Origin of the sequence: Serratia sp. T13T92 (genome assembly GCF_047530105.1) — a bacterium.
Lineage (GTDB): Bacteria > Pseudomonadota > Gammaproteobacteria > Enterobacterales > Enterobacteriaceae > Chania > Chania fonticola.
Window position 1 is genome coordinate 56,557 of record NZ_JBLJAK010000009.1, and the last position, 57,671, is coordinate 114,227.

General features: G+C 53.9%; 52 protein-coding genes (2 of these 52 only partly in view). 32 read left to right on the forward strand and 20 right to left on the reverse strand.

Annotated features, from left to right (window positions below; genetic code table 11):
• On the forward strand, positions 1-203 hold the 3' portion of the coding sequence (locus ACMV5I_RS11630) for an Rpn family recombination-promoting nuclease/putative transposase (RefSeq protein WP_414824409.1). 715 nt of this gene lie to the left of the window's left edge; the window shows 203 of its 918 coding nt (coding positions 716-918); its start codon lies beyond the left edge, outside the window; the stop codon is at positions 201-203.
• Between the two features lie 116 nt (positions 204-319).
• Here the strand turns inward: ACMV5I_RS11630 and yedA are convergent, their stop codons facing one another.
• Positions 320-1,234, reverse strand: a complete 915-nt coding sequence (gene yedA, locus ACMV5I_RS11635) for a drug/metabolite exporter YedA (protein ID WP_024527478.1) — start codon at positions 1,232-1,234, stop codon at positions 320-322.
• A gap of 141 nt (positions 1,235-1,375) precedes the next feature.
• Positions 1,376-2,029, reverse strand: coding sequence for a helix-turn-helix transcriptional regulator (locus ACMV5I_RS11640; protein ID WP_121606305.1), 654 nt, complete (start codon positions 2,027-2,029; stop codon positions 1,376-1,378).
• Between the two features lie 103 nt (positions 2,030-2,132).
• On the opposite strand from ACMV5I_RS11640, the gene ACMV5I_RS11645 reads away from it, so the two are divergent.
• The 4 genes from ACMV5I_RS11645 to ACMV5I_RS11660 all read left to right on the forward strand — a co-directional run bounded on the left by ACMV5I_RS11645 (position 2,133) and on the right by ACMV5I_RS11660 (position 5,549).
• The gene (locus ACMV5I_RS11645) at positions 2,133-3,587 is read left to right on the forward strand and encodes an MFS transporter (protein ID WP_414824410.1); all 1,455 of its coding nucleotides are present in this window, start codon (positions 2,133-2,135) and stop codon (positions 3,585-3,587) included.
• A 30-nt stretch (positions 3,588-3,617) separates the two neighbouring features.
• A complete protein-coding gene (locus ACMV5I_RS11650; protein WP_414824411.1) occupies positions 3,618-4,463 on the forward strand; it encodes an AraC family transcriptional regulator in 846 nt (281 codons plus the stop codon).
• A gap of 70 nt (positions 4,464-4,533) precedes the next feature.
• A complete protein-coding gene (locus ACMV5I_RS11655; protein WP_024485883.1) occupies positions 4,534-5,241 on the forward strand; it encodes an AzlC family ABC transporter permease in 708 nt (235 codons plus the stop codon).
• Complete coding sequence (locus tag ACMV5I_RS11660; protein ID WP_021805142.1) at positions 5,238-5,549, forward strand: AzlD domain-containing protein; 312 nt, start codon at positions 5,238-5,240, stop codon at positions 5,547-5,549. Before ACMV5I_RS11655 ends, ACMV5I_RS11660 begins: the two co-directional genes overlap by 4 nt.
• A gap of 45 nt (positions 5,550-5,594) precedes the next feature.
• Here the strand turns inward: ACMV5I_RS11660 and ACMV5I_RS11665 are convergent, their stop codons facing one another.
• Complete coding sequence (locus ACMV5I_RS11665) at positions 5,595-6,431, reverse strand: GNAT family N-acetyltransferase (RefSeq protein WP_414824412.1); 837 nt, start codon at positions 6,429-6,431, stop codon at positions 5,595-5,597.
• A 276-nt stretch (positions 6,432-6,707) separates the two neighbouring features.
• Entirely contained in the window at positions 6,708-7,802 is a 1,095-nt protein-coding gene (ompC, locus tag ACMV5I_RS11670) for a porin OmpC (RefSeq protein ID WP_414824413.1), read from the reverse strand.
• A 365-nt stretch (positions 7,803-8,167) separates the two neighbouring features.
• Between ompC and dinG the strand changes: the two genes are divergently transcribed.
• The gene (gene dinG / locus ACMV5I_RS11675) at positions 8,168-10,369 is read left to right on the forward strand and encodes an ATP-dependent DNA helicase DinG (RefSeq protein WP_414824414.1); all 2,202 of its coding nucleotides are present in this window, start codon (positions 8,168-8,170) and stop codon (positions 10,367-10,369) included.
• A gap of 73 nt (positions 10,370-10,442) precedes the next feature.
• On the forward strand, positions 10,443-11,072 hold the full coding sequence (locus tag ACMV5I_RS11680; protein ID WP_202670788.1) for a LysE family translocator: 630 nt from the start codon (positions 10,443-10,445) through the stop codon (positions 11,070-11,072).
• Positions 11,073-11,075: 3 nt separating this feature from the next.
• Here ACMV5I_RS11680 and ACMV5I_RS11685 read toward each other — a convergent pair whose 3' ends face one another.
• The gene (locus tag ACMV5I_RS11685) at positions 11,076-11,906 is read right to left on the reverse strand and encodes a helix-turn-helix transcriptional regulator (protein WP_414824415.1); all 831 of its coding nucleotides are present in this window, start codon (positions 11,904-11,906) and stop codon (positions 11,076-11,078) included.
• A gap of 98 nt (positions 11,907-12,004) precedes the next feature.
• Between ACMV5I_RS11685 and ACMV5I_RS11690 the strand changes: the two genes are divergently transcribed.
• The 12 genes from ACMV5I_RS11690 to ACMV5I_RS11745 all read left to right on the forward strand — a co-directional run bounded on the left by ACMV5I_RS11690 (position 12,005) and on the right by ACMV5I_RS11745 (position 29,784).
• Positions 12,005-13,423 carry an MFS transporter gene (locus ACMV5I_RS11690; protein WP_414824416.1) on the forward strand — a complete coding sequence of 473 codons (1,419 nt, stop codon included), beginning with the start codon at positions 12,005-12,007 and terminating at the stop codon, positions 13,421-13,423.
• Between the two features lie 225 nt (positions 13,424-13,648).
• On the forward strand, positions 13,649-14,281 hold the full coding sequence (locus ACMV5I_RS11695; protein WP_202727043.1) for an FMN-binding negative transcriptional regulator: 633 nt from the start codon (positions 13,649-13,651) through the stop codon (positions 14,279-14,281).
• 37 nt (positions 14,282-14,318) lie between these two features.
• Positions 14,319-15,272: a DNA-binding protein YbiB gene (ybiB, locus tag ACMV5I_RS11700; protein WP_414824417.1), complete on the forward strand. Its 954-nt coding sequence runs from the start codon at positions 14,319-14,321 to the stop codon at positions 15,270-15,272.
• Between the two features lie 445 nt (positions 15,273-15,717).
• Positions 15,718-16,251 carry a cellulose biosynthesis protein BcsO gene (locus ACMV5I_RS11705; protein ID WP_202670784.1) on the forward strand — a complete coding sequence of 178 codons (534 nt, stop codon included), beginning with the start codon at positions 15,718-15,720 and terminating at the stop codon, positions 16,249-16,251.
• Positions 16,242-17,048, forward strand: coding sequence for a cellulose biosynthesis protein BcsQ (gene bcsQ / locus ACMV5I_RS11710; RefSeq protein WP_121606313.1), 807 nt, complete (start codon positions 16,242-16,244; stop codon positions 17,046-17,048). The genes ACMV5I_RS11705 and bcsQ overlap by 10 nt, the downstream gene beginning before the upstream one ends.
• Positions 17,049-17,065: 17 nt before the next feature.
• Positions 17,066-19,177 (forward strand): UDP-forming cellulose synthase catalytic subunit, encoded by a 2,112-nt coding sequence (gene bcsA / locus ACMV5I_RS11715; RefSeq protein ID WP_202727045.1) that lies wholly within the window; start codon positions 17,066-17,068, stop codon positions 19,175-19,177.
• On the forward strand, positions 19,174-21,600 hold the full coding sequence (gene bcsB, locus ACMV5I_RS11720) for a cellulose biosynthesis cyclic di-GMP-binding regulatory protein BcsB (protein WP_414824418.1): 2,427 nt from the start codon (positions 19,174-19,176) through the stop codon (positions 21,598-21,600). The genes bcsA and bcsB overlap by 4 nt, the downstream gene beginning before the upstream one ends.
• Positions 21,601-21,636: 36 nt before the next feature.
• Positions 21,637-25,626 (forward strand): cellulose synthase subunit BcsC-related outer membrane protein, encoded by a 3,990-nt coding sequence (locus tag ACMV5I_RS11725; protein ID WP_414824419.1) that lies wholly within the window; start codon positions 21,637-21,639, stop codon positions 25,624-25,626.
• Between the two features lie 2 nt (positions 25,627-25,628).
• Positions 25,629-26,114, forward strand: a complete 486-nt coding sequence (gene bcsD, locus ACMV5I_RS11730; RefSeq protein WP_202670781.1) for a cellulose biosynthesis protein BcsD — start codon at positions 25,629-25,631, stop codon at positions 26,112-26,114.
• A gap of 2 nt (positions 26,115-26,116) precedes the next feature.
• Positions 26,117-27,136, forward strand: a complete 1,020-nt coding sequence (locus ACMV5I_RS11735) for a glycosyl hydrolase family 8 (protein ID WP_238393679.1) — start codon at positions 26,117-26,119, stop codon at positions 27,134-27,136.
• A 93-nt stretch (positions 27,137-27,229) separates the two neighbouring features.
• Positions 27,230-28,195: a 23S rRNA (adenine(1618)-N(6))-methyltransferase RlmF gene (gene rlmF, locus ACMV5I_RS11740; protein WP_186530747.1), complete on the forward strand. Its 966-nt coding sequence runs from the start codon at positions 27,230-27,232 to the stop codon at positions 28,193-28,195.
• A 284-nt stretch (positions 28,196-28,479) separates the two neighbouring features.
• Positions 28,480-29,784 (forward strand): methyl-accepting chemotaxis protein, encoded by a 1,305-nt coding sequence (locus tag ACMV5I_RS11745; RefSeq protein ID WP_414824420.1) that lies wholly within the window; start codon positions 28,480-28,482, stop codon positions 29,782-29,784.
• A gap of 280 nt (positions 29,785-30,064) precedes the next feature.
• Here the strand turns inward: ACMV5I_RS11745 and glnQ are convergent, their stop codons facing one another.
• The 6 genes from glnQ to ACMV5I_RS11775 form a co-directional block, all read right to left on the reverse strand.
• The gene (gene glnQ, locus ACMV5I_RS11750; protein WP_121606320.1) at positions 30,065-30,787 is read right to left on the reverse strand and encodes a glutamine ABC transporter ATP-binding protein GlnQ; all 723 of its coding nucleotides are present in this window, start codon (positions 30,785-30,787) and stop codon (positions 30,065-30,067) included.
• Positions 30,784-31,443 carry a glutamine ABC transporter permease GlnP gene (glnP, locus tag ACMV5I_RS11755; RefSeq protein WP_021805129.1) on the reverse strand — a complete coding sequence of 220 codons (660 nt, stop codon included), beginning with the start codon at positions 31,441-31,443 and terminating at the stop codon, positions 30,784-30,786. The genes glnQ and glnP overlap by 4 nt, the downstream gene beginning before the upstream one ends.
• A 113-nt stretch (positions 31,444-31,556) precedes the next feature.
• The gene (glnH, locus tag ACMV5I_RS11760; RefSeq protein WP_024484570.1) at positions 31,557-32,300 is read right to left on the reverse strand and encodes a glutamine ABC transporter substrate-binding protein GlnH; all 744 of its coding nucleotides are present in this window, start codon (positions 32,298-32,300) and stop codon (positions 31,557-31,559) included.
• Positions 32,301-32,637: 337 nt separating this feature from the next.
• A complete protein-coding gene (locus ACMV5I_RS11765; protein WP_021805127.1) occupies positions 32,638-32,904 on the reverse strand; it encodes a DksA/TraR family C4-type zinc finger protein in 267 nt (88 codons plus the stop codon).
• Between the two features lie 154 nt (positions 32,905-33,058).
• Complete coding sequence (gene dps / locus ACMV5I_RS11770; RefSeq protein ID WP_202727051.1) at positions 33,059-33,562, reverse strand: DNA starvation/stationary phase protection protein Dps; 504 nt, start codon at positions 33,560-33,562, stop codon at positions 33,059-33,061.
• A 366-nt stretch (positions 33,563-33,928) separates the two neighbouring features.
• Entirely contained in the window at positions 33,929-34,936 is a 1,008-nt protein-coding gene (locus ACMV5I_RS11775; RefSeq protein WP_202712378.1) for a LacI family DNA-binding transcriptional regulator, read from the reverse strand.
• Between the two features lie 245 nt (positions 34,937-35,181).
• Here ACMV5I_RS11775 and ACMV5I_RS11780 point away from each other — a divergent pair, with 245 nt between their 5' ends.
• The 6 genes from ACMV5I_RS11780 (at position 35,182) to ACMV5I_RS11805 (ending at position 42,488) form a co-directional block, all read left to right on the forward strand.
• Positions 35,182-36,423: an MFS transporter gene (locus tag ACMV5I_RS11780; RefSeq protein WP_121608933.1), complete on the forward strand. Its 1,242-nt coding sequence runs from the start codon at positions 35,182-35,184 to the stop codon at positions 36,421-36,423.
• Positions 36,424-36,441: 18 nt separating this feature from the next.
• Entirely contained in the window at positions 36,442-37,875 is a 1,434-nt protein-coding gene (locus tag ACMV5I_RS11785; protein WP_202670777.1) for a glycoside hydrolase family 32 protein, read from the forward strand.
• A gap of 205 nt (positions 37,876-38,080) precedes the next feature.
• Positions 38,081-39,424 carry a carbohydrate porin gene (locus tag ACMV5I_RS11790; RefSeq protein WP_414824443.1) on the forward strand — a complete coding sequence of 448 codons (1,344 nt, stop codon included), beginning with the start codon at positions 38,081-38,083 and terminating at the stop codon, positions 39,422-39,424.
• Positions 39,425-39,448: 24 nt separating this feature from the next.
• On the forward strand, positions 39,449-40,411 hold the full coding sequence (locus ACMV5I_RS11795) for an aminoimidazole riboside kinase (protein ID WP_414824422.1): 963 nt from the start codon (positions 39,449-39,451) through the stop codon (positions 40,409-40,411).
• Between the two features lie 66 nt (positions 40,412-40,477).
• The gene (locus tag ACMV5I_RS11800; RefSeq protein WP_202670775.1) at positions 40,478-41,011 is read left to right on the forward strand and encodes a shikimate kinase; all 534 of its coding nucleotides are present in this window, start codon (positions 40,478-40,480) and stop codon (positions 41,009-41,011) included.
• Positions 41,012-41,282: 271 nt separating this feature from the next.
• On the forward strand, positions 41,283-42,488 hold the full coding sequence (locus ACMV5I_RS11805; protein ID WP_414824423.1) for an aldose 1-epimerase family protein: 1,206 nt from the start codon (positions 41,283-41,285) through the stop codon (positions 42,486-42,488).
• A gap of 43 nt (positions 42,489-42,531) precedes the next feature.
• Here the strand turns inward: ACMV5I_RS11805 and nanQ are convergent, their stop codons facing one another.
• Complete coding sequence (gene nanQ, locus ACMV5I_RS11810) at positions 42,532-42,999, reverse strand: N-acetylneuraminate anomerase (protein WP_202712376.1); 468 nt, start codon at positions 42,997-42,999, stop codon at positions 42,532-42,534.
• Positions 43,000-43,132: 133 nt separating this feature from the next.
• Positions 43,133-44,020 (reverse strand): threonine/homoserine exporter RhtA, encoded by an 888-nt coding sequence (gene rhtA / locus ACMV5I_RS11815; protein WP_024484559.1) that lies wholly within the window; start codon positions 44,018-44,020, stop codon positions 43,133-43,135.
• Between the two features lie 393 nt (positions 44,021-44,413).
• Between rhtA and ompX the strand changes: the two genes are divergently transcribed.
• Positions 44,414-44,932 carry an outer membrane protein OmpX gene (gene ompX / locus ACMV5I_RS11820; protein ID WP_024484558.1) on the forward strand — a complete coding sequence of 173 codons (519 nt, stop codon included), beginning with the start codon at positions 44,414-44,416 and terminating at the stop codon, positions 44,930-44,932.
• 203 nt (positions 44,933-45,135) lie between these two features.
• Here ompX and ACMV5I_RS11825 read toward each other — a convergent pair whose 3' ends face one another.
• Entirely contained in the window at positions 45,136-46,137 is a 1,002-nt protein-coding gene (locus tag ACMV5I_RS11825) for a nitrilase family protein (protein ID WP_414824424.1), read from the reverse strand.
• A gap of 93 nt (positions 46,138-46,230) precedes the next feature.
• Here ACMV5I_RS11825 and ACMV5I_RS11830 point away from each other — a divergent pair, with 93 nt between their 5' ends.
• Positions 46,231-47,106: a LysR family transcriptional regulator gene (locus ACMV5I_RS11830; RefSeq protein WP_121606329.1), complete on the forward strand. Its 876-nt coding sequence runs from the start codon at positions 46,231-46,233 to the stop codon at positions 47,104-47,106.
• Here the strand turns inward: ACMV5I_RS11830 and ACMV5I_RS11835 are convergent.
• From ACMV5I_RS11835 to ltnD, 6 genes are all read right to left on the reverse strand, one after another.
• Positions 47,089-47,619, reverse strand: coding sequence for a GNAT family N-acetyltransferase (locus ACMV5I_RS11835; RefSeq protein ID WP_121606330.1), 531 nt, complete (start codon positions 47,617-47,619; stop codon positions 47,089-47,091). The two genes, ACMV5I_RS11830 and ACMV5I_RS11835, sit on opposite strands and share 18 nt — an antisense overlap.
• 99 nt (positions 47,620-47,718) lie before the next feature.
• A complete protein-coding gene (locus ACMV5I_RS11840) occupies positions 47,719-49,089 on the reverse strand; it encodes a GntP family transporter (RefSeq protein WP_202727060.1) in 1,371 nt (456 codons plus the stop codon).
• Between the two features lie 111 nt (positions 49,090-49,200).
• Positions 49,201-49,977, reverse strand: coding sequence for an HPr family phosphocarrier protein (locus tag ACMV5I_RS11845; RefSeq protein ID WP_024484553.1), 777 nt, complete (start codon positions 49,975-49,977; stop codon positions 49,201-49,203).
• A 3-nt stretch (positions 49,978-49,980) separates the two neighbouring features.
• Positions 49,981-50,613 (reverse strand): 3-oxo-tetronate 4-phosphate decarboxylase, encoded by a 633-nt coding sequence (gene otnC, locus ACMV5I_RS11850; RefSeq protein ID WP_024484552.1) that lies wholly within the window; start codon positions 50,611-50,613, stop codon positions 49,981-49,983.
• A gap of 2 nt (positions 50,614-50,615) precedes the next feature.
• The gene (otnK, locus tag ACMV5I_RS11855) at positions 50,616-51,878 is read right to left on the reverse strand and encodes a 3-oxo-tetronate kinase (protein ID WP_237733934.1); all 1,263 of its coding nucleotides are present in this window, start codon (positions 51,876-51,878) and stop codon (positions 50,616-50,618) included.
• Positions 51,878-52,792 (reverse strand): L-threonate dehydrogenase, encoded by a 915-nt coding sequence (gene ltnD / locus ACMV5I_RS11860; RefSeq protein ID WP_414824425.1) that lies wholly within the window; start codon positions 52,790-52,792, stop codon positions 51,878-51,880. The genes otnK and ltnD overlap by 1 nt, the downstream gene beginning before the upstream one ends.
• A 259-nt stretch (positions 52,793-53,051) precedes the next feature.
• Here ltnD and ygbI point away from each other — a divergent pair, with 259 nt between their 5' ends.
• The 5 genes from ygbI to ACMV5I_RS11885 all read left to right on the forward strand — a co-directional run.
• Positions 53,052-53,816 (forward strand): DNA-binding transcriptional repressor YgbI, encoded by a 765-nt coding sequence (gene ygbI / locus ACMV5I_RS11865; RefSeq protein WP_414824426.1) that lies wholly within the window; start codon positions 53,052-53,054, stop codon positions 53,814-53,816.
• 729 nt (positions 53,817-54,545) lie between these two features.
• The gene (locus ACMV5I_RS11870) at positions 54,546-55,334 is read left to right on the forward strand and encodes a winged helix-turn-helix domain-containing protein (RefSeq protein WP_121606335.1); all 789 of its coding nucleotides are present in this window, start codon (positions 54,546-54,548) and stop codon (positions 55,332-55,334) included.
• A gap of 841 nt (positions 55,335-56,175) precedes the next feature.
• Complete coding sequence (gene ecpA, locus ACMV5I_RS11875; RefSeq protein ID WP_065686866.1) at positions 56,176-56,766, forward strand: common pilus major fimbrillin subunit EcpA; 591 nt, start codon at positions 56,176-56,178, stop codon at positions 56,764-56,766.
• Positions 56,767-56,843: 77 nt separating this feature from the next.
• Positions 56,844-57,512: a hypothetical protein gene (locus tag ACMV5I_RS11880; protein WP_121606336.1), complete on the forward strand. Its 669-nt coding sequence runs from the start codon at positions 56,844-56,846 to the stop codon at positions 57,510-57,512.
• Positions 57,513-57,627: 115 nt separating this feature from the next.
• A protein-coding gene (locus ACMV5I_RS11885) for a fimbrial biogenesis outer membrane usher protein (protein ID WP_202913985.1) crosses the window boundary here: on the forward strand, positions 57,628-57,671 show its start. The gene runs 2,440 nt beyond the window's last position; the window shows 44 of its 2,484 coding nt (coding positions 1-44); it begins with the start codon at positions 57,628-57,630; its stop codon lies beyond the right edge, outside the window.

The window sequence follows — 57,671 nt, forward strand, 5'->3', positions numbered from 1 at the left end:
CGCGGCATGAGGAGGAATTGATGACTATTGCAGAATATCTCGAGCAAAAAGGTTTCGAGAAAGGGATTAAGCAAGGCATGGAAAAAGGGCGGGAAACCGTGCTGGAAATAGCGAGTTCCATGCTGGCTGAAGGCTTTGATCGTGCCATGGTAATGAAGTTGACCGGTCTTTCCGCGGACGATTTGGCGCAAATCCGCCACTAACATAGGCGGTAGGTCTAGTGACCCCCGAGTTTATTATTCATTAGTGGTTAGGCTGAGGCTGGAATAACAACTAGCAGACCTAACCTCCCCCTTGGGGAGAAGTTAGGAGTAATGCCTTACTTGACGGCTGGTTGCACCTTGGCCGGGCGGGCAAACAGGTATTTACCCAGCGTCACCAATACCACCGCCGAGACGATAATCACCAACGCTAGCCACTCGCGCGGACCCAGGGATTCGCCAGCAAAGCCGACGCCGAGCAGCACCGCCACCACCGGATTAACATAGGCATAGCTGGTCGCTACCGCCGGGCGTACGTTTTTCAGCAGGAACATATAGGCGCTGATCGCCAGCATTGAACCGAAAACAATCAGATAACCGAGCGCCATAAAGCCGCTGAAGGTGGGCATTTTATCCAAATGCTCACCGCTCAGTTGGCTGGCGATGGTCAGCACCACGCCGGCCACCAGCATTTCTGCGGCACCGGCCATTGGCCCGGCAGGGAGCGAAATGCGTGAGCCGAGTACCGAACCAAAGGCCCAACTGGCGGAAGCCAACAGGATTAACAGCGCGCCGGTCGGGTTACCCACCAGGTTATTGCCGGTGTTGAGCAACACAATGCCCACCAGTCCAAGGGCGATGCCTGTCCATTCCAGCTTAGTATTGCGGATACCCCAAAACATGCTGAAGCAGAGGGTGAACAGCGGAACCGTTGCGACCATCACCGCGGCAATGCCTGAGGGCACATCCTGATGCTCGGCAACCGTGACCAGGCCGTTACCCACGGCCAGCAACAGAATGCCAATGGTGCCAGCGGCGACCCACTGTTTCAGAGTGGGCAGGGCATGTCCCCGCAGCAACAGGAAAACGAACAGAATGATACCGGCAATCAGAAAACGAATGCCCGCCATCATCAAGGGAGGCCAGCTTGCCACTCCCACTCGGATAGCGAAGTAGGTCGATCCCCAGACAATATATAACGTAAACAGCGCCCCGATTAACGGCAGGAGATGACGATTTTGTTGGCTCAGCATGGGTTTTTATTCGATAGGGTGAAAAATCGTTAGGACACTCAGTAAACCTTAAGGCATGGCCGATAAGCAATGCTTTTCTACCCGTTTAGTCGTGTCGTGGTACCGGGGGAGGCTGCCAGTCCCTGGCCTACAATCAAGGAATTACGACTGAGAGATCTGGTAGGCGCAGCGGCGGGCACCGGTAAGAATATGTTCGCTGCGCTCAACCTTGGCTTGCAGCACCTCGGTAAATACGTTCAGCTCGGCGCGGCAAAATCCTTGGCATACCGCCGCGGCGCTGCAGATGGGGCAGTGGTTTTCCACCAATAGAAACGCGCCGTCTTTTTCTTCGCTCCACTCGGCCATATACCCTTCACGGCAACGGATGGCCGCCAGACGAGCAACACGTTCACGTAAATCGGCTGCACCGATCATCGCCTGTTTATAATTAATTCGGGTCTCCTGCTCTCGGCTGTCGATCAGCAGGTCCATCGCCTGTTCACCCAGTTTGTCACGCACCGTGCGTAACAGTTGGGCGGTTAATTCGGCATGGGCGTCGGGAAAGTGGGCGTTACCTGCTGCGGTCAACTGCCAGAGCTGTACCGGGCGGCCAACGCCACGGGTTTCGGCCTTGGCTTCCACCAGGCCTTCTTTTGCCAGCTTGACGAATTGCTGACGAGCGGCTTCACCGGTGGTGCCGAGTACTTTTCCCGCTTCTGAGGCTTGCTGCGGACCGTGGGTTTTCAACAGCTTCAGCAAGCGGTCACTGACCGAATGTGCGGTGCATTCGCCATTTTCCAAGTTAATTCTTGACATATTACAGCGCCTCGCCCTTAATTATTCCAAGATATTGCTTGTTAAATTTAGCCTAATAGCAAGATCAACTCAATGCCATTCCTCTGAAAACAGGACGATAACCGTGATAACCGATGATAATAGCCGTTGGAGCGATCTCTTTTCCGGCAAAAATGCCGCCAGTGCCATCGCACTGTCGCTCGGGGTCGCCTTGCATGCGATCAATATTCTGGTGGCGACCACCATTTTACCGTCAGTGGTGCAGGACATCGGTGGGTTGGATCTCTATGCCTGGAACACCACCCTGTTTGTGGTGGCCTCGATATTAGGCTCGGCGCTGTCGGCACATTTGCTAAGTGGCTACGGGGCGCGTAGTGCTTATCTGGTGGCGTCGCTGTTCTTCATCGTGGGCGCAATGCTGTGTGCGCTAGCCCCCTCCATGCCGGTGATGTTGATTGGCCGCACGGTACAGGGGTTTGGCGGCGGCCTGATCTTTGCACTGTCCTACGCGATGATTAACCTGGTGTTTGAACAGAAACTCTGGCCACGCGCTATGGCGCTAATCTCCGCGATGTGGGGGATCGCCACGTTGGTGGGCCCTGCCGTCGGCGGGATTTTTGCCGAATTGAACGCCTGGCGCTGGGCGTTCGGTATTCTGTTGCCGATCATGGTGCTGTACGCTGCCTTTACGTTCCGTATCCTGCCCAAAGGTAAACCGCAGCAGCGGCCAACGCCGTTACCGCTGATGCAGTTGCTGCTGCTGGCTGGCGCGGTATTGGTGGTATCGGCTGGCAGCCTGGCAGATAGCGGTTGGTTAAACGTGGGCGGCATCGTGCTGGCGTTGCTGTTGTTGATTGGGTTAATCCGGCGTGAGGGACATTCTCGCGCCCGCCTGCTGCCACATCAGGCACTGCGTCGTGGTTCAGCGCTGGCTTCGTTGTACGTTACGGTAACGCTATTGGTGATCGGCATGACCAGCGAGATCTTTGTGCCTTACTTCTTGCAAACCTTGCATGGTCAGTCACCGCTGATTTCCGGCTATATCGCAGCCACTATGGCAGCGGGTTGGACCCTCTCAGAAATCCTTAGCTCCGGTTGGCGCGGCATGGGGATCCGTCTGGCGATAATCAGCGGGCCGATCCTGGTACTGCTTGGTTTGCTGGGGTTGGCAGTGCTGATGCCAATTCCTTCTAACGGCCACTGGCAGGCGCTGGGGCCGATCGTGCTGGCTTTGACGTTGGTCGGTTTCGGTATCGGTTTTGGCTGGCCGCACCTGCTGACACGCATTTTGCAGGTGGCCCCTCAGGCCGATAAGGATATCGCCGGGGCTTCCATCACCACGGTGCAGTTGTTCGCCACGGCGTTTGGCGCGGCATTGGCGGGGATGGTCACCAACCTGGCCGGATTTACCACGCCGGGTGGCATTGAGGGCGCGGCCTCTGCTGCTCATTGGCTGTTCCTGCTGTTTGCCTTGGCCCCGCTGTTGGCGATCTACAGTGCCTGGCGCAGTGCGGCCATTAGCCAGCCAGCCGAGGATCCGAGCAATTTTGTACAAACGCCTGGTTCAGGTGAGTGCTAGAATGCTTTTCATTCAGCGGGGAAGGTTAGTATGGCGAAGAGCATGAGCCGGAAAGGGCGTCAGGAACAGGCTAATTTCATGCACGTCGACGATCTCGGCGGGCTGGAAGTGTTGCAGGCCACCTATCGCCACCAGACCTTCTCCCGCCACAGTCACGAGGGTTTCTGCGTAGGCGTGATTGACGAGGGGGCCCAGCGTTTTTACCGTACCGGCGGCGAGCATGTCGCGCCGTTGGGCAGTGTGATCCTGGTCAACGCCGATGATATCCATACCGGTAGCTCTGCCAGCGAAGACGGCTGGTCCTATCAGGCCATGTACCCCAAACCGGAGCTGTTGGCGTTCTTATCCCGCGATCTGAAAACCGTCGCCGGGGCCGCGCCCTATTTCCCTAATCCAGTGGTGCAGGATGCCGGGCTCGCCGGGCAATTACGCTTAGCCTTTGGCATGATGCGCAGTAACGAAAACCGCCTAGTGAAAGAGACATTGGTGTTTTCGGCGCTGACCTGGTTAATGCTGTGCCACGGCAAAAGCCGCATAGAGCCTGCCACGCAAAGTAAGGCGCAAAGCCAGATAGCGCGGATCAAAGCCTTCCTGGATGATTTCCCCGAGGCTAATATCTCCCTGCTGGAATTGGCAGAGAAGGCCGGGCTGAGCCCTTATTATCTGCTGCGTCAGTTTCAACAGGCGACCGGTTTGCCGCCCCATGCCTATCAGATCCAGGCGCGTTTACGTAAAGGGCGCCAGCTTTTAAGGGCGGGCAATGGCGTGTTGGAGACGGCACTGGCCTGCGGTTTTCACGATCAGAGCCATTTCCACCGTCATTTCCGCAAGTCCATCGGCGTGACGCCCGGTGACTACGTCAAATCGTTGAGATAAATACGCAAGCGGATACAATACTCGCCCTCTTTCCTGCGCTATTCTACTCCTTCGTTCGAAGGAGAAAATAATGACTTACCAATCAACACTCACGGAGCCGCCAACGTTGCGCCTGCGCCCGGCCTTGCAGGGTGCGGTGGCGATCCTGCCGCTGTGCCTGGCGGTATTGCCCTGGGGGATCCTGGCAGGGTCAATGGCGATCCAGAGTGGCCTGACGGCGGCAGAGGGGCTGGGGATGTCGGCGATTGTTTTTGCCGGGGCCTCCCAACTGGTGGCGATGGGGATGATCAAGACCGGTGCCGGTATGCTGGCGATCCTGATTTCTACTTTTTTTGTCACCGCCCAGCACTTCCTCTACGGCCTGCGCCTGCGGGAATGTATTGCTCCGCTACCATTGAGATGGCGTGTCGCACTGGCGTTTTTGCTGACCGATGAGCTGTTTGCCCTGACCGGCGATCATGGCCCGGCACGCTTTAACCGTTGGTATGCATTGGGGGCAGGGCTGGCGTTCTATTTGAGCTGGTTCTTTGCCACCTTGCTCGGCGTAGTGGCGGCCAGCAGCATCGATCTGGATCGCTACGGGCTTGATTTCTCGATCGCCGCGACCTTTATCGCCATCATTGTGCCGCTGGTACGTAATCTGCCGGTGCTGGCCTGCGTGTTGACATCCCTGGTGCTGTCGATTGGTTTGCACCATTATCAAGTGCCTGGGGCATTGATTATTACCACCGTGGTGGCGATGCTGGTTGGGCTGCTGTGCAGCAGGGGGAAAGAATGATCTGGCTGACCATTGTGTTGATGGGCGTGATCGTCTTCTTCAACCGCTACTGTTTCCTGGCACCTGGCCTGCCGGTGCGCTTATCGCAACGGATGAGAACTTTGTTGAGCTTCTCGGTACCCGCGGTACTGACCGCCATCTGCGGGCCAATCATCGCTTTCAACGGGGATGAGTGGCGTGCACTGCCCGAAAACCCTTATCTATGGGGAGCCGTGTTCGCCATTGTTCTGGCCGTTTTCCTGCGTAATACGCTGGCTGTCGTGGTGCTGAGTATGCTGATGTTTATTCTGCTACGTACACTGCTGTAACCCACGCCCCACAATTTTCCCCCTGGATCAATCAGGGGGAGAGCATCACATTGCCATTGTCATTTCAAACTGACGCAACGGATCTTCGCGCCAGCCAAGGTGCTGGAAGAAGGGAGCGATGTCGTCTGGGACAAACACATTGGCCGACAGCGCCAGTGGGGCAAACTGTGCTTGCAGCGCTTGCAACAGACGGCGCGCCTGGCCTTGGCCGCGTAGCGCTGGTGGCACATAAATCATGCGTAGATGGCACTGTTGTGCGCCCGGCATCACCAAAGCAAAAGCCTGCTGGTCCAGAGTGAAGGCGCGTGGGGTACCGGGCAGCTTGTACAGTGACTCTGGGGCGATCAGCCACGGCAAGCCATGCTGGCCGTCGGCGGTCATTTGCTGGGCAAGTGCCAACGGGTCGATCGGTTGCAAGGCTGCCGAGGGTTCCGGGGTTGCCAAGGGGGCGTGAAATCCCAATAGCGTACGGGTGATGGCCAAGCCAGCCTGTTGATACAGCGCCAGTGCCGCTTGATTACCGGCGATCACTTCCAGCGAAAGCTGGCGATCGCCTCGCGTATGGGCATCCGCGATAATGCGTTGCATCAACGTCCTGCCTAACCCTCTGCCACGCATTTCCGGGCGGATAGACAAGGCCGCTACACGGCTATGTTGACCCCGGCGCGCGATCAAGGCCAGAGCCACCGGGTGCTGCTGGTGGGTGACGATAATGCTGTGATTCAGGCTGAGGTCTTCGGCGGCAAAGCGGCTGCTAAAGGTTTCGCCGTCGATCACAAAGGGAACAATGTAGTTCTCAAAACAGTGGCTGAGTATTTGCGCCAACTGCATACTGCTGTAGGGCAAGGCGGTGTGAAACTCGAACTGACTATCGATAGGCATGACGGTTCCAAAGCAAATAACCAAAGCTATACATTTAGCCGGGAATAGATTAACAGGCAAGCTTTACGCTACAAACCTGTGGGGGGGGGAACATGTTCGAAAGTAGGGGGCGCCGCATGCTGCGCCCGTCTAATAGCAGGCTCTGCAGTTTCGGTGGCATGTGTGGTTCTGGCTGAAGAGTCGTGATGAAAAAGCCGGGCGAGTTCACCCGGCGAAGTCACTTGAGAAATAGCCGTAGCTATAAATTGCAGTAGTGGTTATGTGTCACAGCGTAAATCAGAACTGATAGGTCAGAGCCACGGCAATCACGTCGTCGGTTTTCAGACCTAGCTTGTTGTTGTCATCGAGCTGGTTGATTTTATAATCCACATAGGTGGACATGTTTTTATTGAAGTAATAGTAAGCACCCACATCAATATATTTCACCAGGTCGGTGTCACCGATATTTTCAATGTCTTTTGCCTTAGACTGGACATAAGCCAGTGACGGGCGTAGGCCAAAGTCGAACTGATATTGCGCAACCACTTCCACGTTCTGGGTTTTATTGGCAAACCCGCTTACGGAGGTCGCGGCATTATTAATGGTCGCAGTGCCGGAAATTGGCGTCAGGTTATGAGTTTCGGCATAGGTAGCGGCCAGATACACGCTGTTGGCGTCGTATTTCAGGCCTGTTGCCCACACGTCGGCTTTATCGCCCTTGCCATAGCTGCTCTGTTTCTGGCCGGTAGTCCGGTTAGAAGAGGCATAGGCGGCCGTAACGCTGACGCCATCGATGATCTCGTAGCTGGAAGACAGACCGAAGCCGTCGCCGTTAGCTTTGCTGCTGGCACGGCCATCGTTTTCGTTCTTGCCTTGGTACTGCAACGCAAACTTCAGGCCGTCGACCAAGCCGAAGAAGTCGTTGTTACGGTAGGTAGCCACGCCGTTGGCGCGCCCGGTCATAAAGTTGTCGGTTTTGATATAGGTATCATCGCCAAATTCCGGCAGCATATCCGTCCAGGCGGCAACGTCGTAAATAACGCCGTAGTTACGGCCATAGTCGAATGAACCAAAGTTTTTCACTTTCAGACCAGCAAAACCAAGACGGGTTTTAGTATCTTTAGTGCCATCCGATTCGCTATGGTTGGCGGCGATCTGATATTCCCACTGGCCATAGCCGGTCAGCATATCGTTAATCTGGGTTGCCCCTTTAAAGCCGATACGTACGTAGGTTTTATCACCATCATTGCTGGTATCGTCAGAGAAATAGTGCAGTGCTTTTACCCGGCCATAAAAATCAAGCTTATTGCCATCTTTATTGTAGATCTCTGCTGCCTGTGCAGTCTGGGCAATGAAAAGTGCCGCAATAACGGCAAGAAGATTAGGTTTCATGGTGTTCCCTGCTTTATATGATTGAAAGACGTTTATCATCAGCTGTATCGCTGTTTTACTTTGCTGCCGGAGTTAGCGCAGCGCAGATTTTTTACCGCAGTTGTGTGATGTATTTATGACAGGTCAGGTAAATGGATATTGAATAGTGAAAAATAACCCAGGAGATGCATTTTTTGTTGCAGATGAGCGGGGTTCTGTTGTGCAAACATGCGAGATTATGCGCAAAAAATTCGATGTCCCACTGTGGGAGAAGGGGCCTCCTTGAGGTGCGTTTCGCAATGTTGACCAGCCAATCGTAACTCGGGCTGACGCCGCGGACGGTCTGTGGGACAATAGCGCCATCATTTCGTTTAGATAAGAGTTGAATGGCGCTTTCCCCCGCAGTTAAAGATCAGATCGGCCAGTGGTACAAAGCCCTGCAGCAGCAAATACCGGATTTTATTTCGCGTGCCCCTCAGCGGCAGATGATTGCCGAAGTGGCGAAGACCCTGGCCGGAGATTACCCACGCCATCTGGCGATCGAAGCGCCAACCGGCGTGGGTAAAACGCTCTCGTACCTGATACCGGGTATTGCCGTTGGCCGTGCCGAAAGCAAACCTCTGGTGGTCAGTACCGCCAACGTGGCGCTGCAGGATCAGATCTACAGCAAAGATTTACCGCTGTTGAAAAAGATCATTCCCGATCTGAAATTCACCGGCGCGTTTGGCCGTGGGCGCTATGTTTGCCCGCGCAATCTGGCGGCGATGAGCACCGACGTGGTCGAGCAGGGCGATCTGATGCTGTACCTGGACGAAGACGAGCTGGCGCCATCTAGCGGTGAAGAGCAGGCGCTGTGCCAAAAGCTGGCGAAAGCCCTGGCGCGCCATGAATGGGATGGCCTGCGCGATCACTACCAGCTATCGATCGATGACCCCCTATGGGGCAAGCTGAGTACCGACAAGGCCAACTGCCTGGGGCGCAACTGCCACTATATTCGTGAATGCCCGTTCTACATCGCCCGCAAAGAAATTGAAACCGCCGACGTGGTGGTAGCCAACCACGCGTTGGTGATGGCGGCGCTGGAAACCGAGTCGGTATTGCCGAACCCAAAAGAGCTGCTGCTGGTGCTGGACGAAGGCCATCATTTGCCGGAGGTGGCACGGGATGCGCTGGAGATTGACGGTGAGATCACCGCGCTGTCAACCAACCTCCAGCTCGATATGATCGTGCGCCAGGTAGAACAGTGCATGACACAGTACCGGCCAAAGAACCCGCCGGGGTTGGCCAATAGCGAACGGCTAAAAAACCACTGCGAAGAATTGCGCGAGCTGATCCAGATTTTTGAGCACCAGGCCAATGCCTACCTGCCGCCAGATAGCGGTAACGCCGAATATCGCTTCGAAATGGGCGAACTGCCAGCGGAGATGGTTGAGATCTGCGCGCGTCTGTTCAAACTGACGGACGGCCTGCGCGGCCTGGCCGAATTTATTCTTAACGACCTCACCGAGCAGACCGGCAAGCACGACATTGTGCGGTTGCATCGTACCATCATCCAGATGAGCCGCACGCTGGGCTACCTTGAAGCGATGAGCAAGCTGTGGCGGCTGGCGGCGATGGATAAATCCTCCAACGCGCCGATCTCCAAATGGATTGCGCGTGAACTACGCGATAACGTTACCCATCTTTATCTGCATTGCGTGGGCATCCGCGTCAGCGATCAGTTGGAAAAACTGCTGTGGCGCAAGGTGCCGCACGTGGTGATCACCTCGGCAACGTTACGTTCATTGAATAGCTTTTCGCGGCTGCAAGAGATGAGCGGGCTGAGCGAAAAAGCGGGCGATCGCTTCGAAACGCTGTCTTCGCCGTTTAATCACGTCGAACAGGGTAAAATCGTCATTCCCAAAATGCGTTTTGAACCGGCGATGGCCAAAGAGGCCGAGCATCTGGAAGAGATGGCGCGCTTTTTCCGTGGCGAGCAGGCCAGCGGCCAGCATAAGGGAATGCTGATCCTGTTCAGCAGCCACCGTGCGATGCAGACCTTCCTCAGCTATGTCACCGATCTGCGTCTGATGTTACTGGTGCAGGGCGATCAGCCACGCTACCGGCTAGTGGAAGAACACCGTAAGCGGGTAGAGAAAGGCACTGCCAGCGTGTTGGTCGGGCTACAGTCATTTGCCGAAGGTTTGGATCTGAAAGGTGAACTGCTGACCCAGGTGCATATCCACAAGATAGCTTTCCCGCCGATCGACAGCCCGGTGATCCTAACCGAGGGCGAATGGCTTAAATCCCTCAATCGTTATCCGTTTGAGGTGCAGAGTTTGCCAAGCGCGTCGTTTAACCTGATTCAACAGGTGGGCCGCCTGATCCGAAGCAACGAGTGCCACGGTGAAATCGTGATTTATGACCGCCGCCTGTTGACCAAGAGCTATGGCTCACGCCTGTTGGCGGCGCTGCCGGTGTTCCCGATCGAACAGCGCGAGGTGCCGGAAGCGGACAAAGCCCATAAGGCGGCGTTAAAATCTGCGGCAGAAGCCACCAAAAAAGAGAAAAAGCGCAAAAATCCGTTTGCTCGCCGCCGTACCCGCTAACAAATGTATTCTGGCAAAACAACTTTCTAGCTACTATGGATCTTGCTTTTAAACCTCTTTGTACAGGTGATTTATGGTGGAAATATCTACGTTGTTGCTATTCGCCGGTGCCTGTCTGGCGCTGACGGTGACTCCTGGCCCGGATATGCTGCTGATCGCTTCCCGAAGCCTAAGCCAAGGGAGAAGCGCTGGTTTCGCTTCTCTGGCCGGGATACAACTGGGAACCTATTGCCACGCGTTGGCGGCGGCTCTGGGCCTTTCACAGCTGTTTGTCGCGCTGCCGCTGGCCTATGATGCGGTACGTTTGTTAGGGGCGGCCTATTTACTGTATCTGGCATGGAAAACGCTGCGTTCAGGCAGTAGTTTGCAGGCCTCCGCCGGGTTACAGGCCGTATCAGTAAGACGAATTTTCCAGCAGGGATTGTTGACCAATATTCTCAATCCGAAAATGGCGCTGTTTGTGCTGGCGTTGTTCCCGCAGTTTATCAATCCGCAGAGTGGTTCCGTGGTGGCTCAGATGCTGATTCTGGCCACTATCTTGAACGCTATTGGTCTGGTAATTAACGGTGCCGTGATCCTGGTGGTAAACCGTTTAAAAAGCCGCTTTACTGGCCGCCAATTCAGCGCTCGTTGGCCGAACTATTTGTTGGCAGGGGTATTTGCCGGGTTGGCTTGCAAGCTTATTTTCGATAGTCGGAAATAAGCTTCAGAGCATTGCTTCAAACGCGGCACTGGCTAGGCAATCAGGCTGTGCGCTGTACATGACCAGCCGCAGGTGGTTTTCTTCGTCGACAATAAACGAGGCGTGTTCAAACGTTACTTCGCCTGCCCCTGCAACCAAGAAAGTGCGTTGCCCCTGGCAGCGGCCATGAATATCGTGCTGCTGCCACAGTTGGCGAAATTGGGGTGAAACATCGCTCAGAGCCTGAATGCGTTGCAACATGGTGGCATCTTGCGGGGCGCGGGCGTAATCACGGCGAAAGCTGGCCAGGATTTGCGGGGCCTGCTCCTGCCATCCCATCAACCGTTGATTGAGTTCGGGATCGGCAAACAGCATCCACAGCATATTGCGCTGTTCCGGCTGACGTTCATTGATGGCAAACAGGCAGTCTGCCGCAGGGTTCCAGGCGATAATATCCCAGCTCAGGTTCATCACATAGGCCGGGCGGAGCGTAAGATCGTCCAGCAAGCGGCGTACCAAGGGGGTAACCTGGCACCATTGATGGCCTGCTACCACCGGGGGCCGCTGATGCGCCAGTAAAAACAGATGATAACGTTCGGTCGCATCCAGCTTCAGAACCCGTGCCAGATCCTCCAGAAACTCCACCGAAGCGTTGATTTCCCGCCCCTGTTCCAGCCAGGTGTACCAGGTCAGGCCCACGCCAGCTAATGCGGCAACCTCTTCACGTCTTAGACCAGGCGTACGCCGCCGCGTACCGCTCGGCAGGCCAACGGCCTGGGGAGAGAGTTTTTCACGCTTCATACGCAGAAAATCTGCCAGCTCTTGACGGGTGCGGTTAAGGGTACGTGGTGGCATCGGCGGGTCCTGTTACTCTTAGTAATAGTATAACTGGCTATATAGTAACAGTTTAAAGGATGTTCCATACTGCCGCCATCATGATATCAGGGGGCGTTATGGAACAGGGTTTTTCTTACAGTAAGGCTGGATTACCCGGGCTGCCGGTGTTGCTACTCGGTGGGTTCGTCACTATGTTCGATTTGTTTGTGGTTAACGTGGCGGTGCCGGTGATCCAGCAACAGTTCAACGCCAGCTTTGCAGAGGTTGGGCTGATTATTGCCGGTTATGAACTGGCTTTTGGCATTTTACTGATTGCTGGCGGGCGATTGGGTGACCGCTTCGGTCGGCGGCGTATGTTTAGCTACGGTATGTTGGCTTTTGCACTGACCTCAACGCTTTGCGGGCTGGCGGGTTCGCTGTGGGTCCTGATTGTTGCCCGCTTTTTGCAGGGTGCAGCGGCCGCGCTGCTGTTTCCACAAATTTATGCCTTATTGCGCGTGCTGTATGGTGAAGAGCAGCGGCGGCGAGCCTTTGCTCGTTTGGGGATGACGCTGGGGTTGGCGGCGGTTTGTGGCCAGGTGTTAGGTGGTTTTATTATCGAGGCCAATATTCTGGGCAGCAGTTGGCGCATGATCTTTCTGATCAACCTGCCGATTGGCGTGCTGGCGGTGATGGCGGCGCGACGCATTCCTGAGTCCAGACTGGCGCAGGCCCAGCGGCTGGATGCTAAAGGCCTGCTGCTGGCCGCTGGCGGTTTGCTGCTGTTACTGTTCCCGTTACTGGAAGGCCCATCGCGCCACTGGCCTTGGTGGACTGTGCCGATGATGGTGCTGGCGGTGGCGCTATTAGCTTGGTTTATGCGCTGGGAACGGCAACTTGCCCGTCACTCCGGTGATGCGGTGCTCGATCCGGCGCTATTTCGCCAAGGTCATTTTGGCCGTGGCTCGGCAATTGTGCTGGCGATTTACTCCACCGCATCCTCATTCTTTCTTTGTTTTGCCCTGCTGTTACAGGCCGGAATAGGGCTGACGCCGTTCCAGGCGGGTTGCCTGTTCGCTCCGGCCAGCGCCGCCTTTATGCTGGCCTCCTTTTTGGCTCCGGGCTGGGTGCAACGCTGGGGGAATATTGTGTTGGCTGGCGGGGTGGTGGTCTACGCCAGTGGCATGGTATTGCTGGTGGTGGAGGTGCTATGGGGACGGGCGTTCAGCCATCCGTTACAACTTTTACCCGGCCTGATGATTTTGGGCTTTGGTCAGGCATTGAGTATGACGCCCTTGCTTAATTGGGTGCTTGGCCTGGCGAAGGAGCATCAGGCCGGTATGGTGGCAGGCTTGGTGTCAACGGTTCAGCAGGTAGGGGGGGCTCTGGGGATTGCGGCCAGCGGTATGTTCTTTGTTCCGTTGCTGGCCGGGGGGGCAGAGCCACAGCACTATGCCAGAGCCTTTGCTGGTGCTATGGGTTACAACTTGCTGGCGATGCTAGTTGCCTTGGTGTTGCTGCTCTACACCCACCGGCAGCTAGGCAGGGGCGGTTAAAGCATTATCGCGCCGGTTTGCCCGGCGCTGCGTTGTAGTTTATCAGCTATCACCGGAACTCCACTGCTACGGCGATCGCTGCCATAGCGACATAGCTCCCCATTTTTCATGCCATGTATGACGGGGAATACATCATTCTATTCTATGCTTGCGGATACTGCCTTAATCCACTAGATCTCGCTATATCCGCAAGCTCTCAGCAATAAAATAAGGAGAACGTCAGCCATGTACCAGATAGCGTCATTCCGTGAAGATGATTTGGACGCCCAGATAGCTTTGGTTCGCGCCAATCCGTTGGGGTTGATCATCAGCCAAGGGCCACAAGGATTGATGGCGGATCCGATCCCCTTTCTGATAGATACCGATGAGCAGGGGCAGCTGACACTCAGGGCGCATTTATCGCGAGGTAACCCACATTGGTCGGTGCTGCAAGCCGGGCAAGAATGCCTGGTAGTATTCCAGGGGGCCGAAGGCTATATCTCGCCGGGATGGTATGAAACCAAGCGGCTCACTGGCAAAGCGGTGCCGACATGGAATTATGCCGGCGTACACATGTGGGGAACGCCAATGGTCACGCAAGATAGCGCCTGGCTGCGTCAGTTGCTGACGGAACTGACGGCGGTGCATGAAGGCAACCAGTCGCAACCTTGGCGTCTTGACGATGCGCCTGCGGAGTATATTGCCGCCAATATCAAAGGCATTATTGGCATCGAAATCACCGTCACCCGGCGTGAAGGGAAATGGAAAATGAGCCAGAACCGCAGCGCTGGTGATATCGACGGGGTGATCGACGGCCTGCGAGCCGGTGACGATTGCCAGCAGCAACTTGCCGATGAGGTTGAGCGCCGTCGCGGATAAGGTATGCTTATCGCAAACCGAATCAGCGGAGCGAGCGATGGATTACAGCAAAATTATCAAAGAAATAGGCCGTGGCAAGAACCATGCGCGCGATCTGGATCGGCAAACGGCTTTTGAGCTCTATCAGGCGATGCTGGCCGATGCCGTGCCGCCAGTGGAGTTGGGAGCCATCCTGATTGCCATGCGTATCAAGGGAGAGGCCGAGGAGGAAATGCTCGGCTTCTATCAGGCGATGCAACAGCAGGTAATGCGGCTGCAACCCCCGCAGGGCCGCCCGATGCCGGTGGTGCTACCCAGTTACAATGGTGCTCGTAAACAGGCCAACCTGACGCCATTACTGGCGCTGTTGTTGGCCAAAGTCGGGCTGCCGGTAGTGGTTCACGGTGTCGTGAACGACAGCACGCGTGTCACCAGCGCAGAGATTTTCCGTGAGCTTGGGGTGCCGTGGTCTGAAGATCCTCAGACTGCCCAACAGCGTTTGGACGGCGGAGATGCGGTGTTTATCCCAGTGTCGGCGCTTGCGCCAGCGTTGGAAAACCAGCTTGGCTTACGTTGGAAGATGGGCGTGCGTAACAGCGCCCACACGCTGGCAAAATTGGCGACGCCATTTGGTGAGCAGGACGTGCTGCGCATCGCCAGCGTTTCTCATCCGGAATACGTCGAGCGCGTTGCCTCATTTTTCTGCCAGATCGGTGCACGGGGATTACTGATGCATGGCACCGAAGGGGAGGCTTACGCCAATCCGCAACGCTGTCCAAAAATCCACTATATCGTCGGTGGTGAGCAGCAGATTTTGCTGGAACGGCCAGAACAGGATGCGTTAGCTGAGGTGCCTGCCGCCAAGGATGCCGCAACTACGGCGCGTTGGACAGAACGTTGTCTGGCTGGTGAGGTTGCCATTCCCGAGCCTATCGCTCGGCAGGTTGCCTGTTGCCTGGTCGCTGCCGGCCAAGTGGAGACATTGGAGCAGGGGCTGGTCAGACTGCGATAATCTGTCTTATTACCATCAATTATTACCAGGGGCGAATACCTTTGCCCCGAGTATTTATCACTGCTGTGCTGGTTATTTTGAGTAAAAAAAATCTCAAATGCCAAACTATATATTACTAACCACTTAAATTATGGCATAAGCTGGTGGGATATGTGATAAGACAGGGTAAAAACGTTTAAAACTCAGTGTATAACTTTAAAGAAGTAGATTACACTCAGCCCATCAGCTTTGGGGTCTTGCAGGATTTTCCATCGATTGCGGAGGTTTGCTCCGTCTTGGTTGTAAAAAGGGACTTGTAAGCTACTCTATCTAAACCATAAGAAGAGAAGCGCTTAAAATACATAGACGTTTTCCATTATTTATTTGGGTTATAGATCACGTTATTTTGTATTCGTGATTTGTATGTATTCATACAGTGCCAAGTGTAATCTTATAGGTCTGGATTATGAGTAAATATGATGATGTCCAAGGATTTAAAGACAAGACAAATCTCAAAGGGCTTGATTATAAAGAATTTCCTCGCGACGATGTGGCATCGGCTCCGCACCGCTGGTCTATTGTTGATCAGGTGGCAGGTAATGGCGGTATCCCTACCAGCACCTCGCAGCCAACGCCGATCACTAGTACAGACCTCTCTTCCAGCGCGCCTTTAGGGTTCGAGCCTCCTGCACAGCCCAAGGCTGTGATAACAGAAAATACCGCCTTGCCCGGCCACATTCCTCATAATTTTGATCGTTTTGCTCCGCCGGTGGAGCCTAAACTCACTAAAACCGCCCAGCCGGAAAGCCCGAGTGACGTTCTTGCTAAGGGTAACCCTGTTAATTCCCCTGCAAGCATTCCGCCGTCCGCTCCGCAGCCAGAGAACCAACGTTTTAAGCAGATGTTCAGCAAGAAAGCGTCCTCTGCCGGTGAGGTGATGGACGCTGGTCGTAATACATTACTCAAACCACTTTTAGAGTCTATTGCCTCATGCCGTTAGTCTGTGTTTGTTCTCCGAAAGGAGGGGTAGGGAAAACCACGGTTACTGCTAATCTGGCTTATGCATTGGCCCGTAGCGGCAGTAAGGTGTTGGTTGTCGACTTCGACACGCAAAATGCGTTAAGGCTGCATTTTGGCGTGCCTATTTCTGATAACCGAGGTTTTGTTGCCCAGTCGGCAAGTTTATCCGATTGGAGTCAGTTTATTCTCAAAGTTGGGCCGAACCTGTTTGTTTTACCTTACGGTGACGTCACCGATGAGCAGCGCCTTCAGTTCGATGACAATCTGCTCAATGAGCCCATGTTTATTCAACGTGGCCTGAGTGCGGTGCTGAAGATCCCCGGCATGGTGGTGATCGCCGATATGCCGCCGGGGCGCAACGCGGCAGTGCAGGCCATGCAGGCCGCGGCGGACATGCGCATTATGGTGTTGCTGGCCGATACCGCATCACTCAGTTTATTGCCCACTATTGAGCAGCATAAGTTTATGAGTGCGCCCGCCAGCAATGAAGTCGGCGAGTATTATGTGGTAAACCAGAGTGACATGCGGCGTACGTTGAGCAGGGACGTGACGCAATTCTTCGAACATCGTTTGCAAGACAAACTGCTAGGAACCATCCACCGCGATGAGTGTGTCCCAGAGGCCAACGCATCGCAACGGGCGATCATGGATATTAGCCCGGTGTCGGCTGCCGCATTTGATATTGAGCAGATCAGTAAAAAGGTCGCAGTAATTTTAGGGCTTAGTGTTGGAGATGGTACGTATCATCATACTACGTCTATTTATGGCTCTTCGTAAGGATTGTCTGGTTAGTTATGAATAAAATACTCTTTTATTTCTTACTGCTGTTGGCCTTACCTTTTATGCTGTTGATTATCATTGCCCCCATGAGCAGTGATAATCAGTATATCTTTGGCCTGATCTGCATTGCGATCGTGTTTATTTTAGGGGTGAGTAAAAGCAAAAAAGTTACCCTGGTAATGATTGTGATGTCGACCCTGATGTCATTACGTTACATCTACTGGCGCGCGACAGAAACCCTGCATTTCAACAGTACTCTGGAGGCTGTGCTAGGTATTGCCCTGTTTATCACCGAGCTGTATGCCCTGGTGATATTGCTGTTTGGTTATATTCAGACCACCTGGTCATTAAAACGCACTATTGAACCGCTGCCCGACGACACGTCGCTATGGCCAACGGTAGATGTCTATATTCCTACTTACAACGAAAGTATGGACGTGGTGCGCGACACCATCCTGGCGGCGCAGTGCATTGACTACCCGAAAGACAAAATGAAAATCTACGTGCTGGATGACGGCAAACGTAATGAGTTTGCCGTATTCTGTGCCGATGCGGGCGTAGGCTATATTACCCGCAACAATAACCACCATGCCAAAGCGGGCAATCTGAATAACGCGATGAAAGTGACTCAGGGTGAATTGATCACCGTGTTTGACTGCGATCATGTGGCAACCCGCGCCTTTTTGCAGGCGACGGTCGGCAGCTTCCTGGTGGATGAGCGCCTGGCGTTGATCCAGACCCCGCACTACTTCTATTCCCCGGATCCGTTTGAACGCAACCTGTCAGAGGCGAGTAAAGTCCCTAACGAAGGCGCACTGTTCTACGGGCCGGTGCAGCAGGGTAATGATAACTGGAACGCCACTTTCTTCTGTGGCTCCTGTGCCGTGATCCGCCGTTCGGCGCTGGAAGAGGTGGGCGGTTTTGCGGTAGAAACCGTGACCGAAGATGCCCACACCGCCTTGAAGATGCAGCGCCGGGGCTGGAACACGGCATTCCTGGCATTGCCATTGGCAGCCGGGCTGGCCACCGAACGCTTGGGGCTGCACGTGATCCAACGTACCCGCTGGGCGCGTGGCATGACGCAGATCTTCCGGGTGGATAACCCCTTGCTGGGGCGCGGCCTGACCTGGCAGCAGCGTTTATGCTATCTGAACGCCATGCTGCATTTCCAGTACGGCTTACCCAGGGTGATATTCTGCGTGGCACCGCTGGTTTATCTGCTGTTCAACCTCAATATCATTGCCTCCTCCGCCGGGCTGATTTTCGCCTATGTGTTACCGCATCTGGTGATGTCGATCTATATCAACTCCAGAGCCAACGGACGCTATCGCTATTCGTTCTGGGGGGAAATCTATGAAACGGTGATGTGTTTCCATCTGGTGATACCGACCCTGCTGACGATGATCTCGCCAAAGCACGGCAAGTTTAACGTGACGGATAAAGGTGCGTTGCTGGACGTTAACTATTTCGATTCCCATATTGTCCGGCCACATATTATCGCCGTGTCCTTGCTGTTAATCGGTACCGCCTGGGGCGTGATCCGTCTGGTAATGCCGGATCACTATGGTGCTAACCCGCAGGTAATTTGGCTAAATATTGCCTGGGCCAGTTTCAGCATGATTATCCTGCTGGCTGCCATTGCCGTAGCGCGGGAAACGCGCCAGGTACGAAAAACCATCCGTATCGATGCCACTTTGCCTGCGGTGCTGTATTTTGCCAGCGGCGCGGCGATGCGTACCGAAACTCTGGATCTTTCGATGGGCGGGGTCAAATTGAAAACGCCGGATGAGCGCTTCCTCAACGATCCGATCGAAGAGGTGGAAATATCGCTCAAGTCTGGTGCCGTCTGTTTCCCGGTAGAGCTGATCGATGCCGACAAGTCGGTGACCCGGTTAATGTTCAAAGAGATGCCGATTGAGAAACGACGGGAGCTGGTGCGGGTAGTATTGGCGCGGGCAGATGCCTGGATCCAGACCAAACCTTTCCCCCAGGATCGGCCACTGCGTTCGTTGTTGGGCGTCCTGCGCTGTATTTTCGAGTTGTTCTATTTTTCCTGGCGCGATCGTCGGGCCAAAAAGCAGCAGAAACGGCCTGAGCTAAAGCGGGATAAGGAACAAGCCCTATGAGCCGGGTGAAAACCAAGTTGCCAACAGGCAGATCTACGCTCATTGCCCTGGTCAGCGGCCTGATGTTGGGGATGGGGCTTTCTGGTCTCGCCCTTGCGGCCGATCCGCAGCCTGCGACGTCTCATGCCAGCGAGGGTGTCGAGATGCCAGGTTTTCCTACCTTGCCGCGTCCAACAGATGCTCCACCAACGGTTGCAGTGCCGGGCAGTGTTGAGCAAACGGCTCCGCTTGATATTGCTACGCCACCGGTTACCGTCTTCAATCAGTCGCTCGCTTCCACGCTCAGCGTGGGCGAGATGGGGCAAACCACAGGATTGACGTTGAGCAACTGGCAACAGCAGTCCGGCTTCACCTTTACCTTACCCTCAGACTGGGTGGTAACGGACGGCAATCTGGTGCTGGATCTCGACATTTCCCCGGCCCTGATGGGAACCGATACCGAACTGCAACTGATGCTCAATGGGCAACCCTTGAGCACCCAGAAGCTGAACCAATTGCATGAAGGCAAGGTAAGTTTGCAGGTGCCGATCCCGGCCGCCATGATCGTAGCGCGCAACAACCTGAGTTTCAGCATCGGCAATGGCAGCAATGCGGCCATGCTGTGCGAAAAGGGGGCGGCTAACAAATATTGGCTCAAGGTGCTGCCAACCAGCCAGTTGCATCTGGAAAACCAGGTGCTGAATATCAGCCCGAACCTTGGCCGTTTCCCCAATCCGTTCTTCGATCCTCAGGCCATGCAACCCACCCTGGTGGACGTGATCTTCGGCCAGGAAAAACGGCCGGAGGAGGTTGCAGCCGCCGCTATCGTCAGCTCTTATCTGGGGAAAATGACGCGCCATAACAACCTGAACTTCCAGGTGTTGCAGGACAGCTTGCCTGAGCAGAACGGCATTATCTTTGCGCGCCCCGGCGAGCAGATTGGCCAGTTGACTCTGCCACAGGCCGACGGCCCGACCATTCAGATGATTGATAATCCGCTGAACCCGGTTTACAAGCTGCTGTTGGTGATGGGGCGTAACGCCACCGAGATGCGCCAGGCCGCCTATCGTCTGGTCAGCCAGCCGTTGCCGGAGAAAACTGCTTCGCTGGCTGTGAAGCCGGTGACTATTCCGCTGCGCCAGCCCTACGATGCCCCACGCTGGATTGATACCAGCAAGCCGGTCAGCTTTGATAAGCTGGTGGCCAGTAATGAGGAACTGACCGTCACTGGTGTTTACCATGACGCGGTGCGCATTGCTTTCCGTGCCGCCCCGGACCTGTTTATGTGGGATGGCAGAAACGTCCCGCTGCAAATCAACTACCGTTTCCCCACCGACAACTGGATCGATGAGAATAAATCCCAGCTCAGTGCCACGCTGAATGGCACCTTCCTGCGTAACCTGCCGGTGAACAAACGCGGACTGCTGGAGCTGCTGTGGCACCAGTTTGGCGGTGATATTCGCCAGGAACAATACACCTTGGCTCTGCCACCGTATCTGATTTACGGCGACAACATGCTGGAGCTTTATTTCTCTATCGTGCCGAAAAACGGCTCCTCCTGCGATCCGGCGGATAGCAACACCCTCAAGAGCCATATCGGGCCCAACTCGTATATTGATCTGAGCGATACCTACCATTTCACCGAGCTGCCCAATCTCTCTTATTACGTCGGGGCCTCCTTCCCATTCTCCAAGCTGGCGGACTTCTCGCAAACCGTGCTGTTAATGGCGGAAAAGCCTACCGTCAACGAAGTGCGTGCGCTGTTGAACCTGACTGCTCGTTCCGGTGCGGCTACTGGCAGCTCGGTGGGTAACGTAGATATCCGCTTTGGCCTGCGGGGCAACGAGAACGAGTTAGACCACTTCAAGGGCAAGGATGTGCTGGTAGTCGCCTCACTGGCTCAGAGCGCCCTCTATCAGCGGTTGTTGCAACAGGTGCCTTTTGCGCTAAACGATAGCGGCGCGCTGGTGGTGAAGGCGCAGTCTACGCTGGAAAAACTGCAGTCCTACCTGAAAGGTAACTGGCGGACCCAGAGCATCGACGCCGATCGTTACCTCTCCTCTTTGACGGATTGGCGTGGATTTTTCAGCTTCCGCTCCGGTTGGGATCCGCAACGGGTGGTGGTGGTGGCCAGCGCCTCTTCCGACGATGGCCTGAACAAGATCTATGGCGATCTGAAATCTGCCCGGATCAACGCCGGGGTGCGTGGCGATCTGGCGGTGATCACCGATCAGAACGGCGTACGCAGTTTCCAGGTTGGCGAACAGTTCCCGAGCGGGGAGCTGCCCTGGTATCTGATCTTTATCTGGTATGCCAGTAAACATGTGGTGCTTTTATCCCTGACCGTGTTGGGGATTTCCGTGGTGTTGGGGCTGGGGCTGTATATTTTGCTACGCAAGCACGCCGCCAAACGCCTGGGGAGAGATGCAGAAGATGAACGTTAAAACACGTCTCGACCAGAAGCTAGACAGGAGCCGCCAATGAACCTATTGCTGAAAAAGAAACTGTATTGGGTCTCTCTGGCCGGGCTGACGATTTTTTCGGTGTCGGCGTTGGCGGATGACAATAACCCGGCGCTGAAAGCCCTGTTTCAACAGGCGGCTTACTGGCATGACAAATCGCATGACGAACTGGCCCAGGGGGCGTTGCAGAAAGTCCTGCTGATCGACGAGAACAACGCCGAGGCGATGTATCTGCTCTCCCTGTATGCCATGCAGGGCGGGGATAAGGCCAAGGCCGAAATCTGGCGCAAAAAACTGAGTGCCGTCGCGCCTAACGATCCTCGTCTCCAGGCGTTGAGTAACACCGAAGCGGCTCCGTCGGTCTCCAAGAATCTGTTAGCGCAGGCTCGGCAGTTGGCGGCCAAGGGGGAGTTTGCCCAGGCGGCTGCGGCCTATCAGACGGTGTTCAACGGCAAGACACCGATCGATAACCTTGCCAATGAGTATTACCTCACTTTGGCAGGTTCACCTGCGGGCAGGCAGGAGGCGATTGATGGCCTCAAGCAGCGGCTGGCTATGCAACCCAATGACACGCAAACCCGCGTGGTGCTGGGCAAGGTGCTGACCTATCAGGAATCGACCCGCCGTGAAGGGATCGATATGTTGGCAGCGATGGCCCCGAACAATAATGAAGCGGATCAGGCGTTGAAACAGGCGCTGCTGTGGCTGGCTCCGCTTCCGGCTGACAAGCCGCTGTATGATGCCTATCAGCAACGGCATCCGGAGGACAAGGCTGTGGCTGGCTATTATCAGCAGACTATTGCCGGTTCGGCCAAAGGCGTAGGATTCTCTGAGCTGAATAAAGGGGATCTGGGCGGCGCCAAGGATCAGTTTGCCGCTATCCTGGCCAGCAACCCGAATGATGCGGATGCTTTGGCCGGGATGGGATTTACGGCGATGCGCAGCGGAGACTTCGCGCAGGCAGAAAACTACCTCACCCAGGCGGCAAAACAGGGCGGCCCACAGAGTGCGCAGTGGGGAGCGTTGGCTCAGGAAGCGGCGTTTTACGCGACATTGGATAAAGCCAAGCAGGCTGCCAACGCAGGGCAATTGGATGAAGCTCTGGCGATCAGTGCGCCCCTGAGCCGTGCCACAGGGGATAAAGGCAACGCGGCGACGCTGTTCCGGGCCGATCTGGCTCGCAAGAAAGGGGATTTCACGGCGTCTGAGCAGATGTATCGCGGCTTGCTGACGCAAAATCCGCAGAATAATGATGCCAGGCTGGGGCTGTATTATTTGTTGCAGCAACAGCGTGACAAAGGCCCGGAAGCTGCGCAGATCCTGCAAACTATTCCAGCCGATCAACGGCCTAAAGTTCCTCAGGCGGTGGTGGGGGTGAATGTCGATCCCCAGCGCAGGCAGGCCGAGGCCGCCATGCAGAATGGCGATCCGCAGCGTGCGATGATGATCCTGCAACAGGCGCTGGAAAAGCAGCCCTCGAACGTTTGGGTGCGGCTCGATATGGCACGCATCCTGAACAAACAGGGGCAAGAGTTGCAGGCGCAAACCTTGATCTCCCCGCTGATGCAGGTTGGCGCATCGCCAGACAGCCTGTACGCGGCAGCGTTGTTTGCCTCAGAACGTAACGACTGGCTGAACGTTTCCACTCTGATGGCGCGTATCCCGCAAGGGAGGCAGAACAGCAGCATGCGGGCTCTGGCGGCTTCTGCGTCGGCTAACCAGCAGCGGGCCAGCGCAGAAAGTTATCTTCGCCAGGGCAACACGGCCAGCGCAGCGGTCATCTTGCGGCAGTTGGCGCAAAAGCCGCCGACTGAACCCGCGGCCCTTGGGGAACTGGCAAAAGATTTGATGACGGTGGGGGATACCTCAACGGCGGTCCAACTGGTGCGTGACAACATGCGCCTGGGGGTTAAAGGCAATGCGGGCGATTACGCGGCCCAGATCGCGGTGCTCAATCAGGCTGGGTTAAGCCAGGAGGCCGATGCCTGGCTGAATAACCCGGCGCTGCGGGCGCGCAGTTCAACCCGCGAGATTGGCCAACTGCGCAACGGCAGCGTGATCAATGAGGCGGATAAACTGCGTTTACAGGGGCAGTACAGTGCGGCGTATGACAAGCTGATCGGCGCGCTGCAAAACGATCCGCAAAATACCGATATCATGCTGGCGATGGGGCGACTCTATCAGTCTGGCAACATGAACAAAGAGGCCGGGCAGGTTTACAACTATCTGCTCAGCCGTGACAGCCTGAATCAGGGGGCGCGCGAAGGTGCCGTTGGGGTTGCATTGTCCGATGGCGATGTCGATCGGGCCAAACAGTTACTGCGCGGCTTGCCTGCGCTTAAAACGCCGGATCAGTTGCTGCTGGCGGCGCGCGTTGCTCAAGCGGACGGTAACTATCCACAGGCGATGGTGTTTCTGCGCGAGGCGAAAAACCGAGTCAATGGCGTAACCGGTGCGCCAGGCGGGGGGCCGGCAGTGATTGGCGGTTTGCGGCTGGCGGATAACCCGTTTGCCGCGCAGAGTACGGCATCGTCGAGCGTGAATACCTCTTCCTCGGCTTACGGTGAGGTGCTGCCTTGGCAGGTTGCAGCCCCGGGTTATGCCCGCGCTCCAGCTGCGGTGGTGAAAAATCCTACCTTGCAGCAGATTGATAAGTTGATGGACGAGGTGCAGGGCAAGACTGCCACCTGGGTTCAGGGGAATATTTCTCTGCGCGATAACAGCAGTGGTGAAAACGGCCTGAGTAATATCACGGAAGTGAGAAGCCCGATCACCTTGTCAGGCATGCCGTTCGATAATGGCAGGCTCAGTGTTGATGTGACGCCGGTGATGCTGAAATCCGGTACGCCATCCGACAGCGCCAACAGCCGTTTTGGTACCGGTGCGCTGCAGCAGGCCAGGGCTATCGAAGCCGCAACTCAGGCCTCCGTCATTGCCTCACAGACCTCGATTGCTGCCGCACAGGCCGCCGATCTGCGTTATCAGCAACTGCATGCTACCCGCGATAGTCTGTGTTCTATTGACGCCACCTCGCCAGAGTGTGCCGCTGCCACGGTGGCGCAGGATCAGGCCTTTAACGAAAGGCAGACGTTGGCTGGCCTGGTGACACAGCCGAAGACCTTTGGCCCGAACGATATCTATGCCGATTCACCGGGGCAGCAGCAAGATACCGGGGTAGAGCTGGCGTTAGCACTAAGCGGTGACAGCTATAAGCTGGACGTGGGCAGTACGCCAATGGGCAGCGGCATCAGTTCGGTAGTGGGTGGCGTGAAATGGTCACCCAAGCTGACCGAACACTCAACGTTGGATATGACGCTTGAACGTCGCGCGGTAAAAGATAGCCTGCTCTCCTATGTCGGGACCGAAGATACCATCACCGGCAAGAAATGGGGGGCGGTGACCAAGAACGGAGGCGGCGTAAATCTTGGATACGATGATGGCGTGCTCGGAGCTTACGGTGGCGCGGGATATTACAGCTACGTGGGTGATAACGTGGCGGATAACCATAGCGTGACCGGCATCCTGGGAGCCTATATCCGCCCTTATAAGGATGATGATAGCGAGCTGAAGGTAGGTGTTAACGTCAACTATATGGACTTTGACAAAAACCTCAGCTACTTCAGCTACGGCCAAGGGGGTTACTTCAGCCCGCAGGACTATCTCAGCATTTCGCTGCCGGTGGAGTACACCAAAAAGCAGGATAACTTCACCTATATTCTGAGTGGCAATGTCGGTTATCAGACCTATAACAATCAGGAAAGCCTGTACTACCCGAACGATCCGGAGCTCCAGTCTCAGTTGGAAAGCCTGGTCAGCCAGGGTTACGGCAAAGAGGCCAGATATGCCAGCGAGGACAAGAGTGGCATTGGCTACAGCCTGAAGGCGGGGGGGACCTATAAGGTCACGCCAAGCGTGTTGGTTGGGGGGCAGTTGGGTTATGACACTTTCGGCAGCTATTCCGAGAGCACGGCTTTGCTCTATTTTAAATATCTGTTAGATGGAAAATAACCATGCAAGATATTAACACTACCTGGTATGAGCTTGATTATTATCGCCAGCGTCAGTTTAAGGCGGGTTGGCAGGATCTGATCGAAGTGGTGTTCTCCGGCATTCTGGCTTCTGCTGATGATACGGACAGCCGCGATTTTCTGCGTTTGATGGGGAGTAACCTGGCGAAGAAGCTGCCATTGCCGGAGGCGGAAACGGTGGGAGAGTTGGAGGATGCTCTCAATGCCTTACTACGTCAGTTTGACTGGGGCAGGGTGCAGATTGAGGCGAATGGCGAACAGATGATCCTGACCCATTTTGCCTACCCGCACAGTGCCGATCCGGCCAACGAGGACGTCTGGGCACTCTCTTTTGCCACGGTGCTTGAGGGGGCCTATGACACCTGGCTGCTGGCTCAGGGCGGTGAGCCGCATGTTTCTCTGCGCTGGCGCAGCCCGGCCAAAGATAACACCCTGGTCTTTTGCTACAGAAACGAGCAACGCAGGTAAACATGATGACGAAAAGCAGGTTTGGTAGGCTCCGCGTACTCCTGCTTTGGCTGGGGTTGGTGTTTTCCCTTGGTGCCCAAGCTGCCGACAGCGGTTGGGCGCAATACAAACAGCGTTTCCTGTTAGCTGACGGACGGATTGTCGATACCGGCAATAACAACGTCAGCCATACCGAAGGGCAAGGGTTTGCCATGCTGTTGGCGGTCTACAATGACGACCGTCCTGCGTTTGACAACCTCTGGCAATGGACCCGCAACACCTTGTATCGCCAGGATATCGGCCTGTTTTCCTGGCGCTATGAGCCGGGGAAGGCAGTGCCGATAGCCGATAAAAATAATGCCACCGATGGCGATATCTTAATCGCCTGGGCCTTGTTGAAGGCGGGGAAACGCTGGAATGTGCCTGCCTACCTAACCTCCTCGGCGCAGATACAGCAAGCCCTGCTCAAACATACTGTGATCGACTATGCCGGATATCGGGTGATGTTACCCGGTGCTAACGGTTTCAGGCAAAACGGTTCGGTGATCGTGAATCCTTCCTATTTTGTCTTTCCCGCCTGGCACGCGTTTTACCAGGAAAGCCATTTGCCGGCGTGGAAAAAGCTTATCGACGATAGCATGACCATGGTCAGCAGAATGCGCTTTGGCAAACAGCATCTGCCCAGCGACTGGGTCACGCTACAGGCCAATGGGCAGATGGCTCCGGCCAGCAACTGGGCGCCGCGATTTGGTTTTGATGCGGTGCGGGTTCCGCTTTATCTCTATTGGGACAAGGCCGACAGCCTGTCACTGAGCCCCTTTGCCAGCTTTTGGCGCGGCTTTGATCGCCGGGCGACACCGGCCTGGCTGGATGTGCTTAGCGGCCAACGCTCAGAGTATAATCAAAGCCCGGGAATGAGGGCGGTCAGGGATCTGACGGTGGGAGATCGGGGGCCGCTGAAAGATCGCCTGGCGCCTGATGAGGACTACTATTCTGCCAGCCTGCACCTGTTGGCCTACTGGGCGCAGCGCAGCCAACTCTAGTATAACTTGGCGCTTTTCACCTCAGCGGCAAGCGCCTCGCCGGGCTTTGTGCTATCTTACGCGCCAGAAAACCCTTTCAGAGAGCCCGTCACGGTGGAAAAAAAGAAAAGTTTCCCGCAGCAGAAAAGCGGCCTGCATCCGCGCAATCGCCATCGCTCACGCTATGATTTCCCTACCTTGATCGCTACCTGTCCGGGATTGGAACCCTTTGTGAAGCCCAACGCCTGGGGCGATATCTCGGTGGATTTCGCCGATCCTGCCGCGGTGAAAATGCTCAACCGTGCCTTGCTGATGCACTTTTACGGCATCGAACATTGGGATATCCCGGCCGACTATCTTTGCCCGCCGATCCCGGGGCGTGCCGATTATCTGCATCACCTGGCCGATCTGCTGGCGACCAGCAACGGCGGCGAGATCCCACGTGGCAAAGGCGTGGCGATCCTGGATATCGGCGTGGGGGCCAACTGTATTTACCCGATCATCGGCCAGCGCGAATATGGCTGGCGCTTTACCGGTTCGGAAACCGATCCGGTCTCGCTGGGGGCTGCCAAGATGATCGTGGCCATGAACCCGACGTTAAAAAACACCGTGCGCCTGCGCCAGCAGAAACAGCTGGAGTGTATCTTCAACGGCATTATCGGCGTTGCCGAGCGCTTCGATGCCACCTTGTGTAACCCGCCGTTCCACGGTTCCGAGCAGGAAGCGCGCGCCAGCACTCGCCTCAAGTTGCATAAGTTGGGCAAGGGGGCGGTGGCAGAAAAGCCGGTGCAGAACTTCGGTGGCAAGAACAACGAACTGTGGTGCGAAGGAGGCGAAGAGGCCTTTGTTCGCAAGATGGTGGAAGAGAGCGTCGGCAAAGCGAAGAACTGCCTGTGGTTCACCTCGCTGATCTCGAAAAACACCACGCTGCCTGCCATTTACTACGCGCTCAAGCAGGCCGGGGCTGCTGAGGTGCGCACCATCGAAATGGCACAGGGGCAGAAGATTAGCCGCTTTGTGGCCTGGACCTTCCTTGATGCCGAGCAGCAAGCCGCCTGGGCGGCAGAACGCTGGCAGTAATTGCCCGACCGTTGCCGGCGATCGTGCCGGCAACGATTATTTATTCTGTCATTCCTTTCATTCTGTCTGGCTTGCGTTATCCTCAATACTGTTAATAAATTCCCACGCTGCTCATTAGTTAAAAAAACAATAATTACCTAGCTTAATAACCGTTTTTATCCAGTTAATCTGGAGCATTGTCGTGCGCAATGTTCAGGGCGATAGCGCGCTTACTGGCGAGCAATAGATGCAGAAAAAATAGAGAGTGCTTGCCGTTAACTCCATCTGCCAGAAGGATTTACCCGATGTTTTTAAACCTCCGCCAGTCAAAAAGCCCGTGGCATGCTGAATTAGCAGCCATTGAAGACGCGGTAGCGATGATCGTATTTAAACCCGACGGCACCGTATTACGTGCCAACGATCTGTTCTTGCAAACGATGGGGTTTGAGCGCCAGGAAGTCATTGGTCAGCATCATCGTATTTTCTGCGATCAAAGCTATGTCGCCAGCCCGGCCTATCAGCGGCATTGGCAAAGGTTAAATCGCGGCGAAGCCATTACCGATAATATCAGGCGTATTCGCAAGGATGGTGAAGTGGTCTGGCTGCAGGGTACTTATACCCCGGTGTTAAATAAGCACGGTGAGGTGGTGGAGATCATCAAGATCGCCAGCGAGGTGACCAGCCGTATCACTCAGGCCCAGGAGCATCAGAGCCTGTTAACGGCGCTAAATCGCTCAATGGCGATGATCACCTTCTCGCCAACCGGCATCATCCTGGATGCCAACGACAATATGCTCGATCTGATGGGCTATCGGCTGGAAGAGGCACGCGGCCAGGCGCACAGCATACTTTGTACGCCGGAGTTCGCCGACTCTGACGAGTATCATCAGCACTGGCAACGGCTGGCCCAGGGGGAGTTTTTGACCGGGCGTTTCGAGCGCATCAACCGGCGTGGGGAGCGGGTATGGCTGGAAGCCAGCTACAACCCAATCATCGACAATGAAGGGCGGGTATTAAAGGTGGTGAAAATCGCCCAGGACATCACCCGCCAGACTTTCCAACAGCAACATGAAGAGGAAATGGTGCGAAATGTCCACCATCTCTCCATGGGGACCGATAAAACCGCTGCGCAAGGGGCGATCATTGTGCAGCAGGCGGTGCAGGGGATGCAGCAGGTGGAGATGGCCGCGCGGCAGACTTCGGACGTGGTCAGCGATTTGGGGCGCTGTTCGCAACAGATTGGCAATATGGTGGAGGCGATCCGCAAAATCGCCGCCCAGACCAATCTACTGGCGATTAACGCCTCGATCGAAGCGGCGCATGCGGGCGAGCATGGGCGCGGTTTTTCCGTAGTGGCTAATGAGGTGCGTACCTTGGCCGAACAGTCCCGTAAAGCGGCCAGCGAGATTGAGCAAGTCACCAAAACCATTCAGCAAGGGGTAACGGCGGCAATCAACAAGATGGTGACCTGCGTAGAACAGGCGGGCGGCGGCGTGGCGCTAGCCAAGGATGCCGGGGAGGTGATCAATCAGGTCAATGTAGGTATGCAGGACGTGGTCAAGCTGATGCAGGCGTTTACCTCGGTCAAACAGGGTGACGTGATCCACTGAGGTTTTGCAGAGTTGCATACTGTTAAACGGGTGCAGCGAGCATGACTCTGCAATTGAACATGTGATTGAGCAATCATTGCCATCAATAAAAAGCCCCTTGCGGGGCTTGAGACTGCTGACAAACCCTCACCGGGCTTACAATGTAGGGGCGCTGCATGCTGCGCCCGACTGGATAATCAATGGGTTAGCAAATACTGGTATAGATAGATCCCGACCCATTCAGCAATATTGCCACTTTGTCATCAATCTGAGCCCCTTGCGGGGCTTTTTGTTTATCGCTTCAGGAAACGTGCTGCAAGAACTCACGCAGGCGTGGGCTTGGCGGGTTGTTGATCAGGTCATGAGGGTTGCCATCTTCGGCGATCCGGCCTTTGTCGATGAAGATCAGGCGTGAGGCCACTTTTTCGGCAAAGCCGACTTCGTGAGTCACGATCACCATCGTCATGCCTTCTTCGGCCAAATCCTGCATGACCTTCAGCACTTCGTGACGCAATTCCGGATCGAGCGCCGAGGTGGGTTCATCGAACAGCATCATTTTAGGCTTCACCGCCAACGCCCGGGCAATGGCCACCCGCTGCTGCTGCCCGCCGGAAAGCTCGGAAGGGTAGTGGTGAGAACGCTCGGCCAACCCAACCTTGGCTAACAGCGTGTGTGCCAGCTTTTCGGCATCGGCCTTCTTCAAACCGCGTACGCGGATTGGGCCAAAGGCGACGTTTTCCAGCGCCGTCAGGTGCGGGAACAGGTAGAACTGCTGGAACACCATACCGGCTTCCTGACGGATCAGGCGGTCGTCAACCTTCGGATCGTTCACCCTCAGGCCGTCGACCACCAGTTCACCACTGGTGATCTCTTCCAGTTTGTTGATGCAGCGCAGCAGGGTTGATTTACCGGAACCAGAAGGCCCGATGATCACCACCACTTCACCCTGTTTGATATGCAGATCGATATTGTGCAGCACCTGGGTCTGGCCGAAGTGCTTGGAGACGTTTTTAAATTCAATCACAGGATTTTCATCCTTCTTTCCAGACGACGCAGCACGAAGCTCAGCATCAGGGTAATAATCAGGTACACCACCGCAACGGCGCTCCAGATTTCCAGCGCGCGGAAGTTACCGGCAATAATTTCCTGCCCCTGACGGGTCAGTTCCGCTACACCGATCACGATGAACAGCGAAGTATCCTTGATGCTGATGATCCACTGGTTTCCCAATGGCGGCAGCATGCGGCGCAGTGCCAGCGGCATGATGACATAGCGAATGGTCTCGCGGCGTGATAGCCCCAGCGCCAGCCCGGCTTCGCGGAAACCGCTGTGGATCGACAACACCGCACCACGGGTAATTTCCGCAATATAGGCGCCCGAGTTGATCATGATGGTGACCACGGCGGCGGTGAAAGGATCAATGCGGAAATCGCTAAAGGCCATCGGCAGGGCGAAGTAGATAAACATCACCTGTACCACAATCGGCGTGCCGCGGATCACTTCAATGAATACCAGTGCCACATGGTTGGCGATCCAGCCGCCATAGGTGCGGGCGAAGCCGGCAACCAGGCCGATGATCAGGCCGCCAATCAGACCGAGGACCGAAATCCACAGGGTCATCTTGGCGCCTTCTAACAAAATTGGGATGGCGGGCCAAATGGCGCTCCAGTCGAATTGCATAGTGTTATCTCCCGGTGATCCAAGCAAGGGGATCAATAAACAACAAAGCACAGGGGGCGGGTACACCTCCCCTGTGCTTAACTATTAACTTATTGGCTTATTAACTTCATCAATTACTTAGGTTCGGTACCAAACCATTTTTTGTAGATTTCGTTGTAAGTCCCGTTGTCGCGCAGCGTTTTCAGTGCGGCATTGACCTTTTCACGCAGCTCGTCGCTGCCTTTCGGGAAGGCGATGCCATACTGCTGGGCTTCAAGGGATTCGCCTACGGTTTTGAACTTGCCAGCGCCTGCAGTTTTGATGAAGTACAGGATGTTTGGCGTATCGTGCAGCACGGCGTCAGCACGCTTGGTGCCCAGTTCCATATAGGCGTTGTCGATGTTCGGGAACTGACGCAGATCTTTGGTTTTGATGTGCTGCTTGGCGTAATCCACCGAGCCGGTGCCGCTCTTCACTGCCACCACTTTGCCGTCCAGATCCTGGATGCCTTTCACGCTGTCATTGTTAGCGTTGACCATCACCAGCAGGCCGCTTTTGTAGTAGCCGTCGGAGAAGTCGATCGCTTTTTTGCGTTCGTCGGTAATGGTGATACCGGCCAGCGCCAGATCGACGTTCTTGGTTTGCAGCGCAGGAATGATGCCGCTAAAGTCCATTGGCTTCAGGGTGTAATCCAGCTTCAGCTCTTTGGCAATCGCCGCCCACAGGTCGATATCGAAACCGACGTATTGGTCACCTTGTTTGAATTCAAACGGCACGAAAGCGGTGTCCGTGGCGACAACCAGCTTGTCTGCTGCGTGAGAGCTAACGGCGAAGGCCAGGGAAAGTGCGGCCAGGGAAACTTTAAAAATAGACTTCATGAGAGGAATTCCTGTACAGGTTGCGGATTACCCATTTTTTATGTTGCATTTTGTGCTATGGAAGAATCGTGCCAAGTTTGCAATCATTATAAAAACAAGGGGTTGCGTTGTGATGTTGGGTTTGGATAGCCAATTATAATTTTTATGCACCATAGGTGGGCACCAAAATGGTGCAGCGCGACCGTGGTGGTGCAACGGAGCTATCATCAACTAAACAATAGCCGGGAAACAACCGATAATTAACAATTATCGATCAATAATGATAACTAACTCTAACTTTATAGCCATAGTCCGATTTCATTTGGTGCAAACAGGCGTGTTTTGAAGGGAAGTCGGGTTAACGCAGCTGGCTGTCTTTACTGCCCCGGCGATTGAATAGGCTGCTGGCAGCCTGTTTTTTATCCATTTCAGCTTGGCAGTTAACACAGTAACGCACCCCTTGCAGCGCCAGACGCCGGGCTTCGGGGATCTCTGTGCCACATTCCTGGCAATAGTGTTCGCTTTCGCCGTGGCCGAGCGCCTGACGAGCACGTTGTACGGCATCATCTACCGTTGAGTCGATTTGATCCTGCACTGCGCCGTCCGCTGTCCATCCGCCTGCCATGACCACCTCACTATTGAACCTGTGAATGCTTGCAACCCTGATTGGATCATAATCAGTGTAATCCAGCCTGTTTTTTATACAACTCGGCTTGCAGATAAAAAAACAGGCTGGGGCAAGGCCCACAACCTGTTGTTTCGTGCCAATATGTCTGGCTTTATTCGATATTGGATTCGATAAACCACAGGAACTTGTCCAGATCGCGCGATGCAGCGGTGAACATGTCTGCGGTGTCTTCATCCGGAACTTCCGTGATGGCTTGGCGGATGTCGTTGGCGACGACTGCATAACGATCGGCCAGCGCTTTCAGGTGATCTTGCACGCTGTGAATATTGGTCGGATAGCTTTTCAGCGGGGTTTTGTCATTCACCACCTGTACCGTACCCAGCGCAACGCCACCGAGTTGTACGACACGTTCTGCAAAAGTATCTTGATGGTCGGTGATGGCGGTGCGGAAGCCGTCAAGCATTTCATGCACGGCAATAAAATTGGCACCACGCATGTTCCAATGCGCCTGCTTGGTGATCAACGACAGATCGATGAACTGCACAACCTGATGGTTCAGCGCCTTGATTGCGGCCTGCTTGGTTTGCTCATCCACGTCATTACGTGTGTACAACAGGTCAGAAGATTTCGTTTTCACCAGTTTAGCGGTACTCATAATAGATATCCTCTTCTTGATGGGTGTAATCCTATTTTGTTACGGGAGAAATTATAGCAGCTTAAATTTATTTTGCAGGGCGAAAAGGGCGATTAAATAAATAGGCAATAACCGCTGGATATTTTCAGTAGAAAGGCGTATGGCATATTTGATGATTCGTGATGTGTTGATAAGAAACGTTTTTTAAGCTTTTGGAGGGTAAGGGTTGAGATCCCCCACTAATAATAGACACCGATTGAAGGGATATTTCAATGCGCAATTATTGCAGGGTGTTTCTGAGCGTTGAAATAGGGCTTGTTTTTTCCATTAATTCATATTGATAGCCAATTATCCCCAGGGTGTGCGCCGTAACTCTTTTTTGTACCATCACAGCTTGCTATGGATCGAGTCTCTGTTGAGCAAGGGCGCGGGTATCTTGACCGTATCGGTCTGCGTCTTGCCCTGGATAATATGCAGCGCAGCATGACGACCTATTTCGTAATGCGGCAGTTGTACCGTCGAGAGCGGCGGTAAGAATAGCTCGCCAATGCCAACCATATTGTCGTAACCCACGACTGCCACATCTTGTGGTATGCGCAGGCCCTGCGCCAGTAGCGTCTGATAGACCATAAAGGCGATACGATCGTTGCCGCATATGACCGAGTCGAACATCGGATTACCCTGCTTGATATGCGCTAGCACAATGGCTGGGATATCACGGTAGTGCTCATCGCCATGCTCCATATAGACATGCATGAGGGGGTCAGGATTGATACCTGCTTGCCGGCAGGCGCGCTCAAGTCCCTGACGGCGACGCAAGGTGGCAAGATGGTGTTTTGGCAGATGCAGGCAGAGTGGTTGACGATGACCTGCCGCGAGCAGAGCCTGGACCGCCTCGAACTGACCTTGTTCGTCGTCCGGAATGTAGCTGGCGACAGGATCGTGCAAACTTTCACAGTTGGCCAGCACGCACGGGAGGCTGAGCAGTTTGGGCGGCAGTGGCACCTGACGTAGCCCCATGGTGGTGTAGATGATGCCGTCTGGCCGGTGTGAAAGCAGAAGGTCGACAATGGTATCTGGGTTATCGTCAGAGAACATATTTACCACGAAACTGTTCCAGCCATACGCACGGGCAGTCTCTTCGATCGACAGAGTGATTTCCACCGAGAATGGCGTGGTAACAGTATCGAGAGCCAGCACCCCGATAGTATTCGGCGTAGCATGAGCACCGCGTATTTTTTTCGCTGACAAATCGGGAACGTAATTGGTCTCATTGATGGCGACCTGCACGCGTGCCAGGGTCTCAGGCTTTAGCCTTTCCGGGCTATTGAGCGCGCGGGAGACCGTCATGAGCGACACATTGGCCAGTTTCGCCACATCCTTTAGAGAAGCCATATCTATTACTCTCTTCATTACTCTCAGGTAACAGGCTATACGACGAAGTTACTGATGTAAAAGGTTCAGCGGCTATTCTGTCGTAGAAAGCGAAAGAACCGTAGCGAGTAATTTTTGATCGCGATCTCATTTTTTCAATGTTAACGTTAACTTTTGTGATTAACATCATGAATCTCAGCAAAACGACAAGCGCCTTTTTATTTGTTAACGTTACCATGCGAGCATTATTCCAATACGAGAATGCCATAATGAAAGCGCATCACTCTCATAGCTACCCACTACTCAGTGCATTACTGTTCTTCTTTTTCGTGTCCTGGTCCTCTACTGGCTCTTTACTCTCCATCTGGTTGCACCAGGAAGTGGGGCTGAAAGCGGGAGATACCGGTATTATCTACGCGGTGCTCTCTGTCTCCGCGTTATTTGCGCAAATCTTCTACGGCTTTATCCAGGATAAACTCGGCCTGCGTAAAAACCTGCTCTGGACCCTTACCGGGCTGTTAATCCTTTCCGGGCCAGCCTATTTGTTGTTTAGTTATCTGTTACAAATCAATATATTGCTCGGAAGTATCTTCGGTGGGATCTATATCGGCATAACCTTTAACGGCGGTATCGGCGTGCTCGAATCGTACACCGAACGCGTGGCGCGCCAGAGCCAGTTCGAATTCGGCAAGGCGCGGATGTGGGGATCGCTGGGCTGGGCGGTGGCGACGTTCTTCGCAGGGCTGCTGTTTAACATCAACCCGAAACTCAACTTCGCGGTCTCCAGCTGTGCCGGGCTGGTGTTCTTTATCCTGCTGGCGCGGCTGCGGGTGTCATCTGCACCGCATGCGATGCAGGAGGCGGTGTCCGGTGGCAAAGTGAAGCTGGATGACGTGCTGCGTCTGCTGACGCTGCCGCGCTTCTGGGCGCTGGTGTTTTTCGTCATCGGTACCTGCATTTACGGCGTTTACGATCAGCAGTTCCCGGTTTACTTCTCTTCACAGTTCCCAACGTTGCAGGAAGGCAACGCCATGTACGGTTATCTCAACTCGTTCCAGGTGTTCCTCGAAGCCGCCGGGATGTTTTGCGCCCCGTGGTTAGTGAACCGCATCGGCGCGAAAAATGGTCTGATTTTCGCCGGGATGGTGATGGCGTTGCGTATGGTGGCCTCCGGGCTGGTGGAAGGGCCGCTGCTGATTTCCATCACTAAACTGTTGCACGCGGTAGAGCTGCCGATCCTGCTGGTCGCTATCTTTAAATACAACAGCTTGAATTTCGACAAACGCCTGTCTGCCACCCTCTATCTGGTGGGGTTCGCCTGCACCAGCTCGGTTATCGCTTCGGTACTGTCGCCGCTGGCAGGCTATAGCTACGAAAAATACGGCTTTGCCCAATCCTATCTGATTATGGGACTCCTGGTGTTCTGCACCACCTTTATCTCCATCTTCCTGTTGCGCTCCAGTAAGTTATCTTCAGATCCTCTGATGTCGCAACCTTCCGCTATATGATTGAAAAGAGTAAAGAATATGACGTATTCAATATCCAAGGCTGAACAGGAACTGCAGGCTAAACGTGAAACGCTGAACTTGCGTTGGTATCCGCGCTACCATCTTGCCGCACGCGCGGGCTGGATTAACGATCCTAACGGTCTGGTCTGGTTTGATGGTTGGTATCACGCTTTTTACCAGCATCATCCGTATTCCACGCAGTGGGGGCCGATGCACTGGGGCCATGCGCGCAGTAAAGATCTGGTTCATTGGGAGCACCTGCCGGTCGCGCTAGCTCCGGAAGGCCCGGAAGATAAAGACGGTTGTTTCTCTGGCTCGGCGGTTGTTGATGGCGACACGCTGGCGTTGATTTATACCGGGCATAAATTCCATGGCGACGCCAGCGATGAGGCTAACCTTTATCAGGTGCAGTGTCTTGCGACTAGCCGCGACGGCGTCTACTTCGAGCGCCAGGGGATCGTGGTGGATACTCCACCGGGTCTGCACCATTTCCGCGATCCGAAGGTGTGGCGTGAAGGGGATAGCTGGTACATGATAGTCGGCGCTCGCGATGGCGAGACCGGCCAGGTGCGCCTGTATCGTTCCGCCGACCTGCATCAGTGGCACGATGCCGGAGTCCTTGATGAGGCGGAAAAAGAGATGGGCTATATGTGGGAGTGCCCGGACTTTTTCAGCCTCGAGGATAAACGCATCCTGATGTTTTCTCCCCAGGGGATGGCGGCTGAAGGTTTCAACAACCGTAATCTGTTCCAGAGCGGCTATCTGCTTGGTGAATGGCAACCGGGGCAGCCGTTTGTTCGCAAAAGCGAGTTTATTGAAATCGACCACGGCCACGATTTTTATGCACCGCAAAGCTTCCTGACTCCCGATGGCCGCCGCATCGTTATCGGCTGGCTGGATATGTGGGAATCGCCGTTGCCCGAACAGCAAGATGGCTGGGCGGGAATGCTCTCTCTTCCGCGAGAACTGAGCCTCGGCGCAGACAACCGTCTGCAAATGCGCCCGGCCAAAGAGGTAGAGGGCCTGCGTGGCGCGTGGTTCCCATGGCCAGTCAGCACGTTGAAAAATCAGCAGACTACGATGGTAGAAAACTGCGAAGCGATGGAGGTGATCCTAAACTGGGATTGTGTTAACAGCAGCGCAGAACAGTATGGCATCAGCTTCGGCGACGGTCTGCGCGTTTATGTTGATGCGCAGATGCAGCGTCTGGTTCTGGAGCGCCGTTATCCGCAGTATGGCCTGTGCGGGGTACGAAGCGTACCGTTGACAGCAGGAGCATCGCTTAAACTGCGGTTGTTCTTTGATAGCTCCTCCGTGGAAGTTTTTGCTAATGATGGCGAAGCGTGCCTCAGTAGCCGTATTTACCCGGACGCTGCGCGCCGTGAGCTAATGCTATTTTCCTGGAGCGGTTCGGCCTCCCTATCTGAGGCGGGGGCCTGGCAGCTCGAATAATCTATTTATATGTCAGGGATGTGGTAGCTAAAGTATTTCGCACGCTGGTGCCGCATCCCGAACGATTTAAAGCATAGGTTTTAAATGTATTAATAACCCGTTTGTCATGACGGGTGGGTAATTATTGTCGTCATCATCGAGCTTCACCCATAAATATAAATTAAATAATGATGGATTAATGATGAAAAATAATGATGGTATACATGTGAAAAAATTCCGGGTCGGCTGTTTGCTCACGCTTTTAGCAAGCGCTTACGCGAACGCCCAAGCACCTCTATCCATCGAGGAGCGTTTGGCGTACCTGGAACAGCGGCTGAACGAGACCGAGCAGCGGGCCGTCCGTGCGGAGACGGAGATTCGTGCGCTGAAACGGCAGGATACACCGGTAACGGTGGCCAACGTGACACCGACCAAGCCGGCATTACAGCTTAATGACTATGGCGAATTAAAATTCTATGGTGACCTTGAGTTTAATATGGATGGCGCTAGCCGTACCGGCAGTCTGACCTCGTTGAAAACCAGCGCTAATAAAAACTGGGCGCCGGGCGATAAAGAACGCTGGGATATTAACGGGCGTATACTGCTTGGCTTTGATGGATTACGTAAAGGGTCGAATGGGAAATATGCCGGCTTCAGCGTACAGCCGCTTGCGGATATGAATGGCAAAATGAATCTTGATGATGCGGCATTTTTCTTCGGCCAGCAGGATGACTGGAAGATTAAAATGGGGCGTTTTGAAGCATTTGATATGTTTCCGCTTAATCAGGATACCTTTATTCAATATTCGGGTAATACGGCCAACGACCTGTATTCCGACGGCTACGGCTACATTTACATGATGAAAGAGGGGCGCGGGCGCAGCAGCAGCGGAGGCAACTTCCTGTTCAGTAAAACGCTTGATAACTGGTATTTTGAAGTGAATACGCTGGTGGAGGACGGTAGTTCGCTGTTTGTCGACCAGAACTATCATGGCAACGCGCTGGATAGTCGTAAAAACGTCGTTTACGTGCGCCCTGTAGCCGCGTGGCAATCCGGCGAGTGGTCGGTGGCTGCAGCACTGGAGAGCAACCTTGTTAATAATGCCTACGGCTATCAGAATCAGCAGGGCCTTTGGGTCGATCAGTCCAGTCGAACCGGCTACGGCATGACCATGAGCTGGAACACGCTGAAAACCGATGCGCAGAACGGGGCGGTGGTGAACCTGAGCACCGCATATCTTGATGCGACGGATGAAAAGAACTTCAGCGCAGGTATCAATGCGCTATGGCACCGCGTTGAGCTGGGCTATATCTACGCGCATAATAAAATCGACCGCTTCAATATGGACAGTGTGAATGCTGAATGCGACGGCGATTGCGCGATCCTGGCACCAGGAAACTACGATATCCACACCATTCATACTTCCTGGCAACTGCCGAATATTATGGATATGCCAAACTTTAATACCTACCTAGGGGCTTATGCTTCCTGGCTGGATGCTTCGACGATAAATCCAGGTGACACCGATATGCGCTATGGCATGAGGGTACGCTTCAAATATTTATTCTAAAATTGTGTCGTTAAGGAAATACACATGAAACTGTGGACAGTTGGTGATGCGGTAATCGATTTATTACCTCAGCCAGATAGGCAATATAAAGCTTGCGCTGGTGGTGCGCCGTTAAATGTTGCTGTGGGTGCAGCTCGTTTGGGATGTGATTGTGGTTTTATTGGCAGAGTTGGTGATGACCCATTTGGCCACTTTCTCCAGCAAACGCTCTATTCAGAGGGAGTCGAAACGCAGTATATACAATTTGATGAGCAATATCATACCAGTACCGTGCTGGTAGCGCTGGGGAATGATGGCGATCGCAGTTTTACATTTCTGGTGAATCCTTCTGCCGACCAGTTTATCTCCTCTAAAAATCTACCCGATTTTGATGATGATATATTGCACTTTTGTTCGTTGGCTCTGGTTGCCAAGCAGAGTCGGGAGACCTTGGTCAAGGCGATAAGTTTACTAAAGCAACGCGGTGGCATCTTGAGCTTTGATGTCAACTTGCGGGAGAAAATGTGGGGAAATCCACAGGAGATGCTGGCAACGGTAACTGAATTTGCTCATCAGTCAGATATTTTAAAACTCTCAGAAGAAGAATTATATTGGATAACCGGTACGACTCATTATGAAAAAGCGTTGGAAAGAGTAAAGCGATTTCCTTCTAGCCTTAAAATTGTCACCCGTGGTATCCAAGGGGCTATCGCCTTATGGCAAGACCTGGTCATACACGTAGACTCGTATAAGGTGAAAAGTGTAGATACGACGGGGGCAGGAGATGCTTTTATCGCTGGATTGTTGGCAAATATCTCTCTCGGAAATGGTTTGCAGGATTTTGAACAATTGAAATTAGCCCTGACGCAAGCCAGCGCCTGTGGCGCGTTGGCGACTACACAAAAAGGAGCTTTATCAGCATTACCCGATGCGGAGGGGGTCAGAAGTTTTATTGAATCTGAGCATAGACTGACATTTAAGGTTAATTCTATAAACCTTCTTGAGTGAAATGCAGCAGACCTATTGTAATATCAGGTGTCTATAAGTCAGTTAAAATGGATACCGACGGAAAGCATGAAAATTAATGTGGTGGGCACCAGTGGCAGCGGTAAAAGCACCGTTGCCCGCCAATTGGCGCAAAAGCTGGCCGTACCTTATATCGAAATGGATAAGCTTTACTGGCGGCCACACTGGCAAAATGCCTCAGATGACGAGTTTTTGCACCTGGTCGAGCAGGCGTTGGTATCAGCCCCTGCGGGGTGGGTATTGGATGGCAACTATACCCGTACCAAAGCCGTGAAATGGCGGGACGTTGATTGGGTTGTCTGGGTTGACTACGGATTCTGTCGCACGCTATGGCAGGCCGTTCGCCGCGCATCGGTGCGGGCTTGGCACAAGACTGAGCTCTGGTCCGATACCGGCAATTGCGAGAGCTTTCACCGCTCTTTCTTTAGCCGTGAGTCGATCATCCTGTGGACCATCAAAACCTACCGCAAGAATCGTATAAAGTATCTGGCGGACCAGCAGGACCCAGCCAATCGCCATATTCGTTTTATCCAACTGCGCTCTCCGGCGGAAACAGCGGCTTTTCTGGCTAGCCTCTGTTAGTGAGCTTTATTCGATTCAGCTTTTAATGTTCGCTAGGCATGAACCTCTGTTCCAGGCTGAATCTACTTCAGCCTGGAACATGATCTTCATCTGATTAATTTGTCAGATAAGCTCCAATGTTCATAATTTTACTGGCTGTAGGTCACGAAATTTTTGTTTTATCCATCCTCATTGTAGAAAAAGTGACCCTCATCGCATTTTCAAGTGGGCTAAGAACTTAGTTTGTGATGGTTTTGCTAAAACCATTCAGCTAACCAGGACGGAACAATAAATGAACAAGCTTACTGTACTTTCGCTCGCTATCTCTTTGATTTCTGGGTATGCCGGTGCTCAAACTATCATATTAACCGACAGTGAGAACGGTATTGAACTTGGCAATTGGCGGATTGACAGCTCACAGCTGAAAATTCCCGCTCAGCGCTTCAGCTTGCAACAGCAAGTCTTGCATGGTGGCAAGCAAGAGGGATCGAAAGTCCTTACCCTGACCAGTGAGGGGTTGACCATCACCCTTAGCCCAACGCGCGGTATGGATATTCTGCATGTCAATGGTTCCGGCGTAAGGTTGGGGTGGGATTCGCCGGTGACCGAGGTGGTCAACCCGGCTTATATCAACCTGGAGAGTCGCAACGGGGTAGGTTGGCTTGACGGTTTTAACGAAATGCTGGTGCGCTGCGGCTACGAATGGACCGGGCACCCGGGCGTAGAAAACGGCACGCTGTATACGTTACACGGGCGTGCAGGAAATACCCCGGCTTCCAAGGTGGTGGTAGAAATTGCAGAAAAAGCGCCGTATGAAATCCGTATCCGCGGTCTGCTGAAAGAGAATACCTTTAAGAAAAGTAATCTGGAAACCTGGACTGAACTGCGTTACGTCCCCGGGACGCAGCAGTTTACGGTTCACGATCGTCTAACCAATCATGCTGATTATCCGCGTGACTATCAGATTATTTATCACAGTAACTTCGGTAAGCCGCTGCTGGAAGAGGGAGCGGTGTTCAGTGCGGCAATCAAGGAGATTTCGCCGTTTAATGATTATGCCAAGGGCGGTTTGAAAGATTGGCATACTTACCTGGGGCCTACCAAAGGCTTTGACGAGATGGTGTTCAACATCGTGCCTTACAGTGATTCTCAAGGAAAAACCCTGGCGATGATGAACAACAAGAAAGCGGATCGGGGAGTTGCAATTGGTTTTGATACTCACCAGTTGCCGGTTTTGACGTTGTGGAAAAACACGGATACTGAACGTCAGGGCTATGTTACCGGGATTGAGCCAGGGACCAGCTATGCCTATCCGGTAAAAATCGAACGTGAGCAGGGGCGAATCAAACAATTACAGCCTGGGAAGAGTACCGATTTCGAGCTGACTTACACTTTGCTGAACAATGCTGAACAAGTAAAAGAGTACCAAAACAAGATAAAAACGCTGCAAGGTGACCGTGAAGTTAAACTGGTCGATACTCCAATTGCGGTGGAATAGCATCTGGTGAGGGGGAGCCGGTCAAGCGACCGGCTCTTTGGCGTCAAAGCAGCAGTTCGTAGTGGACTTTCACTACCACTTTCTTGATGTTTTTCGGCTCAGTTATCTGGCAGCCGGGTTTGTGCGGCTCCAATGGGAAGAAGATTACATACATGCCCGGCATTAGGTTCAGGGTTTGCGGGCTGCGTTTGATATCCAGCCATTGCAGATCTTTGCTTTCATCGTAAAGATCGTTGCTTTCCCAACTGTCTGGCAGGCCAAAATCGATCCGCTCTTCACCGCCGATCAGGATCTGGATATCCAGATACTCCTGATGAAGCTCGGCGCGTTTGCTTTCTGCTGGCTCCGTCATCAGCTCCATCACGTTCATAAACACCCGTTCGCCATCGATCTCGTGCCGGCCCAACGGCAGGTTAGGCAAATCATATTGACGTACGGTATTGAGGATATTGGCTAAAACGGGTGAGAGACCACGTCCAAAGCGGGGGTTGTACAAACTGCCATAGATCATCCTGATGCTCCCTAATAAATAAAAGACCTGCTGAGAGTATGTCTATTATTGTTCAGGAAAAAAGTTAACTGGCTTGCAATCATGCAACCTTTTGAGCGCGGCGCCGTGGACTTTCCGCCAGGCGCCAGCGGGCTCACGAGAGGCTTTCAACCTGTGGCTTGGGCTTGATGGTTAACGTGGCCCCCATGGAGGCGGTAATGATGGCGGCCAATGCCAACCATTGCGTTTGGTTAAGATGCTCGTTGAGGAAGATCATGCCGGAAAGGGCGGCCATTGCCGGTTCCAGGCTCATCAGGGTGCCAAAGGTACGGGCGGGGATCTTGGGTAACGCGATAATTTCCAATGAGTAAGGCAACGCGGTAGACAGCACCGCGACGGCCAACGCCACCGGTAGAATATCCACGTTCAACAGTGCACTGCCTGCTTGCCAGGCACCGATCGGGCAGAACACGATGGCGGCGATCAATGACCCCACGGCTACGGTGCCCGGCCCGTGATCGCCTCCGGCCTTCTGGCCAAAAATAATGTATATCGCCCAGCAAGCACCGGCACCCAACGCACAAGCTGCCCCCACGGGATCGATACTGCCCATATCGTGGCCAAGCGGCAGCAGGAACCACAAACCGGCAATCGCCAGCGCCACCCAGATAAAATCGATCGGGCGGCGGGAAGAGAACATTGCCACCGCCAGCGGGCCGGTAAACTCCAGTGCCACCGCAATGCCCAGCGGCACCGTGCGTAATGAAAGATAAAACAGGTAGTTCATCGCCCCCAGTGACAGACCATAGATCAGCAAGGGCAACCGGCTACCGGCGGCGAAACGCATGCGCCACGGACGGAAAATGATAAACAGGATCAGCGTACCGATGCTCAGGCGCAGGGTGGTGATGCCTTCGGCACCCACCAGCGGGAACAGGCTTTTGGCTAATGAAGCCCCGCTTTGGATCGAGATCATGGCAATGATCAGTAAACACACGGGCACCAGCGTGGAAGACGCTTTAGTGGTTACAGACGAAGACATCCTTTCTGGCCTTATGGAACTCCCCAGCGTCTGGGAAGGTAATGAATTCAGGTGTTGCACAGTGTAAAGGAATTGGCAGCAAGGTGTTGGCGAAAAACGGGGGACCGGGTTGAATCTGTCAAAAATATGCGCCAACTTGGTTCAAGCAACCAATAAGTGCGCTTTTTTTAAGAGTATTCTGGAACTCAGATAGGTGATTAGCGTCACAAAAAGGAGTATAATTCGCGAAAAGTATAGGAAAATTAGCATGCTATAGTGTTCTTGAAATCTTCTGTTACACGATACAAAGATTTAGACACTCATTTAAAGGCAGAGTTTCACGCTAATTTTTGCTATATTTTCAATGTATGAGAAATTGAAGCACTTTAATAATAAAACGCGTTTGAGGTGGTTATGAAAAAAATTGCATGTCTTTCCGCAGTAGCAGCTTGTGTATTGGCCGTAACAGCAGGTACCGCATTTGCTGGTGAGAGCACCGTATCCGCTGGCTATGCCCAGGGCGATCTCCAAGGCGTTGCCAACAAGGCCGGTGGTTTCAACCTGAAGTACCGTTACGAGTACGACAACAGCCCACTGGGTGTGATCGGTTCTTTCACCCACCTGGAAAAGAACAACTCTGAAGACGGCTTCTACAACAAAGCACAATACAACTCCATCACTGCGGGTCCTGCTTATCGTTTCAACGATTGGGCGAGCATCTACGGTGTGATCGGTGTGGGCTATGGTAAATTCACTTCCAACGCTCAAGACGGTTCAGACCACAACAACACCAGCGACTACGGCTTCACCTACGGTGCTGGTCTGCAGTTCAACCCAATGCAACAGGTTGCTCTGGACGTGGGTTACGAGCAGAGCCGTATCCGCAGCGTTGACGTTGGCACCTGGAATGTGGGTGTAGGTTACCGCTTCTAAGATTTCCCCATGCCTTCGGGCATGAGGGTGTGACCTTGTTGGTCATGCTCAATGAAAATCCGCCTTTTAGGGGCGGATTTTTTTTGCCGGTAACTTATTGAAACGATCGACAACCTCTAGCGTTAGCCGACTCCATACGTAAGGGGGCGCTGCATGCTCCGCCCGTTTAGTTGAATGTGGTACCCGTCTAATTTCTCCTCTAGCTAATCCATCGATTTATCGGGCTTGCCCAATACCGTGGTCGGTTGCAATGAAAAACGCGCCGTGCGGGGATCGCGCTCATATCCCTGCGGCTCGGTCAGCAACCCATAGAGCTCTGGCCGACGGCCGTGGATCCAACGCCGCCCGCTGCTCATGGGGATTAAGCTCAGATCCAGATCGGCGGTGACCATAGAGTCCTGCGCTGCCCAGGTCTCTGACAGGATACGTCCATAAGGATCCAGCAGCATCGCATTGCCGGTGCGCACCTCATCATCGTCTCGCCCCACGCCGTTGCTGAACAAAATAAACAGGCCATTATCATGGGCGCGAGAAGGCAGCCAGCGCAGTAGCCAACCGCGGCCAGTTTCGCCGCGAAAAACCTCTTCGATCTCCGCCGGATTTTCTTTACGCTGCTGCCATAGCGCCAGCGGTATCGGCTTCATGCCGTGCGGGCTGCGTGAGTTTGTCCCCCCAGTTTGGTGAGGGGCGAACAGAATATCGGCACCCAGCAGCGTAGTGGCACGGGCGTTCTCTACCAGGTTGTTGTCCCAGCAGATCAGGATCCCCATGCGAACGCCCCAAGGGGTGTCAAACACGGTATAACTATCGCCTTTAGCGATTAGCGGATGTTCAAAAGGGTGGAGCTTGCGGTGCACATGAGTTTGGCCATCCGGCAGGCAAACCGCATAAGCGTTGTACAGCTGGCCGTCTTCACCCAGCTCAATCAGCCCAACGCCGATGGCCATTCGATACCGCTCTGCCAGCGGGCGGATGCGTGCCAGCGAAGGACTGGTGGCGATAGGCTCAGCTAAAGCGGTGATTTCGCTGTCGGCCAGATGGCGTACGTGCCAGTAGCCGGTAATGCACATTTCCGGGAAAGCGAGGACCTGTACGTTGTCGGCGGCGGCTTGGGCGATAAAGTCTTCCATAACGCCGAGATTGTAGTTCTTGTCGTTGGCGCGGTGTTGAAATTGTACCGACGCAGCACGAAGGGTCGTGGTCATAGCAAGCTCCTGTGGGTTTTTTGTTCGCTAATTACAGCAGCCGCATCGATTACTGTATAATCAATTAAAATCCTCTTTTGATAACTTAATGGAATGGATAATCGTCAACTACGTGCCTTTGTCGCGTTGGCCGAACTGGGGCGCTATCACCTGGCCGCCGAGCGGCTGTGCATCACCCAGCCCGCGTTGAGTAAGCAAATTCAAGCCATCGAACTGCAACTGGGCACCCGCCTGTTTGAACGGGGCCGCCAAGGTGCGCAATTGACGGCCAACGGTGCTGCACTGCTGCCCAGAGCGCGGGAGTTATTGACTCAATACGAGCAGTTTCATCTGTACGCGGTGCAGGTGGTGAAGGGGGAAACCGGGCGTCTGGCCTTAGGCTTTGGGCTTTCCAGCTTTCATCTGGCGCCGCAACGGGTGGCGGCATTTCGCCAGCGCTTTCCGTCGGTGGTGGTTGGCTTGGAGGATCTTCCTTCTGAACGGCAATGCCAGTTGTTGCTAAGCGGCGATCTACAGGCTGGATTTGTACGCTTGCCCGTTGTTGCTCCCTTGCAGGCTTTGCCTTTGCTGAACGATCGGCTGGTGCTGGCCGCGCCGAGAACGATGGCGTTGCAGGAGGAGAGTCTGTTGACGGATTTCCACCGTTTTCCTCTGTTACAGTTGGAGCCTTCGCGTGGCCGAGGGTTGAGTGAGCAGGCTTTGCGTTTTATTGCCGCTCAGGGGCTGCGGGCCAACGTGGTACAGCAGGCAGAGGATATCCAAACCTTACTGGCGCTGGTGGCAGCGGGGATAGGCGTGGCGCTGTTGCCACAAAGCATTGCGTTTATTGCTCCGGCTGGGGTCGATATTCTGCCGTTAAGCGGCGAGCAGACGCAGTGGCAGGTTGGGCTGGCGTGGAACCCGCAGCGGCCTGATGCGCTACGGGATAATTTCATCCAGAGTATCTTGAACTCACAGCGGCCGGTATAACACCACCGTTGGCAGCTGGTGGTATTCGCTGCGGTGGCTTGCCACAAAGCCGACTTTCTTCGCCAGGCCAAGCGAAGGGCGGTTATCCGGCGAGATGATACAAACGACTTTGTCCTGTGAGAAATTCTCTTTGGCCCAGACTAGTGCGGCATTCAAGGCTTCGGTGGCATAACCTTTACCGTGCGCAGCCGTGATCAGCGTCCAGCCCATTTCGGGGACATCGAGTGCGGGTTGAATATCACGGTGAAAATCGGCGAAGCCAATGCCGCCGATATACCTGCCGGTGTTTTTCTCCCGCACCGCCCAGTAGCCATACCCCAGCAATTTCCAGTGGCCGATGTAGCGCAACAGGCGGCCCCAGCTGTCCTCCTTGTCGCGTGGCGTGCTGCCGATATAGCGCACTACCGCAGGATCGGCCCACATAGCGGCCAAATCGTCAAAATCTTCCAGCCGGTGGGCATCCAGGACCAGACGTTCGGTGATCAAGGTGGGGGCAACGGTGTGAGTGGGCATGGCTTCCTTCCTGAACAAGAGAAAAGGCGCTGCCGGAGCAACGCCTCAAGATACTCATTACTGTAGCCGAACTGCTTTGGCTCTAGCAATACCGGGAAGTTACACTACCAGCCACAGCAGCCAGGTAAAGGCGAAGCCACTTAAACCGAGCAGGGTGGTTAATACCGTCCAGGTTTTCAGGCCATCAGCCACTGACAGGCCAAGGTATTTGGTGACAATCCAGAAACCGGAGTCGTTAACGTGGGATAAGCCCAGACCGCCAAAACAGGTGGCGAGCGTGACCAACACCAACTGCATCGGGTTAAGCCCGATAACCGCTTCGGACAGCAACCCGCCGGTCGTCAGAATGGCGACGGTAGCCGACCCCTGCGAGGCACGCAGTGCCAGCGAGATGATAAATGCCGCCGGGATCAATGGCAGGCCAATGGTGGTCAGCACATCTGCCAGCGCTTTACCTACGCCAGACTCGACCAGCACCTTGCCAAACACCCCACCCGCACCGGTAACCATAATGACCACCGCTGCTGTCGGTAACGCACCTCCCATCACATCGCTAGTGTGTTGCAAGCTCCAGCCACGGCGGATTGCCAGGAAATAGAATGCCAATACCAGAGCGATCATTAACGCTACGCCCGGCGAGCCGATTAATGACAAGGCATCACGGATTGGTGAACCGGCAGGTAACAAGGTTGCAGAAACGGTACCCAGCATAATGATGGCGATAGGGATCACGATCAGCGCGGTAATCAACCCGGCGCTCGGAGGATTGATCCGATCGCTGAGTGGGGCTCTGTCTTCCGGTGCCGGTTCTGGGGAGGCCAGTTGCAGCTGTTCCAACACCTCAATGGAGAGGGGGTAGGCTTTACGGTTAAGATATTTCGCCGCGAAGTAACCAATAATCCCCACCGGGATACAGATGACCAGGCCGATAATGGTCAACCAACCGATATCGGCATTCAACAACCCCGCTGCCGCGACCGGGCCTGGGTGTGGTGGCAGAGCAACGTGGACCGTCAGCATCACACCGGCCATCGGCAAGCCAAACTTCAACGGTGAGACTTTTGCCACTTTGGCAAAGCCATAGATGATCGGCGCCAGGATGATAAAGCCGACGTCGAAAAACACCGGAATGCCCAGGACGAACGCGGCACTGGTTAGCGCGGCAATGGTGCGTTTTGGCCCCAGTGCTTTGCTGAAACGCTGCGCCAGGGATTCAGCGCCGCCCGAATGTTCGATCATTCTACCCAGCATGGCACCCAGGCCGATGATAATGGTCACCGAGCCGAGTACACCGCCCATCCCGGCGGTCATCACTTTCATGACTTCACCGGTTGGGATCCCGCTGGCAAGCGCGACCAGTAGACTAACGACCAGCAGGGCGACAAACGGCTGAACCTTCGCCTTGATGACCATCAATAGCAGCAGTACGACACCCAGTACGGCAATGATCAGTAGCATAGTTGGAGACATAGCATAGCCTTTAATTCAGGTAAGAGTCCGGCACCGCGATCGCCCAGGGGCGATACGGGTGCGTTTATTTTTTATGTTATTGAAACTGGTGTTGGCGCTACGAGTTGTTGATTACAGGTAAGGTTTCACCCAACCCAGACCCGCCGTCGTTTCTCCACGTGGTTTATATTCACAACCGATCCAGCCTTGGTAGCCCACTTTGTCCAACTGGGCGAATAGCCAAGGATAATTCAGTTCACCGTCATCGGGTTCATTACGGTCTGGCACCGAGGCGATCTGGATATGGGCATAGCGCCCGGCAAGCGTTGCGATCAGATTACTGATATTGCCGTCCACCAACTGCGCGTGGAAGAAGTCGAACTGAATAAACACGTTCGGGCGATCGATGGTGGCTACCAGTTCCGCGGCCTGATGCTGGCTGGAGAACAGGTAGTTGGGCTTGATCGGTGGGCTGAGCGCTTCGATCAACACCTTGATGCCGTGAGGGGCAAAGGCGTCAGCGGCGTAACGGATATTGCTGATAAAGGTTTCCCGATAGCGGGCAATATCTTCCCCTGGCGGCACTACGCCAGCCATCACGTGAACGTTAGGGCACTTGAGGGCGATGGCATATTCCAGAGCGCGATCGATATCCGCGCGGGCATCCTGCTCGCGGCCCGGTAACGCTGCCAGCCCCCATTCACCTGCGCCCACATCGCCCGGCGCGGTATTGAACAACACCTGCTGTAGACCGTTTTGTTGCAGTTTCTCCGCCAGTAGATCGGCGGGGTAATCATAAGGGAACAGGAACTCTACCGCTTTAAATCCGGCCGCCGCAGCGGCGTCAAAACGATCCAGAAACGAATGCTCGGTAAACATCATCGATAAATTGGCAGCAAATTTTGGCATGGTTCAGCTCCGTAACTCGGCAATTTCATCATCGGTTAAATAGCGAATTGGGCGGTTGCCGAGGGTGAAAATCAGCTTGGCCGCATCTTCCATTTCTTCGGTATTGTTCGCGGCTTCCCGCAGGCTCTCGCCGGTGACCACGGGGCCGTGGTTCGCCAACAGGAAAGCCTTGTAGCTTGGGGCAAGCTTGCCCAGATCTTCCGCCAGCCGCAGATCGCCGGGGCGGTAGTAAGGCACCACCGGCACCTGACCGACGCGCATCACCACATAAGGGGTGAACGGCTTGATGGCATTTGCCGTATCCAGCCCTTGCAGGCAGGAAAGCGCGGTCAGATAGGTGCAATGCAGGTGCACTACCGCCTTGCACGCAGGGTTGTTCTGGTACAGCGCGCGGTGAAAGCTGATCTCTTTCGAGGGCTTGTCGCCAGAAATCCATTCACCGCTCAGGCTGACTTTCGACAGTTTGTCTACCTGCAACTCCCCCAGGCAAGAGCCGGTGGGGGTGGCAAGCAGGGTACCATCTGGCAACAACAGCGAAAGGTTGCCTGCTGAACCGGTAGCGTAGCCGCGTTGGAAGAACGAAGCCCCCAGGCGCACCATCTCTTCCCTTGCCAGCTGTTCAGTGTCAGCGGTCATCGTCATACTGAAAACTCCGTTTGTGCTCTGGCGAAAAAGTTTTCATCGCCGAAGTTGCCCGATTTCAGGGCCAGTGATACCGGTTGTTCAATTGCGCGTACCCAAGGCACGCCTGGAGAAATGCATGGGCCGATATGGAAGCCGCGGATCCCCAATGCCTGGGTGACCACGCCAGAGGTTTCACCACCGGCGACGATAAAGCGGCTGAAACCCTGTTGTTGCAGGCGTTTAACCACTTCGGCAAACAGGGCTTCAACCGCTTGGCTGGCGGCTTCGGTGCCGTATTGCTGCTGGGTTTTTTGCAGTTGCTCCGGTTCGGCGGTGGCGTACAGCAATGGGGCCAGTGGCTGTTCGGCCTGCTGTTCTACCCAGGCGCTTAGCTCGGCTGCGTAGGCGCTGCGATCGCCTGCTGTGATGCAGCGCGAGACATCAATACTCTGTGCAGGAGCCTGTTGGCGGTAGCGTGCTACCTGCTTGTTGGTCATGGTGGAGCAGGAGCCGGAAAGTACCACGACTTTCTTCCCCTGTGGCGCTCCGGCTGATTGAGCTTTTTCCTGACCTGGCTGTGCCCATTGGCGGGCAATGCCGATCGCCAGCCCTGAACCTCCGGTGACCAACTTCATGGTTTTCAGCGCTTCGCCCTGGGTCAGCAGATGCTGTTCGTTCAGGGTATCCAATACCGCGTAGCGCACACCTTGTTGCGCCAACTGTTGCAGTTTCTCCTGCACCGCATCGGCACCACGATCCATCTCTACTGCGTTGACCAGCCCGCAACGCCCGCTGGCCTGGGCCTCCATCAGCCGCATCAGATTACTGTCAGTCATTGGCGTCACCGGATGGTTGCGCATACCGGATTCCGACAGCAACTGGTCCATCACGAACAGATAGCCTTGATATACCGTGCGGCCATTTACCGGTAGTGCAGGGGAAATCACCGTTTGCTGTTCGCCAAGCGCATCGAGCAAGGCATCGGTAACCGGTCCGATATTGCCCTGGGCTGTGCTGTCGAAGGTGGAACAGTATTTAAAGTAGAACTGGCGGCAACCCTGGCGCTGTAGCCAGGCTAAAGCCTGCAACGACTGCTCGACCGCCTGGTCGACCGGGCAGGAGCGCGATTTCAGGCTGATCACCACCGCCTGCGAGTCGACAGGGGTATCATCCTGCGGCACGCCATTGAGCTGGACCGTAGGCAAACCGTTTTCTACCAGGAAGCTGGCGATATCGGTGGCGCCGGTAAAGTCGTCTGCAATCACTCCGAGTAACATTATGAGTTCTCCTTATTCTTCGGCAGTTCGATCCCGGCGAAGATCTTGATCACTGCGCTGTCATCTTCCTTGCCGAAACCTGCGTTGCTGGCGGAAGTAAACATGTTGAACGCCGTGGAGGCCAATGGCAGCGGGAAGTGCAGCGCTTTGGCAGTATCGGCCACCAGCCCAAGATCCTTGACGAAGATATCTACTGCAGATTTTGGTGAGTAGTCGCCATCGACCACGTGGCGCATACGGTTCTCAAACATCCAGGAGTTGCCTGCGGCGTTGGTGACCACATCGTACATCACGTCCAGCGGGATACCGGCGCGAGCGGCCAGCGCCATCGCTTCGGCACCGGCGGCAATATGTACGCCTGCCAACAGTTGATGGATGATCTTGACCGTTGCACCCAGGCCAATCTCGTCGCCGATGCGGTACACTTTCCCGGCCACGGCATCTAGTACCGGTTGCAACTGGGCGAAGGTGTTCTCACTGCCCGAGGCCATCACGGTCATTTGGCCAGCCGCTGCCTTGGCTGCACCGCCGGAAACCGGGGCATCCAGCATCGGCAGGTTATACGCCAACAGTTTCTGTTCGATCTCTTTGGCATCCGCAGCCGCAATGGTGGAGGACACCATCACCGGCGTATTCGGTTTCAACTGGGCCGCCAGGCCGTTTTCCCCAAACAGGATCTGTTTTACCTGGTTGGCATTAACCACCAACAGCAGCACCGCATCCAGTTCGGTTGCAAAGTCTGCTGCGCTGGTGGCGGCCTGTTTGGCACCGGCTTGCTGTAGCGCTGCCAGTGCCTGTGGGTTGAGATCGACGCCATAGGTAGTCAGCCCGGCATTGATGCAGGACGTTGCCGCGCCCATGCCCATTGAACCCAAACCGACGATACAAACTGCGTAGTTTCCTGGTTGTGCCATGATGCACCTCTGTTAATTTTAGTGATTATTTGTTTTGATGTGTTAAATGTAAGCGTTATTGGCGCGGATATCGGTGATCGCCTTCACAATTATTAACAATGTAACGGACGGTCTAAAAAACGGTTACTCTTGCTAACATAATGCTTTTAAATGTTTTTTATGATTATGACCGGCTTCACAGCCTGAAAAGCTTTACTACCGTTGCACGAAAATTGACGTAAAATCACAATTATTATCATCGTAGTCACAGGGGGGAACCGTGATACCTGTTGAACGCCACCAACAAATTTTGGCGCTGGTGTCCGAGCGCGGCGCAGTCAGCATAGCTGAACTGACTGAAAGGCTGGGAGTCTCGCACATGACCATCCGGCGCGATCTGCAAAAACTGGAAGAGCAGGGCAGTGTACTGTCCGTCTCCGGCGGCGTACAGGCGGCCGAGCGCGTGGCGATTGAGCCTTCGCATCAGGATAAGGAAGGGATGTTCAGCCAACAGAAAGCCGCTATTGGGCAACTGGCCGCGCGGCAGATCCCGGCCAACAGTTGCATCTATCTGGACGCAGGCACCACCACGTTGGCCCTGGCTCGCCAGCTCGGCGATCGTGACGATATCACCGTGGTAACCAACGATTTTGTTATCGCCGCCTATTTGCTCGAACACAGCCAGTGCAAGCTGATCCACACCGGCGGTACGGTATGCCGGGAAAACCGTTCCTGCGTGGGGGCCGCTGCGGCTCAGGCTTTACATAATCTGTTTATCGATCTGGCGTTTATCTCTGCTTCTTCATGGAGCATGCGGGGTTTGTCTACTCCGAACGAGGATAAGGTGGTGGTGAAAAACGCCATCGTTGAGGCCAGCCGCCGCCGCATTTTGCTGAGTGATACTTCCAAATATGGCAAGGTGGCCACCTATCTGGCGCTGCCGATTTCGGTCTTTGAGGTGATTATCACTGACGATCATCTGCCGGAAGCGGCGCGTGAGGCGATTATGCAGGCAAATATTACGTTGCTTACTGCGGTGCAGTGACCTTAAATCCCACGAATCTGATAAACACCGGGGTGGTTATCACTGCCCCAAGATCGTGGCCACAGAATCCACAACGGATAATACCAGGCATTGAGCCGCAATAATTCCATCACGCCCAGGTGCCAGCCGGTGGCACCGCCAGCCTGCTACCACATAATATTTACCTATAAAAAGTTAATAAGTTATTTTTAAGGATCCACCTTAATGTGGTGCTGGTCTACATCCTAATGAGTATGGGTAACACCAGGTTATATCGCTATGTAAAGTCAGTGTCATGCTAAGGCAGTTATCTGGCAGTGTGGCAGGTTAAAACTATTGATTTAAATGATAAAGGTTATCAACGATAGCTGAAAACGCCTACTTTCCCAGTCCTGTAAGATCTTAGTGATGGTTAAATCTGCGATATTTTTACATTAAAAAAGGCTCCGCAGGGTGTTTTTGTGAAGTTTTTCGCTAAAAATAAATTTATGGCGACATAAAAATCTAACCTTATGAATTTTAACGAATCAATATATCAATAATCAGCGTGTTTCGATAATCTTTGTTTTGGTCATGAGAAAATTCTTATTCCAGGGAGAAGGAAAAATGCCACAGTTAATGACAATTACCCGCGGTCTATTTACTAGCGATAAAAACGTTCACGAAGGCTTTTTTTTAATTTCAATTAAATGATTTTATTAACGATTAATGCCTGGGCTGTCTGTTTTTATAGTGAAAGTCGTGAATATAATGAAATATAAACTTAATGACCGTATTATCTTCGATGTCGATAGCGGAACGCTGAGTTTGAGCGATCTGTTTGACGATACTGTCACCATCTCCAACCCATCCAAGCGCTTGCTACAGTTACTGATTGTCCACCAGGGCGATGCCGTGAGCCGTGAAGTGATCTTCAAAAAGGTGTGGGATGATTATGGGATGATTTCCAGCAACAATAATCTTAACCAGTGCGTGAGCAAGTTACGTAGAGTGATCAAGGCGCTGGGAATTGATGAGGAAGTGATCGTCACGGTTCCCAAGGTGGGTTTTATGCTGCACAGCGAAATCCAGATTGTGTCTTGTGAGGATGAAAAGGATACGCCGATCCTTGATGCCGAACCGCCGGTATCAGCCGCTAAAACGATACCCGTGGTGGTAGGCAAGGTATTTTCACGTGCTTCCTTGCGCTATGGTTGGGGGATAGTGGGCTTTGTGTGTGTGGTGTTGGCTGGCATAGCGTTCTATATTTTCAATCCAAGCATCCGGCAAGAGAGCTATCTGGGCAAATCGGGTAACTGCGCGGTATTTATGTCGAACTCCACGGTTCGGGCAGATCCGGCATTCAGCGATGATGTGTTGGTGCAGGTGGCAAGGCAAAAAATCCAATGCCAACCGGATGAATACCTGTTACTGATGCGTGGCAATCAGGTGAAGTCGTATATTTCTGGCATCTCACGGCTATTTTTTCTCCGCTGCAAGATTTTGCGAGAGCATAAGATTGAACTTTGCTCTGGTCTGGAAAGCGAATCCTCCCTTTAATTGAATAATGATGCTTGGCTGGCGGGATAAACGACCGACAGCCAGAACATCGTGGCCTGAGATTTAACCACTTTACTAACGTTATTTTCCCTCAAGTACGATCGCTGCAGTGATTTATCCCCCTTATTATTCCGCTGGCTGACTACCCTGAAACAGTAATGCTCCTCACGCTAGCCCTCTCCCAAAAGGAGTGGAGACCGAACGTGCCACCATTTTATTACGGCACTCCGCTTCTGCATCAACCTTGTTACAGATCACCTCTGTACCCGAACACGGCACCATACCAGCACCCTACCCCAAAAGGAGTGGAGACCGAACGTGCCACCATTTTATTACTGCACTCCGCCTCTGCATCAACCTTGTCGCCGCTCACCTTTGCACCTGAATACGGCGCTGTACTAGCTCCTTCGCCCTTTGGGAGAAGGTTGGGGTGAGGGAAAATGGGGTGCCTTAACTGACACACATTAAATGTACAGGCTGATTTTTCACCAGAAATGGCACCGAATAACGACAGTTATAATGTGGTTAATGTTTGCTCGAATTAATCTAGGATAATTCTGCCACCTTCCTTGCGTAGGTGGGATTTCTATCCTTAATTGAGTATTAAAAAGATTAAACACAGGATTTAAATCTAAACATTTCACATTTACTAGTTAATGATTATCTTAAGATTAATTTGGGTTAAGATTTTTCTCGTCAAGTAGGACGAGAGGCATACTCACGTTACATATCAATACTTGGCGTTATCCCGCTAGCAACTGGCAATACCGGAGTGAGTGGAGATGACAAAGATCGGCACATTTAACGGACAATAGAAATCTATAACTTAGGGAGTTTTACCATGAAAAAGATCACACTTGCTCTGGCAATCGTTTCAGCATTCGCAGTAGTGGGCACCGCTCAGGCAGCAGACGTTACCGCACAAGCCTTGGCTACCTGGTCAGCCACTGCCAAGAAAGATACCACCAGCAAGTTGGTTGTGACGCCAATCGGCAGCCTGTCTTTCCAATATGCTGAAGGCATCAAAGGTTTCAACAGCCAGAAAGGTCTGTTCGACGTGACTATCGAGGGCGAAGGAACCGCCACCGATTTTAAACTGACCTCCAAGCTGGTGGCCAATACTCTGACTCAGCTCGACACCTCTGGTTCTACCCTGGAAGTGGGCGTTAACTACAATGGCGCAGCAGTAGAGAAAACCGCTGAAACCACCATGATCGACGTTAATGCCGGTATTATGGGTGGCAACCTGAGCGCACTGTCTGGCGCTTACGACAAAGCTGTTCGTACCAGTGCACAAGATCAGTTCACCTTCAGCATCATCGGCGCAACGGCTGATGGCGCAACTGCTGTGACTGATTTCAGCACCCTGCCTGAAGGTATCTGGAGTGGCGACGTGAGCGTAGAGTTCAACGCTACCTGGACTACCGCATAATCGTTTCCCCAGAGTAATGCGTCTTAACAGGGGGGAAACCCCCTGTTTTTGTCAGCTAAAGAGTTTGGAATACCGCTATGAATCGTTTCTATTTTTCTATTCCCCTGTTGCTGTCCCTATGCCATAGCGCCTTTGCGCTGGATGTTGGCGCGGTCAGTTCCTTTATGCCCAGTAATAGCGCGACGCTAAGTAAAGAAATTAAAAATACGACGGATAGCGGCCGCCTGGTGAATATAAAAATAGAAAGGATTTCCGACCCGACGGAATCCGGCGTGGTGATCCCGATGGCGACGAAAGACGAAATGCTGTTGTCACCGGCCAGCCTGATGATGCCAGCCAACGCCAGGGACGTGATCCGTTTTTATTATAAGGGCCCAGAAGATAGCCAAGAGCGCTATTACCGGATTGTCTGGTTCGATCAGGCATTAACGGATGCGGGGCAGAACACCGCCAAACGCAATGGCGTGGCCACCACCTCCGCGCGTATTGGCACCATTTTAGTCGTTACGCCACGCCAGGTTAATTTTAATCATCAGTTTGCCAATAACAAAGTCGCCAATACCGGCAATGCCACCTTCAAAATGGTGGCCTACGGCCCCTGCAAGAATAAGAAAGAAGGCAGCAGTTGCAAGGAAAACTACTTTGTCATGCCAGGTAAAGATCGTGGCCTGTCAAAAGTGGATATCAATGATAAGAAAAGCCACGTTGCGCTTTGGTATGGAGAGCAATTTATTCAAGTCAAATAACACCGAGTTGGGCTGCCACGGGATGTTGCAGTAAAGGGATGCATAATAGTTCAAGGAGTTAGACGTGAAACTAGCACTGGATAGTGCATTACTCAAGATATCAGTAGCGGTGGGGATGAGCGTTATCCCGGCCGTGATGATCCCTGGGCAGTCGGCTCT

What these genes read in the sequence shown, in the direction of transcription:
- yedA (WP_024527478.1), bottom strand. Translation starts at nt 1,234, where the DNA reads ATGCTGAGCCAACAAAATCGTCATCTCCTGCCGTTAATCGGGGCGCTG.
- ACMV5I_RS11640 (WP_121606305.1), bottom strand. Translation starts at nt 2,029, where the DNA reads ATGTCAAGAATTAACTTGGAAAATGGCGAATGCACCGCACATTCGGTC.
- ACMV5I_RS11650 (WP_414824411.1), top strand. Translation starts at nt 3,618, where the DNA reads ATGGCGAAGAGCATGAGCCGGAAAGGGCGTCAGGAACAGGCTAATTTC.
- ACMV5I_RS11655 (WP_024485883.1), top strand. Translation starts at nt 4,534, where the DNA reads ATGACTTACCAATCAACACTCACGGAGCCGCCAACGTTGCGCCTGCGC.
- ACMV5I_RS11660 (WP_021805142.1), top strand. Translation starts at nt 5,238, where the DNA reads ATGATCTGGCTGACCATTGTGTTGATGGGCGTGATCGTCTTCTTCAAC.
- ACMV5I_RS11665 (WP_414824412.1), bottom strand. Translation starts at nt 6,431, where the DNA reads ATGCCTATCGATAGTCAGTTCGAGTTTCACACCGCCTTGCCCTACAGC.
- ompC (WP_414824413.1), bottom strand. Translation starts at nt 7,802, where the DNA reads ATGAAACCTAATCTTCTTGCCGTTATTGCGGCACTTTTCATTGCCCAG.
- dinG (WP_414824414.1), top strand. Translation starts at nt 8,168, where the DNA reads ATGGCGCTTTCCCCCGCAGTTAAAGATCAGATCGGCCAGTGGTACAAA.
- ACMV5I_RS11680 (WP_202670788.1), top strand. Translation starts at nt 10,443, where the DNA reads ATGGTGGAAATATCTACGTTGTTGCTATTCGCCGGTGCCTGTCTGGCG.
- ACMV5I_RS11685 (WP_414824415.1), bottom strand. Translation starts at nt 11,906, where the DNA reads ATGCCACCACGTACCCTTAACCGCACCCGTCAAGAGCTGGCAGATTTT.
- ACMV5I_RS11690 (WP_414824416.1), top strand. Translation starts at nt 12,005, where the DNA reads ATGGAACAGGGTTTTTCTTACAGTAAGGCTGGATTACCCGGGCTGCCG.
- ACMV5I_RS11695 (WP_202727043.1), top strand. Translation starts at nt 13,649, where the DNA reads ATGTACCAGATAGCGTCATTCCGTGAAGATGATTTGGACGCCCAGATA.
- ybiB (WP_414824417.1), top strand. Translation starts at nt 14,319, where the DNA reads ATGGATTACAGCAAAATTATCAAAGAAATAGGCCGTGGCAAGAACCAT.
- ACMV5I_RS11705 (WP_202670784.1), top strand. Translation starts at nt 15,718, where the DNA reads ATGAGTAAATATGATGATGTCCAAGGATTTAAAGACAAGACAAATCTC.
- bcsQ (WP_121606313.1), top strand. Translation starts at nt 16,242, where the DNA reads ATGCCGTTAGTCTGTGTTTGTTCTCCGAAAGGAGGGGTAGGGAAAACC.
- bcsA (WP_202727045.1), top strand. Translation starts at nt 17,066, where the DNA reads ATGAATAAAATACTCTTTTATTTCTTACTGCTGTTGGCCTTACCTTTT.
- bcsB (WP_414824418.1), top strand. Translation starts at nt 19,174, where the DNA reads ATGAGCCGGGTGAAAACCAAGTTGCCAACAGGCAGATCTACGCTCATT.
- ACMV5I_RS11725 (WP_414824419.1), top strand. Translation starts at nt 21,637, where the DNA reads ATGAACCTATTGCTGAAAAAGAAACTGTATTGGGTCTCTCTGGCCGGG.
- bcsD (WP_202670781.1), top strand. Translation starts at nt 25,629, where the DNA reads ATGCAAGATATTAACACTACCTGGTATGAGCTTGATTATTATCGCCAG.
- ACMV5I_RS11735 (WP_238393679.1), top strand. Translation starts at nt 26,117, where the DNA reads ATGATGACGAAAAGCAGGTTTGGTAGGCTCCGCGTACTCCTGCTTTGG.
- ACMV5I_RS11745 (WP_414824420.1), top strand. Translation starts at nt 28,480, where the DNA reads ATGTTTTTAAACCTCCGCCAGTCAAAAAGCCCGTGGCATGCTGAATTA.
- glnP (WP_021805129.1), bottom strand. Translation starts at nt 31,443, where the DNA reads ATGCAATTCGACTGGAGCGCCATTTGGCCCGCCATCCCAATTTTGTTA.
- glnH (WP_024484570.1), bottom strand. Translation starts at nt 32,300, where the DNA reads ATGAAGTCTATTTTTAAAGTTTCCCTGGCCGCACTTTCCCTGGCCTTC.
- ACMV5I_RS11765 (WP_021805127.1), bottom strand. Translation starts at nt 32,904, where the DNA reads ATGGCAGGCGGATGGACAGCGGACGGCGCAGTGCAGGATCAAATCGAC.
- dps (WP_202727051.1), bottom strand. Translation starts at nt 33,562, where the DNA reads ATGAGTACCGCTAAACTGGTGAAAACGAAATCTTCTGACCTGTTGTAC.
- ACMV5I_RS11775 (WP_202712378.1), bottom strand. Translation starts at nt 34,936, where the DNA reads ATGGCTTCTCTAAAGGATGTGGCGAAACTGGCCAATGTGTCGCTCATG.
- ACMV5I_RS11785 (WP_202670777.1), top strand. Translation starts at nt 36,442, where the DNA reads ATGACGTATTCAATATCCAAGGCTGAACAGGAACTGCAGGCTAAACGT.
- ACMV5I_RS11795 (WP_414824422.1), top strand. Translation starts at nt 39,449, where the DNA reads ATGAAACTGTGGACAGTTGGTGATGCGGTAATCGATTTATTACCTCAG.
- ACMV5I_RS11800 (WP_202670775.1), top strand. Translation starts at nt 40,478, where the DNA reads ATGAAAATTAATGTGGTGGGCACCAGTGGCAGCGGTAAAAGCACCGTT.
- ACMV5I_RS11805 (WP_414824423.1), top strand. Translation starts at nt 41,283, where the DNA reads ATGAACAAGCTTACTGTACTTTCGCTCGCTATCTCTTTGATTTCTGGG.
- nanQ (WP_202712376.1), bottom strand. Translation starts at nt 42,999, where the DNA reads ATGATCTATGGCAGTTTGTACAACCCCCGCTTTGGACGTGGTCTCTCA.
- rhtA (WP_024484559.1), bottom strand. Translation starts at nt 44,020, where the DNA reads ATGTCTTCGTCTGTAACCACTAAAGCGTCTTCCACGCTGGTGCCCGTG.
- ompX (WP_024484558.1), top strand. Translation starts at nt 44,414, where the DNA reads ATGAAAAAAATTGCATGTCTTTCCGCAGTAGCAGCTTGTGTATTGGCC.
- ACMV5I_RS11825 (WP_414824424.1), bottom strand. Translation starts at nt 46,137, where the DNA reads ATGACCACGACCCTTCGTGCTGCGTCGGTACAATTTCAACACCGCGCC.
- ACMV5I_RS11830 (WP_121606329.1), top strand. Translation starts at nt 46,231, where the DNA reads ATGGATAATCGTCAACTACGTGCCTTTGTCGCGTTGGCCGAACTGGGG.
- ACMV5I_RS11835 (WP_121606330.1), bottom strand. Translation starts at nt 47,619, where the DNA reads ATGCCCACTCACACCGTTGCCCCCACCTTGATCACCGAACGTCTGGTC.
- ACMV5I_RS11840 (WP_202727060.1), bottom strand. Translation starts at nt 49,089, where the DNA reads ATGTCTCCAACTATGCTACTGATCATTGCCGTACTGGGTGTCGTACTG.
- ACMV5I_RS11845 (WP_024484553.1), bottom strand. Translation starts at nt 49,977, where the DNA reads ATGCCAAAATTTGCTGCCAATTTATCGATGATGTTTACCGAGCATTCG.
- otnC (WP_024484552.1), bottom strand. Translation starts at nt 50,613, where the DNA reads ATGACCGCTGACACTGAACAGCTGGCAAGGGAAGAGATGGTGCGCCTG.
- otnK (WP_237733934.1), bottom strand. Translation starts at nt 51,878, where the DNA reads ATGTTACTCGGAGTGATTGCAGACGACTTTACCGGCGCCACCGATATC.
- ltnD (WP_414824425.1), bottom strand. Translation starts at nt 52,792, where the DNA reads ATGGCACAACCAGGAAACTACGCAGTTTGTATCGTCGGTTTGGGTTCA.
- ACMV5I_RS11870 (WP_121606335.1), top strand. Translation starts at nt 54,546, where the DNA reads ATGAAATATAAACTTAATGACCGTATTATCTTCGATGTCGATAGCGGA.
- ecpA (WP_065686866.1), top strand. Translation starts at nt 56,176, where the DNA reads ATGAAAAAGATCACACTTGCTCTGGCAATCGTTTCAGCATTCGCAGTA.
- ACMV5I_RS11880 (WP_121606336.1), top strand. Translation starts at nt 56,844, where the DNA reads ATGAATCGTTTCTATTTTTCTATTCCCCTGTTGCTGTCCCTATGCCAT.